Annotated in this window: 51 protein-coding genes and 1 tRNA gene (1 of these 52 only partly in view); 17 read left to right on the top strand and 35 right to left on the bottom strand. The window is 71.2% G+C overall.

Features of this window, described 5'->3' with window-relative positions:
* Positions 1-365, bottom strand: the 5' portion of a protein-coding gene (gene miaA, locus ACF088_RS32030; RefSeq protein WP_392379380.1) for a tRNA (adenosine(37)-N6)-dimethylallyltransferase MiaA. 574 nt of this gene lie to the left of the window's left edge; 365 of the gene's 939 nt are visible here — the first part of the coding sequence; it begins with the start codon at positions 363-365; its stop codon lies off the left edge, out of view.
* 181 nt (positions 366-546) lie between these two features.
* On the opposite strand from miaA, the gene ACF088_RS32025 reads away from it, so the two are divergent.
* The gene (locus ACF088_RS32025) at positions 547-984 is read left to right on the top strand and encodes a hypothetical protein (protein ID WP_392379379.1); all 438 of its coding nucleotides are present in this window, start codon (positions 547-549) and stop codon (positions 982-984) included.
* A gap of 81 nt (positions 985-1,065) precedes the next feature.
* Here ACF088_RS32025 and ACF088_RS32020 read toward each other — a convergent pair whose 3' ends face one another.
* From ACF088_RS32020 to ACF088_RS32010, 3 genes are all read right to left on the bottom strand, one after another.
* Complete coding sequence (locus ACF088_RS32020; protein ID WP_392379378.1) at positions 1,066-1,776, bottom strand: class III extradiol dioxygenase subunit B-like domain-containing protein; 711 nt, start codon at positions 1,774-1,776, stop codon at positions 1,066-1,068.
* Between the two features lie 110 nt (positions 1,777-1,886).
* Positions 1,887-3,401, bottom strand: a complete 1,515-nt coding sequence (gene miaB / locus ACF088_RS32015) for a tRNA (N6-isopentenyl adenosine(37)-C2)-methylthiotransferase MiaB (RefSeq protein ID WP_392379377.1) — start codon at positions 3,399-3,401, stop codon at positions 1,887-1,889.
* Between the two features lie 94 nt (positions 3,402-3,495).
* Complete coding sequence (locus tag ACF088_RS32010; RefSeq protein WP_392379376.1) at positions 3,496-4,047, bottom strand: DoxX family protein; 552 nt, start codon at positions 4,045-4,047, stop codon at positions 3,496-3,498.
* Positions 4,048-4,342: 295 nt separating this feature from the next.
* Here ACF088_RS32010 and ACF088_RS32005 point away from each other — a divergent pair, with 295 nt between their 5' ends.
* Positions 4,343-5,338 (top strand): TAXI family TRAP transporter solute-binding subunit, encoded by a 996-nt coding sequence (locus tag ACF088_RS32005; RefSeq protein ID WP_392379375.1) that lies wholly within the window; start codon positions 4,343-4,345, stop codon positions 5,336-5,338.
* Positions 5,339-5,476: 138 nt separating this feature from the next.
* Here the strand turns inward: ACF088_RS32005 and ACF088_RS32000 are convergent, their stop codons facing one another.
* The 3 genes from ACF088_RS32000 to ACF088_RS31990 all read right to left on the bottom strand — a co-directional run bounded on the left by ACF088_RS32000 (position 5,477) and on the right by ACF088_RS31990 (position 8,080).
* On the bottom strand, positions 5,477-5,680 hold the full coding sequence (locus ACF088_RS32000; protein WP_006602702.1) for a cold-shock protein: 204 nt from the start codon (positions 5,678-5,680) through the stop codon (positions 5,477-5,479).
* 230 nt (positions 5,681-5,910) lie between these two features.
* Positions 5,911-7,323 (bottom strand): sensor histidine kinase, encoded by a 1,413-nt coding sequence (locus ACF088_RS31995; protein WP_392379374.1) that lies wholly within the window; start codon positions 7,321-7,323, stop codon positions 5,911-5,913.
* A gap of 16 nt (positions 7,324-7,339) precedes the next feature.
* Complete coding sequence (locus tag ACF088_RS31990) at positions 7,340-8,080, bottom strand: response regulator transcription factor (RefSeq protein WP_392379373.1); 741 nt, start codon at positions 8,078-8,080, stop codon at positions 7,340-7,342.
* 276 nt (positions 8,081-8,356) lie between these two features.
* On the opposite strand from ACF088_RS31990, the gene ACF088_RS31985 reads away from it, so the two are divergent.
* From ACF088_RS31985 to ACF088_RS31950, 8 genes are all read left to right on the top strand, one after another.
* Positions 8,357-9,142 carry an amino acid ABC transporter ATP-binding protein gene (locus tag ACF088_RS31985; RefSeq protein WP_159469445.1) on the top strand — a complete coding sequence of 262 codons (786 nt, stop codon included), beginning with the start codon at positions 8,357-8,359 and terminating at the stop codon, positions 9,140-9,142.
* 56 nt (positions 9,143-9,198) lie between these two features.
* The gene (locus ACF088_RS31980; protein WP_392379372.1) at positions 9,199-10,107 is read left to right on the top strand and encodes a glutamate ABC transporter substrate-binding protein; all 909 of its coding nucleotides are present in this window, start codon (positions 9,199-9,201) and stop codon (positions 10,105-10,107) included.
* Between the two features lie 130 nt (positions 10,108-10,237).
* Positions 10,238-10,885 carry an amino acid ABC transporter permease gene (locus ACF088_RS31975; protein WP_392379371.1) on the top strand — a complete coding sequence of 216 codons (648 nt, stop codon included), beginning with the start codon at positions 10,238-10,240 and terminating at the stop codon, positions 10,883-10,885.
* A gap of 73 nt (positions 10,886-10,958) precedes the next feature.
* Positions 10,959-11,894 (top strand): amino acid ABC transporter permease, encoded by a 936-nt coding sequence (locus ACF088_RS31970; protein WP_392379370.1) that lies wholly within the window; start codon positions 10,959-10,961, stop codon positions 11,892-11,894.
* 216 nt (positions 11,895-12,110) lie between these two features.
* Positions 12,111-14,024 carry an FAD-dependent monooxygenase gene (locus ACF088_RS31965; RefSeq protein ID WP_392379369.1) on the top strand — a complete coding sequence of 638 codons (1,914 nt, stop codon included), beginning with the start codon at positions 12,111-12,113 and terminating at the stop codon, positions 14,022-14,024.
* Positions 14,017-14,103 (top strand): putative leader peptide, encoded by an 87-nt coding sequence (locus ACF088_RS31960; RefSeq protein ID WP_311624691.1) that lies wholly within the window; start codon positions 14,017-14,019, stop codon positions 14,101-14,103. The genes ACF088_RS31965 and ACF088_RS31960 overlap by 8 nt, the downstream gene beginning before the upstream one ends.
* Before the next feature lie 78 nt (positions 14,104-14,181).
* Complete coding sequence (locus ACF088_RS31955) at positions 14,182-14,724, top strand: cysteine dioxygenase (RefSeq protein WP_392379368.1); 543 nt, start codon at positions 14,182-14,184, stop codon at positions 14,722-14,724.
* Positions 14,721-15,098 carry a rhodanese-like domain-containing protein gene (locus ACF088_RS31950; RefSeq protein WP_392379367.1) on the top strand — a complete coding sequence of 126 codons (378 nt, stop codon included), beginning with the start codon at positions 14,721-14,723 and terminating at the stop codon, positions 15,096-15,098. The genes ACF088_RS31955 and ACF088_RS31950 overlap by 4 nt, the downstream gene beginning before the upstream one ends.
* Before the next feature lie 109 nt (positions 15,099-15,207).
* Here the strand turns inward: ACF088_RS31950 and recX are convergent, their stop codons facing one another.
* From recX to ACF088_RS31910, 8 genes are all read right to left on the bottom strand, one after another.
* Complete coding sequence (recX, locus tag ACF088_RS31945) at positions 15,208-15,867, bottom strand: recombination regulator RecX (protein WP_392379366.1); 660 nt, start codon at positions 15,865-15,867, stop codon at positions 15,208-15,210.
* A gap of 6 nt (positions 15,868-15,873) precedes the next feature.
* Complete coding sequence (gene recA, locus ACF088_RS31940; protein ID WP_392379365.1) at positions 15,874-16,995, bottom strand: recombinase RecA; 1,122 nt, start codon at positions 16,993-16,995, stop codon at positions 15,874-15,876.
* A 325-nt stretch (positions 16,996-17,320) separates the two neighbouring features.
* A complete protein-coding gene (locus tag ACF088_RS31935; protein ID WP_392379455.1) occupies positions 17,321-18,496 on the bottom strand; it encodes an AI-2E family transporter in 1,176 nt (391 codons plus the stop codon).
* Positions 18,497-18,690: 194 nt separating this feature from the next.
* The gene (locus ACF088_RS31930; protein WP_086721579.1) at positions 18,691-18,885 is read right to left on the bottom strand and encodes a DUF3046 domain-containing protein; all 195 of its coding nucleotides are present in this window, start codon (positions 18,883-18,885) and stop codon (positions 18,691-18,693) included.
* 563 nt (positions 18,886-19,448) lie between these two features.
* Complete coding sequence (locus ACF088_RS31925; RefSeq protein ID WP_086716166.1) at positions 19,449-19,619, bottom strand: hydrophobic protein; 171 nt, start codon at positions 19,617-19,619, stop codon at positions 19,449-19,451.
* 332 nt (positions 19,620-19,951) lie between these two features.
* Positions 19,952-20,218, bottom strand: a complete 267-nt coding sequence (locus ACF088_RS31920; protein WP_392379364.1) for a DUF4190 domain-containing protein — start codon at positions 20,216-20,218, stop codon at positions 19,952-19,954.
* The gene (locus ACF088_RS31915) at positions 20,215-20,379 is read right to left on the bottom strand and encodes a hypothetical protein (protein ID WP_392379363.1); all 165 of its coding nucleotides are present in this window, start codon (positions 20,377-20,379) and stop codon (positions 20,215-20,217) included. The genes ACF088_RS31920 and ACF088_RS31915 overlap by 4 nt, the downstream gene beginning before the upstream one ends.
* 347 nt (positions 20,380-20,726) lie before the next feature.
* On the bottom strand, positions 20,727-21,887 hold the full coding sequence (locus ACF088_RS31910) for a PP2C family protein-serine/threonine phosphatase (RefSeq protein WP_392379362.1): 1,161 nt from the start codon (positions 21,885-21,887) through the stop codon (positions 20,727-20,729).
* Positions 21,888-22,469: 582 nt separating this feature from the next.
* On the opposite strand from ACF088_RS31910, the gene ACF088_RS31905 reads away from it, so the two are divergent.
* On the top strand, positions 22,470-22,790 hold the full coding sequence (locus tag ACF088_RS31905) for an STAS domain-containing protein (RefSeq protein ID WP_392379454.1): 321 nt from the start codon (positions 22,470-22,472) through the stop codon (positions 22,788-22,790).
* Positions 22,791-22,793: 3 nt separating this feature from the next.
* On the opposite strand, the gene ACF088_RS31900 is transcribed toward ACF088_RS31905, so the two are convergent.
* The 8 genes from ACF088_RS31900 to ACF088_RS31865 all read right to left on the bottom strand — a co-directional run bounded on the left by ACF088_RS31900 (position 22,794) and on the right by ACF088_RS31865 (position 29,583).
* On the bottom strand, positions 22,794-23,267 hold the full coding sequence (locus ACF088_RS31900) for a MarR family winged helix-turn-helix transcriptional regulator (protein ID WP_392379361.1): 474 nt from the start codon (positions 23,265-23,267) through the stop codon (positions 22,794-22,796).
* A 165-nt stretch (positions 23,268-23,432) separates the two neighbouring features.
* Positions 23,433-23,843, bottom strand: coding sequence for an ATP-binding protein (locus tag ACF088_RS31895; RefSeq protein WP_392379360.1), 411 nt, complete (start codon positions 23,841-23,843; stop codon positions 23,433-23,435).
* Between the two features lie 205 nt (positions 23,844-24,048).
* The gene (locus tag ACF088_RS31890; RefSeq protein ID WP_392379359.1) at positions 24,049-25,362 is read right to left on the bottom strand and encodes a PP2C family protein-serine/threonine phosphatase; all 1,314 of its coding nucleotides are present in this window, start codon (positions 25,360-25,362) and stop codon (positions 24,049-24,051) included.
* Positions 25,359-26,384 (bottom strand): SpoIIE family protein phosphatase, encoded by a 1,026-nt coding sequence (locus ACF088_RS31885; protein WP_392379358.1) that lies wholly within the window; start codon positions 26,382-26,384, stop codon positions 25,359-25,361. Before ACF088_RS31885 ends, ACF088_RS31890 begins: the two co-directional genes overlap by 4 nt.
* A complete protein-coding gene (locus ACF088_RS31880) occupies positions 26,369-26,842 on the bottom strand; it encodes an ATP-binding protein (protein WP_392379357.1) in 474 nt (157 codons plus the stop codon). Before ACF088_RS31880 ends, ACF088_RS31885 begins: the two co-directional genes overlap by 16 nt.
* Positions 26,823-27,236: an STAS domain-containing protein gene (locus tag ACF088_RS31875; protein WP_392379356.1), complete on the bottom strand. Its 414-nt coding sequence runs from the start codon at positions 27,234-27,236 to the stop codon at positions 26,823-26,825. The genes ACF088_RS31880 and ACF088_RS31875 overlap by 20 nt, the downstream gene beginning before the upstream one ends.
* Complete coding sequence (locus tag ACF088_RS31870) at positions 27,233-28,111, bottom strand: STAS domain-containing protein (protein ID WP_392379355.1); 879 nt, start codon at positions 28,109-28,111, stop codon at positions 27,233-27,235. The genes ACF088_RS31875 and ACF088_RS31870 overlap by 4 nt, the downstream gene beginning before the upstream one ends.
* 302 nt (positions 28,112-28,413) lie before the next feature.
* Positions 28,414-29,583 carry a PP2C family protein-serine/threonine phosphatase gene (locus tag ACF088_RS31865; protein WP_392379354.1) on the bottom strand — a complete coding sequence of 390 codons (1,170 nt, stop codon included), beginning with the start codon at positions 29,581-29,583 and terminating at the stop codon, positions 28,414-28,416.
* 80 nt (positions 29,584-29,663) lie between these two features.
* Between ACF088_RS31865 and ACF088_RS31860 the strand changes: the two genes are divergently transcribed.
* The 5 genes from ACF088_RS31860 to ACF088_RS31840 all read left to right on the top strand — a co-directional run bounded on the left by ACF088_RS31860 (position 29,664) and on the right by ACF088_RS31840 (position 38,212).
* Positions 29,664-30,173 (top strand): MarR family winged helix-turn-helix transcriptional regulator, encoded by a 510-nt coding sequence (locus ACF088_RS31860; protein WP_392379353.1) that lies wholly within the window; start codon positions 29,664-29,666, stop codon positions 30,171-30,173.
* Positions 30,174-30,391: 218 nt separating this feature from the next.
* Entirely contained in the window at positions 30,392-31,315 is a 924-nt protein-coding gene (locus tag ACF088_RS31855) for a hypothetical protein (RefSeq protein WP_392379352.1), read from the top strand.
* Between the two features lie 336 nt (positions 31,316-31,651).
* On the top strand, positions 31,652-36,451 hold the full coding sequence (locus tag ACF088_RS31850; RefSeq protein WP_392379351.1) for a DEAD/DEAH box helicase: 4,800 nt from the start codon (positions 31,652-31,654) through the stop codon (positions 36,449-36,451).
* A gap of 65 nt (positions 36,452-36,516) precedes the next feature.
* Positions 36,517-37,374, top strand: a complete 858-nt coding sequence (locus ACF088_RS31845; protein WP_392379350.1) for an Fpg/Nei family DNA glycosylase — start codon at positions 36,517-36,519, stop codon at positions 37,372-37,374.
* Positions 37,375-37,435: 61 nt separating this feature from the next.
* Positions 37,436-38,212, top strand: a complete 777-nt coding sequence (locus tag ACF088_RS31840; RefSeq protein ID WP_392379349.1) for an SDR family NAD(P)-dependent oxidoreductase — start codon at positions 37,436-37,438, stop codon at positions 38,210-38,212.
* Here the strand turns inward: ACF088_RS31840 and ACF088_RS31835 are convergent.
* The 10 genes from ACF088_RS31835 to ACF088_RS31790 form a co-directional block, all read right to left on the bottom strand.
* Positions 38,184-38,513 (bottom strand): hypothetical protein, encoded by a 330-nt coding sequence (locus tag ACF088_RS31835; protein WP_392379348.1) that lies wholly within the window; start codon positions 38,511-38,513, stop codon positions 38,184-38,186. The genes ACF088_RS31840 and ACF088_RS31835 overlap by 29 nt on opposite strands.
* A gap of 206 nt (positions 38,514-38,719) precedes the next feature.
* Positions 38,720-39,190 carry a Dps family protein gene (locus ACF088_RS31830; protein ID WP_392379347.1) on the bottom strand — a complete coding sequence of 157 codons (471 nt, stop codon included), beginning with the start codon at positions 39,188-39,190 and terminating at the stop codon, positions 38,720-38,722.
* Positions 39,191-39,398: 208 nt separating this feature from the next.
* Entirely contained in the window at positions 39,399-39,782 is a 384-nt protein-coding gene (locus ACF088_RS31825) for a helix-turn-helix domain-containing protein (RefSeq protein WP_086720541.1), read from the bottom strand.
* A gap of 94 nt (positions 39,783-39,876) precedes the next feature.
* Positions 39,877-40,413: a CinA family protein gene (locus tag ACF088_RS31820; RefSeq protein ID WP_392379346.1), complete on the bottom strand. Its 537-nt coding sequence runs from the start codon at positions 40,411-40,413 to the stop codon at positions 39,877-39,879.
* Positions 40,410-41,060 carry a CDP-diacylglycerol--glycerol-3-phosphate 3-phosphatidyltransferase gene (gene pgsA, locus ACF088_RS31815; protein WP_392379345.1) on the bottom strand — a complete coding sequence of 217 codons (651 nt, stop codon included), beginning with the start codon at positions 41,058-41,060 and terminating at the stop codon, positions 40,410-40,412. Before pgsA ends, ACF088_RS31820 begins: the two co-directional genes overlap by 4 nt.
* The gene (rimO, locus tag ACF088_RS31810) at positions 41,057-42,562 is read right to left on the bottom strand and encodes a 30S ribosomal protein S12 methylthiotransferase RimO (RefSeq protein WP_392379344.1); all 1,506 of its coding nucleotides are present in this window, start codon (positions 42,560-42,562) and stop codon (positions 41,057-41,059) included. The genes pgsA and rimO overlap by 4 nt, the downstream gene beginning before the upstream one ends.
* 104 nt (positions 42,563-42,666) lie before the next feature.
* Positions 42,667-43,473, bottom strand: coding sequence for a helix-turn-helix domain-containing protein (locus ACF088_RS31805; RefSeq protein WP_392379343.1), 807 nt, complete (start codon positions 43,471-43,473; stop codon positions 42,667-42,669).
* Between the two features lie 224 nt (positions 43,474-43,697).
* On the bottom strand, positions 43,698-46,484 hold the full coding sequence (locus tag ACF088_RS31800) for a DNA translocase FtsK (RefSeq protein ID WP_392379342.1): 2,787 nt from the start codon (positions 46,482-46,484) through the stop codon (positions 43,698-43,700).
* 92 nt (positions 46,485-46,576) lie between these two features.
* Positions 46,577-47,236 (bottom strand): two-component system response regulator, encoded by a 660-nt coding sequence (locus ACF088_RS31795; RefSeq protein ID WP_042159926.1) that lies wholly within the window; start codon positions 47,234-47,236, stop codon positions 46,577-46,579.
* Between the two features lie 255 nt (positions 47,237-47,491).
* The gene (locus ACF088_RS31790) at positions 47,492-53,026 is read right to left on the bottom strand and encodes a HAMP domain-containing protein (protein ID WP_392379341.1); all 5,535 of its coding nucleotides are present in this window, start codon (positions 53,024-53,026) and stop codon (positions 47,492-47,494) included.
* 303 nt (positions 53,027-53,329) lie between these two features.
* On the opposite strand from ACF088_RS31790, the gene ACF088_RS31785 reads away from it, so the two are divergent.
* The gene (locus tag ACF088_RS31785) at positions 53,330-55,951 is read left to right on the top strand and encodes a SpoIIE family protein phosphatase (protein ID WP_392379453.1); all 2,622 of its coding nucleotides are present in this window, start codon (positions 53,330-53,332) and stop codon (positions 55,949-55,951) included.
* A 301-nt stretch (positions 55,952-56,252) separates the two neighbouring features.
* Here ACF088_RS31785 and ACF088_RS31780 read toward each other — a convergent pair.
* Together ACF088_RS31780 and ACF088_RS31775 are read right to left on the bottom strand one after the other, a co-directional pair.
* Positions 56,253-56,328: transfer RNA gene (locus ACF088_RS31780), tRNA-Thr, on the bottom strand.
* Positions 56,329-56,391: 63 nt separating this feature from the next.
* Positions 56,392-57,069, bottom strand: a complete 678-nt coding sequence (locus tag ACF088_RS31775) for a DegT/DnrJ/EryC1/StrS family aminotransferase (protein WP_392379340.1) — start codon at positions 57,067-57,069, stop codon at positions 56,392-56,394.
* Positions 57,070-57,225: the final 156 nt, after the last annotated feature.

Raw genomic sequence — 57,225 nt, 5'->3', positions numbered from 1 at the left:
GTGCCGGGGAAGTCGAGGGCGTCGATCGCGCCGCGTACATACAGACCGGAGCCGCCGACGAGGACCGGGGTGCGGCCCTCGGCGAGCAGCCGGTCGATCTCGGCCCGGGCCAGCCGCTGGTACTCGGCGACACTGGCGGCGCAGGTCACGTCCCAGATGTCCAGGAGGCGGTGCGGGACGCCCTGCTGCTCCTCGGGCGTGAGTTTGGCGGTGCCGATGTCCATGCCGCGGTAGAGCTGCATGGAGTCGGCATTGATGACCTCGCCCCCCACGTGCTGTGCGAGCGCGACGCCCAGATCGGACTTTCCGGCCGCGGTGGGACCGACGACGGCGATGACCCGCGGAGCGGGAACGACGGTGTTCACCCCGTCAGTCTCGCAAACATCGCACCCCTGTCCCGAACGAGCGACGTGACGGGCAACCGATGGGGTCGTTGCCTGTTCGAGGTCCCGAGAAGCCGGTGCGCCTCACCGGCGCCCGCGGGCGGCGCAAGGGGCCGTTCCCCGGCGGCAGGGATGTCGCCATCTGAAGAGCGTAGGAGCAGTTATGGGCGTGTTTTCGCGGTTTCGCCGCCGTAAGTCCGAAGCGTCGGCGGAGGAGCACACGGCCGCGGCGGTGACGGCCGAGGCGGAGGAGTCGGCGGAGGCGGAAAAGCCGGCGGAGGCGGAGGAGTCGGCGGAGGCGGTGGCAGCGGTGGAGAAGCCGGCGGGGCCGGTCGTTCCGGCGGCCGCGGGGGAGGCCGATGCCGCCGGAGAGGCCGCGGAATCCTGCACCGGGGACTCCTGCGCGGACGAGGGCGCCGTCGGCCACGCCGCGCCCCCCGAGCCGGCGGCCCCGGAAGCGACCGGAGCGGCTGTTGCCGGAGCGGCCGCCGACGACGAGCCGCCGGCGGAGAAGGCCGGCGAGAAGGCCGGCGAGAGCGCCGGAATCCCCCGGCAGCAGTCGGCTCAGGCCGCCGCGGACAGCGAGAGCGCACGGCAGTAGTCCGCCCGGCTCACCGTACGGAGCGCGACGGCCGCGGGGCGCAGTGCCTCGCGGCCGTCGCCGTACCCGCCCCGGTGCGCGCTACGACCAGGACGCCACGAAGTAGCCCACGCCGTACGGGGCCTCCTCGCACAGCAGCCGCCCGCTCAGGCCCGCGTCCTCGGCCGCGCCCGCCAGCACCTGCCAGCAGGCCCGTCCGGACGCCTGGAGCGCGGCGGCCGGCTCCTCGTCCAGTGCGGCCAGCGCCTCGGTGTCGGCGGTGCCCAGGGCGCGGGCCGCGGCGGCGTCGAAGGCCTCGGCCCGCGCGTCGAAGTAGCCGGGCGCCTTCACCGTCCGGCAGGCGCTGCCGTCGCCCATCACCAGCAGTGCCACCCGGGGCGCGGATGCCGCGATCTCCCGGCCCATGGGCAGTGCACGGTCGCGGGGCAGCGACTCGGCCACCCCCAGCGCCTCCACGGGGGCGTCGGCCCGGTCCGTACGCGACAGCAGCCAGGCGCCGACCGACAACGACGGCGGGAGTTCCCGCTCCGGGACGGTCTTCGCGGCGCCCAGCCGCACCTCCAGATCCACCCCGAAGCCGCGGAAGGAGCCGAGGGCGCCCTGCGGGTGCGGGCCCCGGCCGGCCTCGTCGGCCGGGCCGAGGACGACCAGCCGGTCGGGGCGGGCCGCGGCGAGCACGCCGATCGCGTCCAGGCAGGCGGCGCGCAGCGCATCGAGTTCGGGCGCCGCCCCGGCGGCCACCTCCGGGACGAGGAGCGGCGGGCAGGGGCAGACAGCGGCGGCTACGAGCATGCCACGCAGCGTAACGCCCCTGGTGCGAGGCCGGACGTGGCGCCCTGCGGGGCGCAGTGCAGGACGACCGGCACGAGGCCCGTCGGTCGCGGCCGGTCGGTCGCAGCCGGTCAGTCGCAGCCGCAGCCGGCGGTGGGCGCCGGGCTCGGTGCCGGGGCGCCGATGGTGGGCAGGCCCAGCAGCACGCCCTTGGGCTTCTCTTCCGGGGCGGCGTTGCGCTTCTCCCAGGCGTCACCGGCCCGGGTACGGCGGACCGCCTTGGCCGGGCCCTCCGCCAGGAGGTGGTGCGGAGCGGCGTAGGTGACCTCGACGGTCACCGTGTCGCCGGGGCGGACCGGCTCGTCGGGGCGGGTGAAGTGCACCAGACGGTTGTCGGGGGCCCGGCCGGACAGGCGGTGGGTCGCCCCGTCCTTGCGGCCCTCGCCCTCGGCGACCAGGACCTCGAGGGTGCGGCCGACCTGCTTCTTGTTCTCCTCCCAGGAGATCTCCTCCTGGAGGGCGACCAGGCGCTCGTAGCGCTCCTGGACCACGGCCTTGGGAATCTGCCCCGCCATGTCGGCCGCCGGGGTACCGGGGCGCTTGGAGTACTGGAAGGTGAAGGCCTGGGCGAAGCGGGACTCGCGGACCGTGTGCAGGGTCTGCTCGAAGTCCTCCTCGGTCTCGCCCGGGAAGCCGACGATGATGTCCGTGGAGAGGGCGGCTTCCGGCATCGCGGCGCGCACCTTCTCGATGATGCCGAGGAAGCGCTCCTGGCGGTACGAGCGGCGCATCGCCTTGAGCACGGTGTCCGAGCCGGACTGCAGCGGCATGTGGAGCTGGGGCATGACGTTGGGCGTCTCGGCCATGGCGGCGATGACGTCGTCGGTGAAGTCGCGGGGGTGCGGGGAGGTGAAACGGACCCGCTCCAGGCCCTCGACCCGCCCGCAGGCGCGCAGCAGCTTGCTGAAGGCCTCGCGGTCACCGATGTCGGAGCCGTAGGCGTTGACGTTCTGGCCGAGCAGGGTGATCTCGCTGACGCCTTCGGCGACCAGTGCCTCGATCTCGGCGAGGATGTCGCCGGGCCGGCGGTCCTTCTCCTTGCCGCGCAGCGCCGGGACGATACAGAACGTACAGGTGTTGTTGCAGCCCACCGAGATGGAGACCCAGGCGGCATACGCGCTCTCGCGCCGGGTGGGCAGGGTCGAGGGGAACGCCTCCAGCGACTCGGCGATCTCGACCTGCGCCTCTTCCTGGATGCGGGCACGCTCCAGCAGCACCGGCAGCTTGCCGATGTTGTGCGTCCCGAAGACCACATCGACCCAGGGGGCCTTCTTGACGATGGTGTCGCGGTCCTTCTGGGCCAGGCAGCCGCCCACGGCGATCTGCATACCGGGGCGCGCGGCCTTCTTCGGAGCGAGCTGGCCGAGGTTGCCGTAGAGCCGGTTGTCGGCGTTCTCCCGCACCGCGCAGGTGTTGAAGACCACCACGTCGGCGCCTTCGCCGTCCTTGGGCGCGGGGACGTAGCCGGCCTCTTCCAGCAGGCCCGACAACCGCTCGGAGTCGTGGACGTTCATCTGGCACCCGTAGGTGCGGATCTCGTAACTCTTGTTCACGCCCACTGCCTGGCTCCGGTCGCTGCTGGTCATGCAACAAGGGTAGGCGGTACGGGAAGTGCCTCCCGCCCCGGAGTCTTCGGGCCGGATCCGGCCCCCGGACGTGCGGCGCCCCGGGCCGCCCGCCTCACAGAGCCAGCACGATGGCGGCGCCGACACCACCCGCCACCAGCGCAAAGGCCGCGCTGAGCAAGCCGCCGTGCCCCCAGCGGAAGGGGCGGTCGAGCGCGAAGCGGCCGGGTCCGGTGGCCGCGACGGCCAGCGCGACGACGGCGATGGTCAGGGGATATTCGATACCGCCGGTCATCGCCCAGAACCCCCGGGGCGCCGAGATGGCCATGGCGTTGATCATCACGCCGATGAGTGCGGCGGCCGCGAGGGGCGTGAGCAGTCCCACGGCGAGGCCGAGGCCGCCGAGGAATTCCGAGACTCCGGCGAGGCAGGCGAAGACCTCGCCGGGGCGGTAACCGAGGGCGGCGAAGCCCTTGCCGGTGGCGGCCAGGCCGTGGCCGCCGAAGATCCCGAAGAGCTTCTGGGCGCCGTGTCCGGCCAGGATCAGTCCCACGGTCAGGCGCAGGAGGAGCAGGCCCAGGTCGGCGGCGAGCGGGGGTGAGCGGAGGGTGTCGGGCCGGGCATGGACATCCGTCCGCGGCTCGGTGTGCGGTTTCAGCGGTTTCATGGGGGCTCGCTTCCCGCACCGGCGCGTCATGGCCGCGGTGTCGAGCACCGGCGCCGGTGCGCTCATGGTGGAGGGATCGCGTGGGTGCACGCCGGTCGGCGCGCGGTGGGAGACGTGCCGGGTCCCCGCTACGTCGAGAGATCGGGAGGATGAAACCTCCACTATCGATCGTGCTACGCGAAGCGCCGTCTGCAAAGGGCGGTCGCACACCGGGGCGCCCCGCCCGGGTGCCGCACCTCCCGTCAGGAGGTCCTGCCCCTCCCTTTCCCGCCGCGGTACTGGCAGGATCCCGCCCATGGTCACAGCATTCTCCCGCACCGGCCGCCGGGCCTTCCAGGCGGCGGTCGCAGCACTGGTCGCCCTCGGACTGGCGCTGTGGTGGCTGCTGGCGATGGGCGGTGAGCCCGTGCCCCGTGGCCCGCTGACGCTGGCGACGGGCGTGCCGACCGGGGTGTATGCGCGCTACGGGGAGTTGCTCAAGCAGGATCTGGGCCACGACCTGCCGGACGTCGATCTGCGGCTGGCCCGCAGCGAGGGATCCATCGACAATCTGCGGCAACTGGTCTCCGGGCGCGCCGACTTCGCCATCGCGACGGCCGATGCGGTCGCCACGTACGAGGTCAGGGGCGAGCCGGGCGCGGACCGGCTGCGGGCCTGCGCCCGGCTGTACGACGACTACATGCAGCTGGTGGTGCCGAAGAAGTCCGCGGTGCGCTCGACGAAGGATCTGCGGGGGCTGCGGGTGGGGGTGGGGACCGACGACTCCGGGGTACAGCTGGTCACCCGGCGGCTGGTGGAGGCGGCCGGGCTGGACTTCCACGAGGACATCGAGCCGGTGCGGGTCGGCATCGACCAGATGCCGAAGCTGCTGGAGCAGCACAAACTGGATGCCTTCTTCTGGTCCGGCGGGCTGCCGACGACGGCCGTGCAGCACCTGGCCCAGCGCTTCCCGGTGCGGCTGGTCCCGCTCGGTGATCTCAGCCCGGCGCTGCACCGGCAGGGCGAGCGCACCCGCTACTACCGGGCGGCGGTGCTGCCCGCCGATGCCTATCCCCTGGCCCAGGACGGGCAGGCGGTGAAGACGATCGCGGTGGCGAATCTGCTGGTCACGACGGACCGGGAGGATCCGGTGATGACCCAGGGCATCACCCGTACGGTCATCGACAGCCGTGACTGGATCGGGCGCCAGGTCCATGCCGCGCAGAAGGTGGATCTGCGGACGGCGGTGTTCACCGATCCGCTGGAGCTCCACGAGGGCGCCCGGCGCTATTACCTGTCCCAGAAGCCCTGAGGCCGGGGGCCTGAGCCGGAAGCACTGTCTCCGGAAAGCGCTCTCCCCCGCCGCCCGGCGGGGTAACCGCGTCCGCGAACGGGTCGGGGCCCGCACCGGACGGACCGGTGCGGGCCCCGATCACGGGACGCGAGAGCGTCAGGCGGCGACGATGTTCTCCGCCTGCGGGCCCTTCGGGCCCTGGGTCACGTCGAAGGTGACCTTCTGGCCCTCGAGGAGCTCACGGAAGCCCTGGGCGGCGATGTTCGAGTAGTGGGCGAAGACGTCGGGGCCGCCGCCGTCCTGCTCGATGAAGCCGAAGCCCTTTTCCGAGTTGAACCACTTGACGGTGCCGGAAGCCATGTTTTTCTCCTTCATGGGGCAAGCCGGAGACCACACTGCGCGGCCTCCTTGTCGCCGAGATGATTGCCCCACACCGGAACAGGTCCGGGAAACAAGGAACGCCCGGGGCATCCAGCCTCCGGGCGCGCACAAAGTTCATCATGGGTACCACAACTGCAACGCCGTTCACGGTAGCACAGGTTCCGGGGAGTCCCCACAGGCCGTGCGCGCCGCCCCGCCACTGCGCCCCGTCACGGTCCGGTGCGCGGCACGGTGACCGTGACCTTCAGCCCGTGCGGCGGGTGCGGGGCGTAGGCGATGGTGGCGCCGCCCGCGGTGAGCAGGGCGCGGGTGATCGAGAGACCGAGCCCGGAGCCGGAGACGTTCTGGTGGCGGCCGCTGCGCCAGAAGCGATCACCGATCCGGGCGAGTTCGTCATCGGTCAGGCCGGGGCCACGGTCGGCGACGGTGACATGGACGCGCTCACCCTCCGGCGCGACACCGACGGTGACCGGCCGGCCCTCCGGGGTGAACTTCAGGGCATTGTCGACGACGGCGTCCAGAGCGCTGGACAGCGCGACCGGATCGGCCCAGCCGGTGACGGCGCGCTGACCTTCGTAGGTGAGGAGGACGCCCTTGTCGTCGGCCAGCGGGCGCCAGGAGTCGACGCGTTCGGCGGCCAGCGCCGCGACATCGGTGAGCTGGAGGTCGGCGGCGGTGTGTTCGGCAAGCGCGAGGTCGAGCAGATCGTCCAGGACGCGGGCCAGCCGCTTGCCCTCGGTGCGGACCGAGGCGATCTCCGCGTTGCCGTCGGGGAGTTCGAGGGCCAGCAGCTCGATGCGCAGCAGCAGCGCGGACAGCGGGTTGCGCAGTTGGTGCGAGGCGTCGGCGACGAAGGCCCGCTGCTGCTCCAGGACGTCCTCGACGTGGTCGGCCATCTCGTTGAACGAGCGGGCCAGCCGGCGCAGTTCGGGCGGGCCCGCGGTGGCCGCCACGCGGGCGTTCATCCGGCCGGTGGCGATGTCGTGGCTGGCCGTGTCCAGGACCCGTACCGGCCGCAGCACCCAGCCGGTGAGACGGAAGGCCGCGGCAACGGCGACGAGCATGGCCGCGCACTCCCCGGCCGCGATCAGCAGCCAGCCGCGCAGGACGCGGGAGCGCAGGTGTCCGGTGGGCGAGTCGGTCATCACGACGGCGACCACATCGCCGTCGCGGATCACCGGTGAGGCGACCGGAATACGGCCGGTGTCGTCCCAGGGCCAGATCTGGTGGGGATCATGGCTGCGACGGCCCGCCAGCGCCTCGCGGAAGGCCTGGGCGCCCTCACCGTCGCGGGGCACCGGCATACCGGCCGGGGCGGTGGCCATCGGGGTGTGATCGCGGTAGAAGACGCCGGCACGTATCCCGTAGAGGCCGTAGTAGCGCGCGAGCTCGCTGCGCAGGGTGGCGCGCCGCTCGTCCTCCTCGGGGGTCTTCTCGGTGTCCGTGGCGGGGCGGGCGGTGACGAACTGGGCGAGGGAGGCGAAGCGCGCGGCGTCGTCGATCCGGTCGACGACCACCCGCTGCTGTTCCACACCGGCCGTGATGACGCCCAGCGGGATGCCCAGCGCAAGCAGCACTCCGGCCATGAGGACGATGAGGAGCGGGAGGAGTCGGGTGCGCACGTGGCAGCGGCGGCCTTCAGGAGGCCGGGGAGGCGGGCAGCCGCCGCCCCGCGCCGGCGGCCGGGACGACCAGGCGGTAGCCGACGCCGCGCACCGTCTCGATCAGGGCGGGCATCCGCAGCTTGGCGCGGAGTGAGGCGATATGGACCTCCAGGGTCCGGCCGGTGCCCTCCCAACTCGTGCGCCACACCTCGCTGATGATCTGTTCCCGGCGGAAGACCACACCGGGTCGCTGGGCGAGCAGCGCCAGCAGGTCGAACTCCTTGCGGGTGAGCGGGACCGCGGCGCCGTCCACGGACACCTGGCGGGTGGGGAGTTCGACGGTGACCGCGCCCAGATACAGCGCCTCGCCGGGGACACCCTCGTCGGCGGGCTGCTCGGCGCCGCCGGGCGCGGTGCGCCGGCTCACCGCATGGATACGGGCCAGCAGCTCACCGGTGTCGTACGGCTTGACGACATAGTCGTCGGCGCCGAGGTTGAGGCCGTGGATGCGGGAGCGCACATCGGAGCGCGCGGTGACCATGATGACGGGGATGGCGCAGAGCTTGCGGATCCGGCCGCACACCTCGAAGCCGTCCTGGTCGGGCAGCCCGAGATCGAGCAGCACCACCGCGAACGGCTCCGCATGGTCGGGCAGCAGGGCCTTGAGCGCCTCCTCGCCGTTGCGTGCATGGACGACGGACAGGCCGTGCTTGGCCAGCACCGCGGACAGGGCAGCGGCGACATGATCGTCGTCCTCGACGAGCAGCAGTCTCATTCGGGCCTCCTCCCGGGGTGCGTGTGTACGGGCCACAGGGCATCTACGGCGATACGAGGCATGCGCGTCAAGAGGAGGCCACCTCCTGGACGCCATCCGTTACCCAGCCGGTACGCCCGCGGCGCCGGGCCGGCGTCGCCCTCCGGGCACCCCGCTCGACGCAGAGTGTCCGTTTGCGGCCGGATCGTTATCCTCAAGTTCCCCTCAGAAGTAATGACGCTGGTCGCAGGGCGTCATTAGGGTCCTCCCAACCGAGGAGGACGGAGCTACACGCCGATGAGCGAAGTATCGGTGACCAAGAACGCCGAGGGTCCCGCACCGGCAGCGGACCAGCTGGTCGTGCTGGACAACGTGAACAAGCACTTCGGCGCGCTGCACGTGCTCCAGGACATCGACCTGACGATCCACCGCGGCGAGGTCGTCGTCGTGATCGGGCCTTCGGGCTCGGGCAAGTCGACGCTCTGCCGCACGATCAACCGCCTGGAGACCATAGACACCGGCAGCATCACGATCGACGGGAAGCCGTTGCCACAGGAGGGACGGGAACTGGCCCGGCTGCGCGCCGACGTGGGCATGGTCTTCCAGTCCTTCAACCTCTTCGCGCACAAGACGGTGCTCGAAAACGTGATGCTGGGGCAGACCAAGGTCCGCAGGACGGACAAGGCCGCCGCCATGACGAAGGCCCGCGCCCTGCTCGACCGGGTCGGCGTCGGCACCCAGGCGGACAAGTACCCCGCACAGCTCTCCGGCGGTCAGCAGCAGCGGGTGGCGATCGCCCGTGCGCTGGCGATGGACCCGAAGGTGATGCTGTTCGACGAGCCGACGTCCGCGCTGGACCCGGAAATGATCAACGAGGTGCTGGACGTGATGCAGCAGCTCGCCCGGGACGGCATGACGATGATCGTGGTCACTCATGAGATGGGCTTCGCGCGCTCCGCGGCGAACCGGGTCGTCTTCATGGCGGACGGCCGCATCGTCGAAGAGGCTGAGCCGAACCAGTTCTTCAACAACCCGCGCAGCGACCGCGCCAAGGACTTCCTGTCGAAGATCCTCCACCACTGAGGCCGCAGTCGGGCCACCGTCATTGCCCACACCTGCTGAACCAAAGGATGTTCACCATGAGGATTCGTAAAACGGCTGCGGCCGGTGCGGTGGTGCTCGCGCTGGCGGCCACGGCGACTGCGTGCGGCGGCGACACCGGAACGGCGGGCGACAAGCCGGCCGGCGGGGATGTCTTCAGCGGCTCCTACAAGGTCGCCACGGCACCGAAGACCGATTCCCCGGTGCTGAAGAAGGCCCAGAAGGCCAAGAAGATCGTCATCGGTGTGAAGGCCGACCAGCCGTTCCTGGGTTTCAAGGACACCGCCGGCAAATACTCCGGCTTCGACATCGAGATCGCCAAGATGGTCGCCGCCGACCTGGGCTTCTCCGAGAAGCAGATCGAGTACAAGACGATCGACTCCAATGTCCGTGAGACCACCATCTCCCACGGCCAGGTCGACTACTACGTCGGCACCTACACGATCAACGAGGAACGCAAGAAGCAGGTCGGCTTCGCGGGCCCGTACTACACCGCCGGCGCGGACCTCCTGGTGCGCAAGGACGACAAGTCGATCACCGGCCCGGAGTCCCTCAAGGGCAAGAAGGTCTGCTCGATCGTCGGCTCGACTCCGCTGCAGGAGATCAAGAAGCCGAAGTACGGCGCGCAGACCAGCGAGCAGTCGAAGTACTCGGACTGCGTCAAGAACCTCGTGGACGGCCAGGTGGACGCGGTCACCACCGACGACGCGATCCTCAAGGGCTACGCCGCACAGCGCCCCAGCCAGCTCCGGGTCGTCGGCAAGTCGTTCACCAAGGAGCCCTACGGCGTCGGTATGCGCAAGGACGACAAGGCCCTGCGCACCGCCGTCACCACGGCGCTGGAGAACCACATCAAGAACGGCGACTACGAGAAGGCCTACAAGGGCACGCTCGGCAAGTCGGGTTCGCCCTTCAAGGCCCCGGAGACCCCGCTTCCGCGCGACTGAGGCACCCCGCCCACCGGACCGCGCCGCCCCGTACGCCCGCCGCGGCGGGTGTACGGGGCGCGGTGTCTTCCGCGCCCGCCCCCGTTGACCCTCTTCCCGCCGTCGACCCGACCGCTACCGCGGAGACCCCATGAACGTACTCCTCGATTATCTGCCCGAGTTCCGGGACGGGTTCCTCGGAACCCTGGCGATCACCGCGTCCAGCGCGCTGCTCGCACTGGTCCTCGGCGTTGCCATAGCCGGCTTCCGGGTGTCTCCGGTCCCGCCGCTGCGCGCCTTCGGCACGGCCTGGGTCACGGTGCTGCGCAACACCCCGCTGACGCTGCTCTTCCTGGTCGCGTTCTTCGTCGTCCCTCAGGTGCTCTTCCGCGGCGCCAGCCCGTACATCCTGGCCACCCTGGCCCTCGGCTTCTACACCTCCTCCTTCGTCTGCGAGGCGGTGCGGTCCGGCATCAACACCGTGCCGCTGGGCCAGGCGGAGGCCGCGCGCAGCATCGGCATGACGTTCTCCCAGACGCTGCGCCAGATAGTGCTCCCCCAGGCCACGCGCACCGTACTGGCACCGCTCAGCAGCATCTTCATCGCGCTGACGAAGAACTCCGCCATCGCCGGAGCGTTCGGCTACGGCGAGTTGTTCAACGTCTCCAAGCTGCTCAACGACAAGGGGTATCCGATCGCCTGGATCTTCCTGTGGACGGCGCTCGCCTACCTCGTCATCACCTTCGCCATCAGCGGCGCCTTCCGGGTGCTGGAGCGCCGGATGGGGGTCGTGCGGTGAACGGACGCGGGAGGCCGGACGGGACGACGTGGGTGCCGCGCGCAGGCGGGGCGGAAACTAGTGAGGTAAGGGCATGAGCGGCGCCAGCGTTCTCTACGACGTACCCGGGCCGAAGGCAAAGACACGCAACCGCATCTACGGCGTCTGCGGTGCGCTCGCGATGCTGGGGCTGCTCGTGTTCGCCGTGGTCCGGCTCAACACCAAGGGCCAGCTCGAACCCGAGGTGTGGAACATCTTCAACAACGCCGGAGTGCGGACCAATATCCGCGACGGCATCCTGACGACGCTTCAGGTCTTTGCGGTCGCGGCGGTGCTGTCGCTGGTCCTGGGCGTGCTGCTCGCGGTGGCGCGGCTGTCGGACCACAAGCCGGTCCGCTGGCTGGCGACCGGCTTCATCGAGCTCTTCCGCGCCGTCCCGCTGCTGATCACGATCTACGCGCTGTGGGTGGTGCTCCTGACCAACCGCGAGAGCCTCGGCCTCGGCGAGGACGGGCCGCAGTTCTGGGCACTGGTCATCGGGCTGACGGTCTACAACGGTTCGGTGCAGGCCGAGGTGCTCCGGGCCGGCGTCAACTCCGTCCCTCCGGGACAGCGCGAGGCCGCCTACGCGCTCGGCATGACCAAGACCCAGGTCATGACGACGGTGCTGCTCCCGCAGGCCGTCCGCGCGATGCTCCCGACGATCATCAGCCAGCTCGTGGTGACCCTGAAGGACACCTCCCTGGGCTACATCATCACCTTCGAGGAACTGCTCTTCACCGCCCGCCAGATGAGCACCAACATCCTCGTCAACGGCAATGACACCTATGTGCCGTTCATCATCGTGACCGGCGCCATCTACGTCACGATGTGCCTGGCGCTGTCCTCCCTCGCCAACTGGATCGAGCGGCGCGGCAGCCGGGCCAGGACCGGCATCAAGGTTGCCGCGGCCGGCGAGCCGGTGGCGGCCGGCGACGCGATGGAGGTTGCCGACGCGGTACCGGACAAGCCGGCCGACCGGCAGGACTGAGCTCCCGCCGCTGCGCCCCCGCGCCGCCCTGACGGTGCGACAGCTGTTGCGCGGCCGAGATGAGACCGTCCGGAGGCGGTGGCATCGTTGCCACCGCCTCCGTCACTTGACGCGAGCGGCCGCAGTGGGTTGCATACGCTGTGTGATCACGCACCGGGCTCCAACTGTCAGTTTCCGCCTGTCCCGTATGCACCAGCGGCCCCGGGGAGCTGCGCCGTGGACCCGGTGATCGTTGTCGGTGCCGGCCCGGTCGGCCTCTCCCTCTCCCTCGCCCTCGCCCGCCTCGGCGTGCCCTGTGTCGTCCTCGACGAGACCACCGGCCAGGAGGACACCCGGCCCGCCCGCACCGCCGTGCTCCACCAGGACACCGCCGCCTTCGTCGGCCGGCTCGGCTGCGCCGACACCCTGGAGAGCGCCGGCACCCGTTGGACGGCCTGGCGCACGATGCGCCGCCGGCGCCTGCTGGAACGCATCGCCTTCGCCCCGCCGGCCCCGGACGGGGCCGTCCCCACCGCTGCCGTGTCCCCGGTCCATCTCCCGCAGCATGAGCTCACCCGCGCCCTGCGCGCCGCACTCGCCCACGAGAAGCTCGCCGAGATCGTCACCGGCAGCCGGCTCGCCGGCCTCGAACAGGACGAGCAGGGCGTCAGCGCCCACACCCGCGGGGCCAACGGGACATGGTGGCGCGGGAGTTACCTCATCGGCTGTGACGGCCCCCGCTCGACGGTCCGCAAGCTGCTGGACATCCGCTTCCCCGGCCGTACGGCAGTGGAACGGCATGCGGTGGCCGCGCTGCGCTGCGAGCTCCCGTGGCCCGGCGAGGCGCTGCTGCACCGCTCGCCGCCCCGGCACGGCGGGGGACCGGGCAGCGAGGTTTCCGCCCGTCCGCTGCCCGACGGCATCTGGCGGCTGGACTGGCTGCTGCCACCGGGGCGCGAGCTGGTCACACCGGATGCCCTGGTCGCCCGGATCCGCGACTCGCTGGCCGGCTGGACCACCGAATCCCCGGCGGACGCGACCGGCGACAGCGGCACGGACGGCGGCGCGGCGCCCGCACGGGGGCGCGGCCACGGGCGGCTGGTCCCGCCGTACGAACTCCTCGACACCGGTGTGCACACCGTCCACCACCGGCTGGCCCGGCGCTGGCGGCAGGGCCGTGCCTTCCTCGCCGGGGACGCCGCCCACCTGCTGGGCGCACTCGGCACCCAGGGCCTGGACGAGGGGCTGCGGGACGCCGAGAACCTCGCCTGGAAGCTGGGCCTGGCCTGGCACCACGGCGCCTCCGAGGTGCTGCTCGACAGCTACCACGCCGAGCGCCGGGGCGCGGTCGCGGCCCGGCTGCGCGCCGCGGACCAGGCGCTGCCGCTGCTGCGCGACGGCCGCTCGGCCCGCTGGCGGACCGTGCTCCCGGGTGCGGTGCGCGGCCGCAGCACCCTGCTCACCGATGGTCATCTGAGCCGCGGCCCGCTGGGTGCGCCGCCGGTGTACGCCCGCACCCCGCTCGCCCCACCCGTGACCGGGGGCCCCGTCGTCGAGACGCTCCCCGGCGCGGCCGTCACGGATGTGCCGGTGACCGCGTCCGACGGCTCGGTGGTCCGGCTGCGCGACCGGCTCGGGAAGGGCCTCCTGGTGGTGCTGGTGGCGCCCGGCACCGGCGTCTGGGACCGGCGGCACTGGCAGTCGGCGGGTCTGATGCCCCGGTTGGCCGACGCGGTCGGCGCACTGCCGATGGCCGCGGAAATCCTGGTCACCGAGGCCTATCCGGGTGCGGCCGCGCACACCGTGCTGCTCGTACGGCCGGACGGCCATCTGGTCACCGCGCTGTCGGGGGTCCGCCCGGCCGAGATGGCCGCCTGTGCGGACGCGGTACGGGGCAGGGCGCACGGCAGGGAGTACGGGCAGGAGGCGGAGCCCGGCCGGGCCCGGCGGTCCGAGGGGACCGGCGACTCCACGGTCTCCCGGGACGGCGGAGGCGGGCCGGGCGGAGCCGAGGCGGGTCAGCCCGGGGCGGGCGGAGCCGGAGAGGGCGGAGCCGGGGCGGGCCGAGCCGGGGCGGGCGGAGCCGGAGAGAGTCGGCCCTCCGCTGTTGACCCTGTGCGAACGTCCATGCTTCACTCCGAGGGTGACTGATCACAGCTCGCGATTCTGGCGGAGGGTCCATCTCGACCTGCTCCGCTATGCGGGCTGTATGTGTCGTCCGTCCTGTTGATCCGCAGTTCCTCCCCCGCGCGGCCGCCTGCCCCCTCCGGCAGCCGCGCCTCTTCGCGATCACCCAGGACGGTTTTCCGTGCCCGACGTACGTACACCTGCGCGCCCGCGTGCCACCGGCCATGACGGTGGGCCCAGCGCCCGTGAACTTCTCGACTTCGCCCACCGCACCGCCGCGGACCCGGAGCTCATCGCTTCCCTCCCGCTCGACCCCGAAGGCCGTACCTGGATCCGGCTGGACGGGCCGGGCGGCAGTGAGGCCTGGCTGATCGGCTGGCCACCCGGAACCGGTACCGGCTGGCACGACCACGGCGGCTCGCACGGCGCCTTCGCGACGGCCGCGGGCGAGCTGACGGAACAGTCGCTCACCGCTCAGCTCCCCACCGAGGGCTGGAAGACCCTGGAGCTCGCCGATGGCGTGGACCGGGAGCGCAAGCTCAGCGACGGCCGCGGCCGGGCGTTCGGCCCGCACCATGTCCATCAGGTGCTCAACCTGTCCCCGAAGACCCATGCGGTGTCGGTACACGCCTACTACCCGCCGCTGCCGTTGATGCGCCGCTACAGCCGCACCGGTCCGGTGCTGCGGCTCGAAGCGGTCGAGCAGCCCGAGGAGTGGACATGAGCGCGGTCGACGAGCTGCTGGCCCGTGCCCGGCGCGAACTGGGGCACCGGGTGGGCCCCCGGGAGGCCGCCGCCGTCCAGGAGGCCGGCGGGCTGCTGGTGGACATCCGCTACGCGGAGCTGAGGGAGCGCGACGGCATCATCCCCGGCGCACTGATCGTGGAGCGCAACGAGCTGGAGTGGCGGCTCGACCCGACGGGCGAGCACCGCGCCCCGGAGGCGACCCATCACGCCCTCCCGGTCGTGGTCGTCTGCAACGAGGGCTACGCATCGAGCCTCGCGGCACTCTCCCTGCGCGAGTTGGGCCTGCATCGGGCAACCGACCTGGAGGGCGGGTTCCAGGCTTGGCGGGGGGCGGGGTTGCCGGTGGGGTGAGACAGGGGGCTGAGACAGGGGGCTGAGACGGGAGGTGAGAGGTCGGCGGCTTCTTCGCTGTCTTTCTCCCCCCGCCCCCTCCCTCCCCCGCCCCGTGGCCCCGGCTTCCTCATATGTCCGGCAGATAGTGCTCCTCCAGGAGTTCCGGATCCTCGCCTTCCTCCTCCAGGGCCTGCCTGACCACCCGGAGGGCGAGGCCTTCCGGGTACCCCTTGCGGGCCAGCATTCCGGCCAGACGGCGCAGGCGCTTTTCGCGGTCCAGGCCCCGGGTGGCGCGCAGTTTGCGGTCGACGAGCTCGCGGGCGGTGGACTCCTCCTGCTCGGAGTCGAGGCGGCCGACGGCCACATCGATGAGGGTGGAGTCCACACCCTTGGTGCGGAGTTCACGGGCCAGGGCGCGGCGGGCCAGGCCGCGCCCGTGATGGCGGGACTCCACCCAGGCTTCGGCGAAGGCCGCGTCATCGATCAGTCCGACGTCCTCGAAGCGGGAGAGGACTTCCTCCGCGGCCTCCTCGGGGATGCCCCGTTGGTGCAGGGCGTCCCCGAGCTGCTTGCGCGTACGAGGATTCCCGGTGAGCAGGCGCAGGCAGATGGCCCGTGCCTGTTCCTCGGGCGTACGCGGTGGTCCCGGCGCGGCCCTCGACGCGTCGGGGCCACCGCCGTTCTCCCGGCCATGACGGTCCCTGCGGCCCTGACGGGTCTCGGCGTCGCCGGCGGCAGCACTGCTGGTGTCGTCCTCGCTGCCCGGCCATTCCGTTCGCCGCGTCATGGCGGGCTAGCTCTTGGCCGCGGCGGCCTTGGAACCCTTGGCGCCCTTGGCCGCCGGTGCCGGAGCTGCGACAGCCGGTTCGCCCGCCGCCACCACGGCGTCCGCGCCGGGCTCCACCGCCGGGCCCTGCGGCTGCACGCCGATACCGAGCTTCTCCTTGATCTTCTTCTCGATCTCGTCGGCGAGATCCGGGTTGTCCTTGAGGAAGTTGCGCGCGTTCTCCTTGCCCTGGCCGAGCTGGTCGCCTTCGTAGGTGTACCAAGCACCGGACTTGCGGATGAAGCCGTGCTCCACACCCATGTCGATCAGGCCGCCCTCACGGCTGATGCCCTGGCCGTAGAGGATGTCGAACTCGGCCTGCTTGAAGGGCGGCGAGACCTTGTTCTTGACGACCTTGACGCGGGTGCGGTTGCCGACCGCGTCCGTGCCGTCCTTGAGGGTTTCGATGCGGCGGATGTCGAGGCGCACCGAGGCGTAGAACTTCAGCGCACGGCCACCGGTCGTGGTCTCCGGCGAGCCGAACATCACGCCGATCTTCTCGCGGAGCTGGTTGATGAAGATCGCGGTGGTCTTGGACTGGTTGAGCGCGCTGGTGATCTTGCGCAGCGCCTGGCTCATCAGCCGGGCCTGGAGGCCGACGTGGGAGTCGCCCATCTCGCCCTCGATCTCGGCCCGCGGCACCAGGGCGGCGACGGAGTCGATCACGATGAGGTCGAGGGCGCCGGAGCGGACCAGCATGTCCGTGATCTCCAGGGCCTGCTCGCCGTTGTCCGGCTGGGACAGGATGAGGGAGTCGGTGTCCACGCCGAGCTTCTTGGCGTACTCGGGGTCGAGGGCGTGCTCGGCGTCGATGAACGCGACGGAGCCGCCGGCCTTCTGGGCGTTCGCGACGGCGTGCAGGGTCAGGGTCGTCTTACCGGAGGACTCCGGGCCGTAGACCTCGACGACCCGGCCGCGGGGGATGCCGCCCACGCCGAGCGCGACGTCAAGCGCGGTGGAGCCGGTGGGAATGACCTCGATGGGTTCGTTCGGCCGCTCCCCCATGCGCATCACGGCGCCCTTGCCGAATTGCCGTTCAATCTGTGCGAGTGCGGCGTCCAGCGCCTTCTCGCGGTCGGTGCCTGCCATGGGTTCCACCCGATTTGCTTGAGTCGATCGCTTCACGTCCATGACGCTAACGCCTGCCACTGACAATGCGCCCGGACCCGGCTCCGGCCTGTGGATAACTCCGCGGAAAAGCCCGAGGACACAGGCCGGATCTCCCATGAGAATGGATGTTCGATTTTGGTGTCAAGCGGTACCGGCGCGCGTCGCCGACGGGTCGCCGGCCGGACCGGCCGGCCCTCCGCTTCCGGCTGCCGGACCGCAGTCCCTGGGACTCCCGGCGGTGCGCAGCAGTCCCCTACGGCCTCCCGGCCGTGCGCAGGTGGCCCGGGGCCTCGCGCCACACGGGTCAGCGAACGCCCCCGCCGTCCTCCTGGACACCACCGGCCGCCTTGCGGTCCTCCAGCGGGGCCGAGGGCTGCTCGTCGTGCAAGGTCCGCCGGACACGGGCCAGCATGCCGACGCCGCGCCGGCGCCTGCCGTGGACCCGCAGGTCGTCGGTGACCTCGTACCGCTTGACGTACGCGCCGAGGAACGCCTGCAGCGTCGCCGTGGCCGGAATCGCGATCAGTGCACCCACCGCGCCCATCAGCGCCGTGCCGGCGACGACCGAGCCGAAGGCGACAGCGGGGTGGATGTCCACCGTCTTGGCGGTGATCCGCGGCTGCAGGAGGTAGTTCTCGAACTGCTGGTAGGTCACCACGAAACCGAAGACCCACAGGGCGTACCACGGGTCGACCGTGAACGCGATCAGGATGGGCAGTGCGCCCGCGAGGTAGGTGCCTATGGTCGGGATGAACTGGGAGACCAGTCCCACCCACATGCCCAGTGCCGGCGCATAGGGCACTTCCAGGACCTGCAGCAGGACATAGTGCGCGACGCCGGAGATCAGCGCCATCAGGCCGCGGGAGTAGAGGTAACCGCCGGTCTTGGCGACGGCGATCTCCCAGGCGCGCAGCACCTCCGTCTGGCGGTGCGGCGGGAGCACGGAGCACAGCGCACGCCGCAGCCGGGGGCCGTCGGCGGCGAAGTAGAACGAGAACAGGGCCACCGTCAGCAGGTTGAACAGGCTGCCCAGCACCGTCGCGGAGACGGCCAGGACGTTGTTGGCGCTGTCCTGGACGTACTTCTGCAGCCAGTCGGACCTGAGCAGGTTGTTCTGCACCTCGACCCGCGAGAGGTGGGTGTGCAGGGTGCTGTTGATCCAGCTGATGACGGAGTCCAGATACTGCGGGAACTCCTCCACCATGTTGGCTATCTGGCCGGCGAGCATGGAGCCCAGGAGCGCGAAGAAACCGGCCGCGGCGATAAGGATGCTCACGAAGACCAGGCCCGTGGCGAGTCCGCGCCGCATGCCCCGGGCCGCCATCCAGTCGACGGCCGGTTCGACGGCCAGCGCGAGGAAGAACGCGATCAGCACATTCAGCAGCAGGGTGATCAGCTGGTGGAATCCCCAGGTGGCGAGCTGGAAACAGGCCACCAGAGCGAGCGCGAGCACCATGGCGCGCGGCAGCCAGCGCGGCATCCGCGCATCGGACCGGCCTTCGGGCCGGTCCTCGGGGCATGGCATGTCGTTGCTGGTGATCTCATCTGACTCGGGCACGGAGCCAAGTGTCGCGCACGGCTGCGACACCCCGGGTCCTGGCCCGTGCATCCGTCCGCGACACCCGGCCGCCGGGCTCGCTTGTTCCCAGGTCAGAGCCTCGCGCCCGGCCCTTCTCAGCGCTTTTCGGGCGGCACGTCCATCACCGAGCAGACCACCCGCCACACCTCTTTGGCGCTCCACCCCGCGTCCAGCGCTTCCTGAACGGTCCGGCCACCGAGGTCCGCCATCACATGATCGCGCGCGAAGGAGTCGGCATACGCCGCACCGAAGTGGTCCGCCATCCGCTGCCAGAAGATCGTCAACCGCATGAGTTCCGCTCCGTACCCGCTGTGACCTGTATGTCTGCATGTTCTCTGCCCGCACGCCCCCGCACGACCGTCAGGGGAGGCGACGGGGAGGCGACGGGGAGAGCCGACCTCCCCCGTCGCCGCAAGCATCCCTGGTGGCGGGGGCCGGTGCGCCCCCTTCGGGCGTGACGCAGACGGATGTACGCAGGGTAAGGCCCGGGACGCCATGCCCGGGCCGGGCCGGCAACCGTGCCCGAGCCGGCGAGTCCGGCGAGCCCCGGCAAACCCCGGCACGCCGGGGAATCCCGAGGTGTCCGGAGTGCGGAGAGCTCAGGGACGGCAGAGGTGGCCGGTGAGCGGAGCGGCGCGGCGCGGCGCGGCGCGGCCGGAGAGAAAAGTCACCGCATTCTCGAATTTCCCACCCCGAGGAAAGGGCAGCTTTCGCACCCCCGAATAATTCGGAAGGATCTTTCTTCACCTCCGGAAGAAGGCGTCCTCACACACGGGTGGGGCCGGACACCGGTGACGTTATTGGTCACCGGTGTCCGGCCCCACCCGCAGGAAGAGGATGTCGTGCCATAAATTCACCAGCGATACCACCGGCCACGCTTGCCGCCGGCACCCGCGGAGCGCAGGACGAACCCCAACAGCCACACGGCGAGCACGATGACCGCCACGATCCACAGGGCCTTCAATGCGAACCCGGCGCCGAAGAGAAGCAGTGCGAGAAGAAGTACGAGAAGCAGGGGAACCATAGTTATCAACCTCCGAGGAATCGTGTGAGGCATCGTGTGCCCCGCCGAATTCCCCCCAACCTCGCGAACTTATGTGTTTCTTAGCCGGTTCCCGGGGCATCCGGCATTGCTCACCAGGCAAGATCCATGAGGCCGGCAGGTCCCGGAACGGCCCCTTCGGCAGTATCCGCTTCAGCAGTATCCGCCGCGGGCCGGATTCCCTTCGGGAAAAGTGGTTTTGATGGTTTGGGAGTGGCCTGGGGGGACGCAGAGGCCGGTGCCGTCGCGCGGTACACCATCGGCCGCGGGCCGCGGGGCCGGGCCACGGCCGGCGGCCCGGCCGCCGGCAGGCCCTAGAGGTGCCAGCTGAGGGTCCCGCTCCGGGAGGACAGCACCACGAGCAGCACGAGGTCGAGGGCGCCGAACGCCAGGCCCAGGTAAGCGCGGAGGCGGCGGACGGTTCCCCGGTAGAGGGCCGCGGCACCGAAGAGCAGCGCGCACGGGCCGAGCACGATGTTGAATGCCAGGGCGCCCAGCAGACCGCAGACGAACGCGGCGATGGCCATCCGGTCGGCCTGGGGGTGCGGTCCGGTCCTGACGGCGATCCGGGCGGAGGTCATCGGCCGCCTCCCTTCGCCGCCTTACGGCGTTCCTTGGTGAAGAAGACCACCAGCCAGGCCGCGATGGCGAGAGAGCCGACGACGGTGACGGGCACGGGGACGTGCCCTGCGGTCCCCATCAGTACCCCGAAGAGGAACAGCGCTACGACCAGGAAGAGCATGATGCTCCTTTCCCATGCGTGGGACGGCAAGGAAGCGGCGAGCCCTCGCGGACTCCAACTGCGCCTTTGCGGTGCCGCTTTGGCCCGCGTACCCAGGCCGGCCGCATCCCACCGGGTCGGTTCCGGATGATCAGGGGCAGGGCAGACCCGGTGAGGAAGACTGCGGCAAGGGGTGGTGTCCGGGCGGGCGCGGCGGCGACCCGCTCGATCCGAGCCGGGCGGAGGGGACGGAACTCGACTACTGCCACAGCACGGCGGCGGTCCGGGCTCGATCCCGGGCCGCCGTGCCGCCGTGCCGCCGTGCCATGCTGAACATGCGCGCGCCGGCGGCGCCGCTCCCCCACCGCCTACGGTTTGCCGAACCAGTCGACGCACAGCACCAAGGAGTCATCCAGGGGTTCCGCGGCGCGGTACTCGGCCAGGTGACGGAGCACGGCGCGGGGCACGGTGGCGGCGGGCAGCAGCATGCTGGCGTACAGGGCCCGGGCCAGGGCGCGCTGGGCGTACCCCTCCCCCTGAGGCGAGAGAGCCGCGTACACCCCGTCGCTGACGATGAGGAGCCGGTCTCCGGGCAGTACCTCGAATTCCTTCGCCACGTACTGGGTCTCCTCGAACATGCCGAGCGGCATCTGCGGATCGAGGCCGATGAGCTCGACCGTCTTCCCCCGCATCCGCCACAGCTGCGGCGATCCCGCGTCCACCGCCTGCACCCGGCCGGTCGTGAGATCGAACCGCAACAGCAGGCTGGAGACGTACGCACTGCCGCGGTATTGGGCGTAGAGGGCCTGATCGGCCAGTGCCGCCTGGTCTTCGATGCCGATGCCGGCCCGGCGGGCGTTGCGCAGCGCGTTGACGGCAAGGTGGGTGAGCAGCGACGCGTTGACGCCCGTGCCCATGCCGTCGGTGACGGCGAGGGTCAGCTCATCGGCGTCCGAGGCCCAGTCGTAGTTGTCGCCGTGGATGGCATAGGCCGGCTCCAACTGGGCGCCGATGGCGTACTCGGCGGCGGAACAGGCCCGGGCCGGCAGCAGTTGCCACTGCATCTCGGCGGCAAGCGTGAGCCGGCTGATGCGCCGCGCCCGCTGGTAGACGTCGGTGTCGCGCTCGGCCACCAGGAGTTCGTGCCCGAGCAGTTCCGCCGCGTACACCAGGTCGTCGACCGTGTGCGGTACGGACCGCTCGACGGGCAGCCGCACGGTGAGAATGCCGGTGCGCTCACCGCGGACCGATACCGGCAGGTGGTGTTCCACCACATCGCCCTGCCGGACCTGCCGATGGGGCTCCTGGCTCCCGAACACCCTGCCCTCGACGCTGTTCGCCACCGGGATCGATGCGCCGGGCGTGCCCAGTGCATCGAAGGGGGTGAGTGCCGTTGCCCCGTAGTCGGCGAGCAACAACTGCACACAGAGCGCTCCATACGATTCGGTGAGCACCTCACGAAGCGTGTCCACCAGAGCATGCGGGGCCGACGCCCGCAGTGCTCGTTCCACATCACAGCGTTGAGTCACGGTCTCTCAGGCATTCTTCGTCCGCGGACGACGCAAAGGCGGGGGCCGGCTGGGGACCGCGCCGGATGACAGAGTGATCGGGTGTCCCGTTTCACTGGTTCGCCGCCTCCCCGCGAGCGCGCGGGCGCGGCCGCTCACCACCTCCGAGCCGCCGGCGGCGCTGCGGGGCGAAGCCCTGGCGCAGGGGTACGCGGCAGCGTGCATACGGGAGGCCGCCGCAGTGCTCGGGCACAGGGAATCGGCGGCCGTCGCCCACCGTGCGGCGGGACGCAGAGCGTTCCACGCGGCGGCCTCCTCCCCCTTCGCAGCTGAGGGTGACGGCCCACTCGTCGTCGGCGGCCACGCTCGGGTGTCTGACAGCACGTAGCGGGTCTCGGGCCGCTTTTCGTCCCCAAGCCGCGCCGGGCGCGGCCGTCTTGCCAGGTATCGGGAACAGATTGTTGCCTTATGGCGAATGTTGTCAAACGGCAACTGTGACTTCTATCCTTGGCGGTGCCGCACCCCCAGGACCTGCCCACTCACGAAGCGTCAGCCCCTACAGCGAGGTTCATCGTGTTGCCCCAGCCCCATGGCGGCCGGCCCCTGCGTATCGACACGCGACAGGAGCAGGGGGCGGTGATTCTCACCGTCGCCGGACCACTCGACCTGGACAACATCGCGCCGCTCGACGCCACACTGCAGCAGGTGGCGCAGGACGGCGCCGGCCCGGTCGTCATCGACCTGTCGGACGTCTCGTTCGCGGATTCGACAACGGTCAACGTCCTGATCCAGGCGCACGACGCACTGGGCACCGCGTTGCGCCTCGCGGCCCCCTCCGCCGTTCTGGGGCGGCTCTTCACGCTCACCGGACTGGACACGGTGCTGCCGCTGTACGGGTCAGTCCGTGCGGCTCTCGACGCCTGAGCGTCAGCTCCGTTCGGTACCGTCGGCGGCGACGGCGGCGGTCAGCTCGCCCAACGCCGCGACCAGCGCGCCCCGTTCGTCCGCCGGCATCCGGCGCAGCACCGCGGCCATACGGTCCACCCGGGTCGCCCGGAAGCGCTCCAGGAACGCCTCGCCGTCAGGGCTCAGTTGCAGCCCTATCTCGCGCCGGTCGGCAGCCGTCGGGCGGCGGAGCAGCAGACCGGCGGACTCCAGTGCGGCACACACCCGGCTGGCGCGCGGCAGCCCGAGACCCACGGCGGCGGCAATCGTGGTCAGGTTCCGCCCGGGACACACCGAGACGACGGACAGCACTCTCAGGCCGCCCGGGGAGAGCCGCGGTTCCACCGGGGCGGCCGCGTCCCGCAGCAGGGCAGCGATCGCCTCACCGGCGGCGGCCAGTTGTTCCGCGGCCTCGCGCAGTGTCTTTGCCGGCCATTCGGCGCTGTGGCGTTGCATGGCGCATTCCGTTCCCACGGTCCGACGACAGGTGCGGTGCGCCCTGCGGGCAGGGCTCGGGGACCAGCCGAGGAGCATCCGCAGGCGCACGGTCCCTGTGCCCTGCCCGCTTCTGACGGGATCACACAGCCCGGGCACGCCAACTCCCCGGCACCCGGGTTGCCTTCAGCGTGCGAGAGCGGCCTGCACGATCTTGCCGCCGCCGGGGCGGGGCCCGATGGTGACCTCGCGGGCCAGGGCGCACACCAGGGGCCAGCCGAAGCCGCCGTCGCGGCCGGTCAGGTCGGGGCTGCGCCCCGTCGGCCGGGCGGGACTGGCGTCCTCGACGAGTATCCGGATGCTGTCGTGATCCGCGGTGAGACGCAGCGCCGTGACGGCACCCGCATGACGCAGCGCGTTGGTGACGAGTTCGGACACCAGCAGGAGCAGGTTCTGTGTGGTCCGGGCAGCCGGCGCCGGATGGAGCAGGTCGGCGAAGCTTCTGGCGAAGTCGCGGGCGGCTGCCGCCGTTCCCGGACTGCAGAGGTCCTGGGCGGGCGGGTTTGAGGGGTCGTCAGTCGCAAGAGATTGGTGCACAAGCTTTCACCCCGGTCAGTGGAACGCCTCGGTCGGCTGGTGTGCAAGCGTCATCAGGTGTTCGTGAGGCGCCTACCCAGCAGATCCCTGGGGGAACGGGGAACTTGGCGTGCTCGTGACCGATGCGGTCGGGCGCCCGAGGACGCGGGTGGCCGGCTGCGCCCCGGCCCCCGGCGGCAAGGGGAAGCGCCGGGGGCCGGGCCGGTCACACCTGCGTCGTCGTCCCCGCCCGCGAGGTGTCCCGCCGGGCCCGGCGGACGGCAAGGGCAAGGGTGTCGTCGGAGTGCAGAATGACGGTGTGCATGTCCTCCGCGACGGCGCCGGGGATCTCTTCCACCGGTCGGCGGGCATGGGCCCGGGCGCTCCTGACCAGTCGCGCCTCGCCTTCGATGGGGTCTCGCCGGCTCTCGGTCAGGCCATCGGTGTAGAGCACCAGAAGGTCGCCCTCGTGCAGGGTGTCCTCCCGCACGGCCTCGCTCCCCGGCAGTGGGAACCCGATGCCCCGGCCGCGGACCTCCAGATAGTCGGAGGTCCCGTCGGCACGCAGCAGCAGGGCCGGCGGGTGACTGCCGTTGGCCAGGCGGAGTTCACCGGTTTCGGGGTGGATACGGGCGAGCAGCACCGTCGCCATGATCTCGGGGTCGAACGGGGCCAGGATGTCGTGAGTACGGGCGACGATGGATTCGAGCGGGTGGCCTTCGAGCGCCAGGGTGCGCACGGCATGAGTGACGTTGAGCGCGCTGCGGGTGCTGCGCACGCCATGTCCCAGCGCATCGACGACGGTGATGTGCACGGTGCCGTCGGGGAGGCTGAGCCAGTCGTAGAAGTCGCCCCCCGTGGGCGCATCGGTGTCGGCCGGTTCGTAGTGGACGGCGAACTCCAGGCCCTCCACGCTGATCGGCGAGGGACGCAGCGCGTCCTCCAGCTCCCGCAGGATCTGGCCGTGGGCCCGTCGTAGCTGTTCGTCCCGCTCCTCCAGCTGGACGTAGAGGGCGAGCACGCCGCTGTTGGTCTCGGCGAGTTCGTCCTTGAGGCGGTGCAGCTCCGTGGAGAGGGTGTCCACCCGGGAGAGGGCCGCGGTGAGATCGCCTTCGAGCGCCGCGATCCGTGCCTCGTACGTCTCGGCGGTATCCGCCTCGCGCCCCCCGGCCTGGCCGGGTACGCAGCCCTGCGCGCCGGCAAGGGGAGCGGGTTCGGGCTGCTCCTCGCCGAGGGGCAGGTGCCAGGCGACCACGCCGTCGGGCATGGCCTGACCCGGCAGCGGCAGGTGCGCCCAGCTCGGCGGTGCCGGCGCCGGTGCGGCGTGCAGCGTGACGGCCAGCAGGGCGGTGCCGCCCGGAGCGGTCCGCTCGGCGGCTTCGAGGCGGACGGGGCCGCCGGCGCGCAAGGCGGCGCCGGCCACCTGGGCCACGGAGAGCACCAGGCGCCCACCGGTCCGGGAGGGAAGCCGGTGCGCTTCGCAGATCCGCCGTAGGGCGCGGCGGAGGGCCGGCAGGTCGTGGAAGGTATGGGGGGTCACGGAAGTCTCTGGCGGGGACGGGCGGCGAGCACGGTCGCATCGTCGCGGGGGAGGCGGTGGCTGTGGGCGAGGGAGGCGGCGAGCAGGGACGGGGGCAGGCGGCGCACAAAGGCCGAGGGCGCCTGGGCCCAGCGGTGGTCGATGCCGTCGGAGTGGAGCAGTATCGTGCCGCCGGGCGGTACGGGGAAGGCTCGCACATGCGGTGGCGTCATGTTCAGTCCGGCAATTCCCGGCTGACCAGTCAGCCGGTGGCCCGGGCCGAGCGGGGTCAGGGTCACGACGCGTACGTTGCCGACACCGCAGTACTCCGCCCGCCCGGGGTGCAGGCGCAGCAGGCCGACGGCCGCCCCGCGGGTGCGGCGCAGTGCCCGGTGGAGGCCGGTGAGGATCTCGGGCAGGGGGGCGTCCGGTCCGCGGTGGAAGGACCGCAGCGCCACTTGCGCGGCCTCGGCGGCGTGCGGTCCGTGGCCGAGGCCGTCCACGACGAGTGCGGTGCGCGCGGAGCCGTGATCGGCGAGGGCGCACCCGTCGCCGCTGGTCTGTTCACGGTCGGCCGGTACGCAGATGGCCCCTGCTTCCTGGTCGGCCGACGCCGTCTCGTCGGGTGCGGTGAGGCGGGCGCAGACGAGGGTTCCGTCCCCCGGCGCCGTGCGGATGGTGAGGGTGGTGGCTATCCGTTTCACGGCTCCCAGGCCGGCGCCGAGGGTGCTGCCGGTGGTGTAGCCGTCGGCGAGGCACTGGTGCAGTGCGCCGATGCCGGGCCCGTGGTCCGCAGCGACGATCTCCATGCCGCCCCCAAGGGGCAGGGCCTGGATGAACAGCGCACCGTTGGTCGCGTGATTGGCCAGATTGCTGGCCAGTTCCGAGGCGATGACCGCGGCCCGGTCGGGCAGCGCTCCCGGCAGCCCGCACTGCCCGGCGACCGCCCGGGCGGTTTCGGCGGCCAGATGAACGGCGCTGTAGTGGTCCACGGCGATACGTGCCGTCGGCCGGGGGCAGGGGAGCGTCAACGACTCGCCCATCGCGTGGCGATCACGGTCGTGCCCTGCCCCGGAGCCGAGCGGAGTTCGAAGTCGTTCATCAGCCGTCGGGCGCCCCCCAGACCGTGACCGAGCCCCGCGCCGGTGGTGAAGCCGTCGGCGAGTGCGGCGCCGACGTCCGCGATGCCGGGCCCGTCATCGGTGATCGTCAGACGGAGTCCCGCGGTGTCGCGCGACATCAGGCAGTCGATGGTCACGGTGCCCCCTCCCCCGTGGATGTAGGCGTTACGTGCCAGCTCACTGGCGGCGGTGACCACACGCGTCTGATCGACGATGCTGAATCCGGCCTGCACGGTGGCCGCCCGTACGGCGTGGCGGACGGTCAGCAGGTCTTCTTCGGTCCGCACCTGGTGCACCGATGTGCTGCCCTCCGCGTCGGGGACGTGTCGAGCGGCCGTGGCGAGGCCCACCGCGTGGTCACTATTCCGTGCCGAACTCACGCAGCACCCCTTCGGAAGGCTGCAGGCTCTGATGCCAGCCCAGCGCGGCCATGCCGTGCTCGGCGTTGAGTGCCGTTTCCACCCCGGTCAGCTGCAGCCCCAGCTCGACCAGGGTGATGGCGACCGGCGGCCGCATCCCGGCAACGATCACCCGGGCGCCCAGCAGCCGCGCCATGGTGGTCAGCTCCATCAAAGTACGGGCCACGAAAGAATCGACGATTTCCAGCCGGGAAATGTCGATGAGCACCCCACGCGCCCGATCGCTCGTGATGCGGGCGGTGAGCTCCTCGGTGAAGGCCACGGCCGTCTTGTCGTCGAGTTCGTTGAGGAGCCCGGTGACCAGGACGTCGCCCAGCCGCAGAATCGGCACACCGGCCGACGCGGGGACATTCACCGCTGCGCCAGGGGGGCGGACTTCGACGGCGCGGCGTCGGTGAGCTTCACGGCCTCTCCCAGGGCGTCGGCCAGGGTGGCCCGGGTCATGATCGTCGACAGGTCGATACCGAGCTGGGCGATGGTCTGGGCGATCGGCGGCCGGATGCCGCTGATGATGCAGTCCGCGCCCATGAGACGTACCGCATTGACCGTGTGCATCAGATGCTGGGCGACGGCGGTGTCGACGGTGGGTACGCCGGTGATGTCGATGATGGCGACCAGCGCCTCGTGCTCCTGGATGGCCTGGAGCACATTTTCCATCACCACCTGGGTGCGTGCGGTGTCGAGCGTGCCGATCAGCGGGACGGCCAGCACCTGGCGCCACAGCCTGACGACCGGGGTGGACACCTCCAGCAGCTGCTGGCTCTGCCGGCGGATGATCTCTTCCCGGCCCTCCACGAAGATCTCGAAGGAGAGCGCTCCGGCGCTGTCCAGGAGGCGGTTGATCAGCACCGCGCTGTGGAAGAGGTCCTCACCGTCACGGGTATGCCGCTGAACGGCCTTCAGCAGGGCCTCCTTCAGCGACATCACGGCCAGCGACGTCGCGGTGGGCGAGACCCCCCGGCGGGCGCGTCGCAGGGAGATTTCGGATACGGCTTGATGGATCTCCTCGTGCGAGGTGACCACGTGCTCCACCGCCAGACCGCGGTCCAGGCCGGAGAGCAGGGCGCTGACCAGGGCATCGGCTTCCTCGCCGAGCTCGGCCTCGCTCACCTCCCCGTCCAGCGTCGGCTGCGCCAGCTGCAACTGCACCCAACGGTCCGAGATCTCGTCGGCCTCTTCGCGCAGCACGCTCACGACGCGTTCGCGTGCGGCAACCTCAGCGGATCCCAACTCATCGTCCTTTCGGTCGGCCGGCCCGGGTGGCTGCCTCGGGCCGGTTCGCCCTGCGGTTGCGGTGGGCCGGTCCGCACACCGTTAACAGTTGTCGCCCGGCAAATGTTAGCGAGCGCGATCAAGGGCGGGAACCCACGGGCCCGCTCTTCACCCACCGGCGGCCGCGAGCGGCCGGGCAGCCGAATCCTTGCGGTCGGCTCTCCCGAGGCGCCGGCGACCTCCTGTCCAGGCACAACGCCGGTGACCGGAGTGTCACACGGCCGGCCGTGCTCCCGCACAGGGACAGCAATGGTCTCCGTTCAGCAGTGACCGTTGCCGAGCCAGTCAAGACACAGCACCAAGGCGTCATCCAAGGACTCCGCCTCACGGTAATCGGCCACGTCGCGCAGGAGCTCACGCGGCACCATGGCGGCCGGCAGCAGACTCGTGGCGTGGATGGCGCGCGAGAGCGCGTGCTCGGCATACCTCGCCCCCCGTGGCGAGAGCGTCTCGTACACCCCGTCGCTGACGAAGATCAGACGGTCCCCCGGGGTGATCGTGAACTCCTGCGGTGTGTAGTGCGACTCCTCGAACATGCCCAGGGGCAGCTGGGCATCGAGATCGATGCGCTCGACCGACTTCCCCCGCATCCGCCACATCTGCGGCGACCCCGCGTCGATGGCTTCCACCCGCCCCGTCGCCAGTTCGATGCGCAGCAGCAGCGTCGACACATGGGCCGCGCCCCGGTAGTGGTCGTGGACGGCCTGGTCGGCCAGTGCCGCCTGGTCCGCGAGGCCGACACCGGCCCGGCGGGCGTTGCGCAGGGCATTGACCGCAAGGTGGGTGAGGAGCGAGGCCTCGATGCCCTCGCCCATCCCGTTGGTGACGGTGAAGGTCAGCCCGTCGGCGTCAGCGGACCAGTCGAAGTTGTCACCGTGCACGGCATACGCGGGCTCCAGCTGTGCCCCGAGGGCGAACCGTGCGTCGCTGTACGCGCGGGCGGGCAGCAGCTGCCACTGCATCTCCGCGGCCAGGGTGAGGCGGCTGATCCTGCGTGCCCGCTGGTAGACGTCCGTGTCACGCTCGGCGACGAGGATTTCGCGCCCGAGCAGGTCCGCGACGTACCTGAGCTCGTCGACGACGTCGGGCGTGGAGCGGTCGTCCGGGAGCCGCACCGTCAGGATGCCGATGCGGTCGCCACGCACCGTCACCGGCAGATGGTGGTCGACGGCATCCCCGTGCGCCACCTGCTGCTCCCGGGGCTCCTGGCTGCCCAGCGCCCGCCCCTCCGGGCTGCCGAAGACGGACAACGAGTCCTCGCCGTGCCCCGACCCGTCGCACGATCTGAGCACCGTCCCGCCGTAATCCGTCAGCAACAGCCGCACCGCAGTGGCCCGGTAGGTGGTGGTGAGGACGTCCCGCAGGGCGTCGACCAGGGCATGCGGCGCCGCGGCGCGCAGCGCCGTCTCCGCTTCGAGGCGTTGAGTCATGGTTTTGCGAACACCCTTCGTCCAGGTCCTAGGGCAGGGTCGGTCTGACAAGGGCGCGCACAGGGTGACAGAGTGTTCGTGTGTCCCGTTTCACCGGTCGGCCCCATTCCCACGAGCGCGCGAGCGCGGCGGCGCTTGCCGCGGCCGAGTTGCTCGAGGTGTTGTGGGGACGCGGACAGGAAGCGGCACGCTCGGCGGAGGTCTCGCTGTCCCAGCTGCGCGCTCTGCTGGTGATCGAGCGGCGCGAAGGCACCAATCTGCGCACCCTCGCCGAAGCACTCGGCTCGCGTCCACCGGCGGTCAGCAGGCTCTGCGACCGCCTGGAAGCCATGGGCCTCGCGGAGCGGGGACCCAGCGCGACCAGCCGGCGGGAGGTCGAGCTGCGGCTGAGCCTGCGCGGCCGGGTGCTGCTGGAGCAGTACCGCGTGGCCCGCAGCCGGGAGGTCACGGCCACCCTCGACCGCATGGAACCCGCCGATGTCGCCCGGCTCGCGGCGGGCCTGGAGGCCTTCCACTCGGCGTCCGCCCGGCTCGCGGCGGACCGGGACGGCGCGGCCCCCCGGGACGGCGACGTCGCGGACAGCGCATAGCGTCACCTCGGCCCCGCATCTCCCTTGATGTCGCACCGCCGGGGGACGGCGTGCGCACAGCGGACCGCATCCGCGGTGCCTCCCGCGGCCTGCAGCCGGCCCGGGGCCGGCGGTCACCGCCGCAAGATCCGTCAACCGCATGCCTTCAGTATCCCGCCTGGGAGGGCAGCGGTGCGCGAGCCGGTGCCGCCGGGGGATTTCCGCCCTACGGTCAGGCCATGGCCGACAACGCACTTCCTCCTTCGACCCCTCTCGCGCGCGGCGAGCGCTTCGTCTGGCTGACCGCGCGGGTGCTCGAACAGCGGCTTTTCGCCTACCACTTCCTGGGCGGCGGGGCCGACCCGGTCGAGACCGCGCTCGCCGCCTACCGCAATGACGACGACGGGTTCGGCCACGCGCTGGAGCCCGATCTTCGCGGCCCGGTCAGCCAGCCGCTGCACACCGCCCACGCCCTGCACGTCCTCGATCTGATCGGGCGCTGTGACGGCCGCCAGGTGGAGCGCATCTGCCGCTATCTGACGAAGATCTCCACCCCCGAGGGGGCGCTGCCCGCGGTGCACCCCTCACAGCGGGGCTATCCGGCCGCGCCCTGGATCCCGGTGGTCGACGACCCGCCGAGCGCGCTGCTGGCCACCGGCCCCGTGGTGGGGGTGCTGCACCGCAACGAGGTCTGGCACGCCTGGCTCTTCCGCGCCACGGACTACTGCTGGGCGACCGTGGAGTCGCTGACCCGGACCCATCCGTACGAGGTCGAGGCGGCGGTGGCCTTCCTGGACGGCGCCCCGGACCGGCCGCGGGCCGCCGCGGCGGCGCAGCGGCTCGGCAGGCTCGTGCGGGACCAGCGGCTGGTGCTGCTGGACCCGGAGCGGGCCGCGGATGTCCCGGTGGCTCAGGGGTACGCCCCCGGCGAGCATCACCTGGCGTACGACTTCGCGCCCACGCCCGGCTCGCTGGCGCGCGACTGGTTCACCGACGACGAGATGGACCGGGCGCTGGACCATCTCGGCGCGCTCCAGCAGGAGGACGGCGGCTGGCCGGTCAACTGGCGGGCGTGGGCACCCGGGACGGCTCTGGAGAGCCGCCCGATGGTGACGCTCAAGGCGCTGCTGACCCTACGGGCGTACGGGCGCCGCCTCATCTGAGCGCTTCCCTCCCCCCAGGGCCCGTACCCCGGCGGTGCCGACCACGGCGACGGCGATGACCGGCACGAACGGTGCCCTCGGCACCGGCGCGACGGCCGCGGCGGCCACCCCCGCGGCCTTGGCCCCGAGCATCAGGTGCGGGCCGGCCGCCGTCGAAGGTCTGCTGCGGGCGGCCGCCGCCGAAGGTCTGCCGACCGGTGATGCCCCCTTCCGCTTCCGCCAGGTGGGCGCCGACCTGCGCGTCCGTGGCGTGGACGGCCCGGGGAACCCGGTCCGCGGCGGACGGCGCAGCGCGCGACGACCGCGTTGTCAGTGGTCCGGTGCACGATGGAGGACATGGCCAAGGCAGCGCTCGATTCCTTCTCCCCCGCGACCCGCGGCTGGTTCGCCGGGGCGTTCAGCGCGCCCACCGCCGCGCAGGAAGGGGCCTGGCAGGCGATCGGCGCGGGCTCCGACGTCCTGGTCGTGGCGCCCACGGGCTCCGGCAAGACCCTCGCCGCCTTCCTCGCGTCCCTGGACGCGCTGGCGAGCACTCCCCCGCCCGCCGAGCCGAAGAAGCGCTGCCGGGTGCTGTATGTCTCCCCGATGAAGGCGCTGGCCGTCGACGTCGAGCGCAATCTGCGCAGTCCGCTGACGGGCATCCGGCAGGAGTCGGTCCGCCTCGGGCTGCCCGAGCCGGACATCACGGTCGCCATCCGTTCCGGCGACACCCCGCCCGCCGAGCGCCGCTCGATCGCCAACCGCCCGCCGGACATCCTCATCACCACCCCCGAGTCGCTGTTCCTGATGCTGACGTCCTCCGCCCGGGAGGCGCTGGCGGGCGTCGAGACGGTGATCGTGGACGAGGTCCATGCCGTGGCCGGCACCAAGCGCGGTGCGCATCTGGCACTGTCCCTGGAGCGGCTGGACGAGCTCCGCTGCGCCGGCCCTGCGCGGCTCCACCACGACCGCCCGGCCCGCCGGATCGGGCTGTCCGCGACGGTGCGGCCGGTGGAGGAGGTGGCGCGCTATCTGTCGCCGCGGCGCCGGGTGGAGATCGTCCAGCCGCCGTCCGGGAAGCGTTTCGACCTCTCGGTGGTCGTCCCGGTGGAGGACATGGGCGAGCTGGGCGGCTCGCCGGTCCAGGAGGGCGACACCGGCGAGAAGCCGTCCATCTGGCCGCAGGTCGAGGAGAGGATCGCCGATCTTGTCCAGGCCCACCGCTCCACGATCGTCTTCGCCAACTCCCGCCGGCTGGCGGAGCGGCTGTGCAACCGCCTCAACGAGATCGCCTACGAGCGGCAGACCGGTGAGGCGCTGCCCGAGCACCACTCCCCCGCGGAGCTGATGGCCGAGGCCGGGGCGGCCAAGGGTGCCCCGGCGCTGCTGGCCCGCGCCCACCACGGCTCGGTGTCCAAGGAGCAACGCGCCCAGGTGGAGGAGGACTTGAAGGCCGGCCGGCTGCCGGCCGTGGTCGCCACCTCCAGTCTGGAGCTGGGTATCGACATGGGCGCGGTCGATCTGGTCATCCAGGTGGAGTCGCCGCCGTCGGTCGCCTCCGGGCTGCAGCGGGTCGGCCGGGCCGGGCACCAGGTCGGCGCGGTCTCGACGGGCGTCGTCTTCCCCAAGTACCGCGGCGATCTGGTGCAGGCCGCCGTGGTCACCGAGCGGATGCGCTCGGGCGCCATCGAGGCGCTGCGGGTGCCCGCCAATCCACTGGACGTCCTCGCCCAGCAGCTCGTCGCCATGACCGCGATGGACACCTGGGACGTCGAGGAGCTGCTGGCCGTCGTCCGGCGGGCCGCCCCGTTCGCCGGACTTCCCGAGTCGGCGTTCACGGCCGTGCTGGACATGCTCGCCGGCCGCTACCCCTCCGATGCCTTCGCCGAGCTGCGGCCGCGGCTGGTGTGGGACCGCGTGGCGCAGACCGTCACGGGGCGCCCCGGCGCCCAGCGGCTGGCCGTCACCTCCGGCGGCACGATCCCCGACCGCGGCCTGTTCGGGGTGTTCCTGGCGGGCGGCGACTCCGGCAAGGGCGGCCGCCGGGTGGGGGAGCTCGACGAGGAGATGGTCTACGAGTCCCGCGTCGGCGATGTCTTCACGCTCGGCACGACGTCCTGGCGCATCGAGGACATCACCCGCGACCGGGTACTGGTCACCCCCGCTCCCGGCGTACCGGGACGACTGCCCTTCTGGAAGGGCGATCAGCTGGGCCGGCCCCTCGAACTGGGCCGTGCACTCGGCGCGTTCCTCCGCGAGCTCGGGGCGCTCGGGCCGGAGGACGCCCGGGCCCGGCTGTCCGCCGCCGGGCTGGACGACTGGGCGGCGTCCAATGTGCTGAGCTATCTCGCCGAGCAGAAGCAGGCCTGCGGCCATGTCCCCGACGACCGCACGATCGTCGTGGAGCGGTTCCGTGACGAGCTCGGCGACTGGCGGGTGGTCGTCCACTCCCCCTTCGGCGCCCAGGTCCACGCCCCGTGGGCACTGGCCCTCGGCGCCCGACTCGCCGAGCGCTACGGCATGGACGCCCAGGTGATGCACGCCGACGACGGCATGGTGCTGCGGCTGCCCGACGCCGATCTGCTGGGCCTCGACCTCCTGGACGGCGACGGCGGTTTCGATCCGGCCGCCGATCCGGGCCTGGCCGCGCGCGGCACGGCGTACGACCCCGAGCAGTCCCCCGTGGGGGCGGCCGATGTCGCCTTCGAGCACGGCGAGGTCGACCAGATCGTCAGGGACCAGGTGGGCGGCTCCGCGCTGTTCGCCTCCCGGTTCCGGGAGTGCGCCGCGCGTGCCCTGCTGCTGCCGCGGCGCAGTCCCGGCAAGCGCACCCCGCTGTGGCAGCAGCGTCAGCGTGCCTCGCAGCTCCTGCAGGTGGCGAGCGAGTTCGGGTCCTTCCCGATCGTGCTGGAGGCCGTCCGCGAGTGCCTTCAGGACGTCTTCGACGTACCGGGCCTGTCGGAGCTGATGGGGGACATCGAGGCGCGCCGGGTCCGGCTGGTGGAGGTCACCACTCCCGAGCCGTCCCCGTTCGCCCGCTCGCTGCTGTTCGGCTATGTCGCCCAGTTCCTCTACGAGGGCGACTCCCCGCTCGCCGAGCGCCGCGCCGCCGCACTCTCCCTGGACTCCCGGCTGCTGGCCGAGCTGCTGGGCCAGGCCGAGCTGCGCGAGCTGCTGGACGCCGAGGTGCTGGCCGGGCTGGAGCGCGAGCTGCAGTGGCTCACGGACGACCGGCGGATCAAGGACGTGGAGGGCGTCGCCGACGTCCTGCGGCTGCTGGGGCCGCTGACCGGCGCCGAGCTGGCCGAGCGCGGCGCGGATCCGGCCTGGCCCGGGGAGCTGGCCGCCGCCCGCCGGGCCATTGCGGTGCGGATCGCCGGGACCGAGCACTGGGCCGCCGTCGAGGACGCCGGCCGGCTCCGCGACGCCCTGGGCACGGCACTGCCGGTCGGCGTCCCCGAGTCGTTCACGGAACCGGTCAAGGACCCGCTGGGCGATCTGCTGTCCCGCTACGCCCGCACCCACGGCCCGTTCACCTCCGAGCAGGCCGCCGCCCGCTTCGGCCTCGGCACGGCCGTCACCGACGGCGCGCTGCATCTCCTCGCCGCGGCCGGCCGGGTCGTCCAGGGTGAGTTCCACCCCGCGGGCATCGGCCAGGAGTGGTGCGACGCCCAGGTGCTGCGCAGGCTGCGCCGCCGCTCGCTCGCCGCGCTGCGCGAGGAGCTGGAGCCGGTGCCGCCCGCCGCGCTCGCCGCTTTCCTCCCCCAGTGGCAGCACCTCGGCGCGCCCCGGCCGGCGCCGGTGAGCGGGGTGCCGGCGCCGCTCACCGGCTCGTCGCACAGCCTGCGCGGTATCGACGGTCTGGTACGCGCCGTCGAGCAGCTCCAGGGCGCCGCCGTACCCGCCTCCGCCCTGGAAAAGCTGGTGCTGCCCTCCCGCGTCGGCGGCTACACCCCCGCCCTGCTGGACGAACTCACCACCACCGGCGAGGTGTTGTGGGCCGGCGCCGGAGCGCTCCCCGGCAAGGACGGCTGGGTCGCTCTCCATCTCGCCGACTCCGCCCCCCTCCTGCTCCCGCAGCCCCTCCCACTGGAACTGACCGCGCTGCACGAGTCGTTGCTGACCGCCCTCGCCCCCGGATACGGGCTGTTCTTCCGCCAGCTCGCCGACCAGGTCCGCGCCACCACCCACCCCGAGGCCACCGACTCCCAGCTGGCCGATGCCTTGTGGGACCTGGCCTGGTCGGGCCGGCTGACCAATGACACCCTGGCCCCGCTGCGTGCCCTCCTCGGCTCGGGCCGTACGGCCGGCTCGACCGCCCATCGCGCCCGCCGGGCCGTCCCCCGGGGCAGATACGGCTCGCTGACCGCGGCCACCGGCCGCAGCGGCCGCCCCACCGCCTCCCGCTCCGGCCCACCGACGGTGGGCGGCCGCTGGTCACTGCTGCCGGCCGCCGAACCGGACCCCACCCACCGCGCCCACGCCCTGGCCCGCACCCTCCTGGACCGGCACGGCATCGTCACCCGCGGCGCGGTCGCCGCCGAGGGGGTCGAGGGCGGGTTCTCCGCCGCGTACCGCGTACTGGCCGCCTTCGAGGAGTCCGGCCAGGCCCGCCGCGGCTATGTGGTGGAGGGGCTGGGCGCCGCCCAGTTCGCGATGGACGGCGCGGTGGACCGGCTGCGCGCGGTCAGCACCCAGCGCGAGCGCGCCGCCGATGACGCCCTGCCGGACGGCGGCCCGGCGCAGGCCCGGCGCGGCGGCCCGCAGCGCGCCGTCGTCCTGGCCGCCGCCGACCCGGCCAATGCCTATGGCGCCGCCCTGTCCTGGCCCGAGCCGCCCGAAGGCTCGGCCCACAAACCCGGCCGCAAGGCGGGCTCCCTCGTCGTCCTCGTCGACGGCGAGCTGACGCTCTACCTGGAGCGCGGCGGCAAGACCCTGCTCATCTGGCCGCTCGGCGACGCCCCGGCCCCGGCCGCCATGGACCCCCGCCTGCGGCTCGCCGTCGAGGCGCTCACGGATGCCGCCCGCGCCGGCGCCCTGGGCACCCTCACCACCGAGCGCATCAACGGCACCTCGGCGCTCACCTCCCCCTATGCCCCCGCGCTGGAGTCCGCCGGCTTCCACCCGACCCCGAGGGGACTGCGGCTGCGAGGGTGACGCAAGCGGCAGCCGCACCCCCGCGCCAGGGGCCCCCGCGCACACCCGCGCGGCATGATGGTGACATGCCCGAAGGCGACACCGTCTGGCGCCTGGCCCAGCGGCTCGGCGACGCGCTGGCCGGCCGCCCGCTGACCCGCTGCGACCTGCGCGTCCCCCGGCTCGCGACGGTGGATCTGACCGGCCGCGAGGTGCTGGAGGTGCTCTCCCGCGGCAAACACCTCCTCACCCGCTTCGAGGGCGGCCTCACCCTGCACTCCCATCTGCGGCTGGACGGCGCATGGAAGATCTATGCCCCGGCCGAGCGCTGGCGCGGCGGTCCCGCCCATCAGATCAGGGCGGTTCTCGGCACCACGGAACACACCGCCGTCGGCTACCGCCTCCCCGTCCTCGATCTGCTGCGCACCACCGAGGAGTCCCGGGTCGTCGGCCACCTGGGACCCGACCTCCTCGGCCCCGGCTGGGACCCGGAACAAGCCCTCGGACGGCTGCTCTCCGCCCCGGATCGCCCTCTCGGCGAGGCCCTGCTCGACCAGCGCAATCTCGCCGGTATCGGCAATGTCTACAAGTCCGAGCTGTGCTTTCTGCTGCGCGCCTCCCCCTGGCTCCCCGTGGGCCGGCTGCCCCGGCCCGAGCGCGTGCCCGCCCTCGCCAAGAAGCTCCTGGAGGCCAACAAGCACCGCCCCGCCCGCACCACCACGCCCTGGGGCTACCGCCCCCACCCGTCCGAGGGCAGCAGGGGAGCCCGCCCCGACCGCCGGCTGTGGGTCTACGGCCGGGCCGGCCGCCCCTGCCTGCGCTGCGGTACCGCCATCCGCGCCGCCGACCAGGACCCCGCCTCCGAGGAGCGCGCCACCTACTGGTGCCCCGCCTGCCAGCCCGACCGGCCGGACGCCCGGCCGGACCCCCGGCCCACGGACTGAGCCGTACCGCATCGCGTCCCACCAATTGACGCCCCGTCAGATTCCTCCCTACCCTCACCCCATGCCCTTCACGGCGTACGACCTCACGGGCCGCACCGCGATCGTCACCGGCGCGGCAAGCGGAATCGGCCGCGCCACCGCCGTCCTCCTCGCCGAGGCCGGGGCCACCGTCCACTGCGCCGACCTCGACGATCGGGGCACCAAGGCGACCGCCGCGGCGATCACCGCGGCAGGGGGCTCGGCACACGCCCACCACCTCGATGTCACCCGGCGCGACCAGATCGCCGCCGTCGTCGACGCCGCCCGCAGCGCCACCGGCCGCATCGAGGTGATGGCGAACATCGCCGGGATCATGTACTCCTCCGCCGTCCTGGAGACCGAGGACGCGGAGCTGGACCGGGTCTGGAACACCAACTTCAAGGGCGTGCTGTACGGCTGCCAGGAGGCGGCCCGCGCCATGATTGCCACCGCCACCCGTGGTTCCCTCGTGAACATGGCCTCGGGCGCGATCGACACCGGCGCGCCCGGCCTGCTCTGCTACGGCGCCGCCAAGGCCGCCGTCGTCCAGCTCACCAAGACCCTGGCCACGGAGGTGGGCCGGCACGGCATCCGCGTCAATGCCGTCGCCCCGGGCTGGGTCCGTACGGCGATGACCGAGCGCCACACCGCCCGGGCCCAGCAGCAGGCGGAGGGACCGATGATCCGGATGTCACCGCTGGGGAGGGTGGGAGAGCCGGCGGACATCGCCCACACCGTGCTGCATCTGGCGTCGGACGCATCGTCGTTCATGACCGGCCAGATCCTCCGCCCTAACGGCGGCGTCGCCATGCCTTGGTGACCACCGCCCCCCACACCCCCCGAACCCCGTGAAACCCCCGGACCGCCCGGACCAGGGCGCGCCGCGGACCGCCGTCAGGCCCGTCCGCCCGCGGAACACAGTGCACCGGCAGCAGACTGAGTCCCCAGCCGCCCAGCGCCACGACCCCCTCGATCACCCCCGCCGACTGCGGCCACACCACCAGCCGGACCGCCGCCCACCACCACAGGACCCCGACGACGGCCCCGGATATCCAGCGCCCGGGTACGGCTCGCGGGTGCCGGCCGGCCGACGCCCGGGCCGCGACGTCACGCCACCCCATGACTGCCTCCTCCGGCCGACGCTAGACGGGCCCCGCCGCCCGGCGGGAGGGCGCACCGGGGCATTTCCGGCGCGCAGCCGGCCCCGCAAGCCCCGCAGCGGAGCTCGACGCCGCGCACCCCGGAGCGCTCACCACAGGCCCGCACGGCACACCCCGGTAACCGGCCCCCAGCGTGCGCCACAGTCCCTCGGCGGGCGCCGCGGCCGTCAGTGGGACTCGGCCTGGAACATCCAGTGGTGCTTCTCCAGATCAGCGGTCAGCCCGATAAGGATGTCCTGGGTGACCGGGTCCGGATCCGCGGTGGCGGCAATCCGTTCGCGCATCCGGCCGATGACCGCACTCAGCGCGTTCACCATCGCCCGCACCACGTCGCCGTCCTTGATCCAGCCGTCCGTGATCTCACTGATGCCACTGGTCTTGGCGACGGTGACGGCCCGCCCGTCAGGGGACACTCCGATCGCGGACGCCCGCTCGGCCACCGTGTCGGCATGCTGCCGACCGCTGGCGACCACCTCGTCGAGTTGCAGGTGTACGGAGCGGAAGCGGGGCCCGACGACATTCCAGTGCACCTGCTTCGCCACGAGAGACAGGTCCACCAGGTCGACGAGCGCTCCCTGCAGAGCGGTCCCGACAATCCCGCGATCTTCGTCGGACAGCGTGCTCTTGACGACAGACATCCAGACACTCCTGATTCAGGCGATATATCCGGTTTAGATCCGATTTGGCCATCGTACAAATGAATCGCCCGTTCCGAGCGGCCCGGACGGCCCGTACGGGCGCCTCCCCGGGGCGCCGTTCGGCCCCGCACGCCCGCCCGCGCCCGGGCAGCACGGAGCCCCGGCGGGCTGCTGCCCACCGGGGCTCCGGTACGTACAAACAGGGGTGTCAGGCCGCGACGACATCCACGACGTCGGCCGGGGACTTGATGGTCACGCGCTCCTCCGGCACACCGGCCAGGGACGTGACGGACACCGAATTGAGCTTCGGCCGCACCGGTGCGGGCACCGGGTCGCTCGCGGCCGCGGACGCTGCCAGCTCGGCGAGTGCCAGCTCGTCGCTGACCTCCCGCATGAGCTCGGACATGCGCACATCCAGCGCGTCACAGATCGATGAGAGCAGCTCGGAGGAAGCCTCCTTCTGCCCCCTCTCCACCTCGGACAAATAGCCGAGCGATACCCGGGCGGAGGAAGAGACCTCGCGCAGGGTTCGGCCCTGGCGCTGACGCTGTCGGCGCAGCACGTCACCCAGCAGGCGACGAAGCAGAATCATCGCTGGCTCCCTCCTCGGACCTCGGATCCGGATCCTTCTCGCCCCACCGTACCGCCTCGGGCTGTAGGCGTGCGGGGTGCAAGTACGTGTTCACTCAGGGCTGCAAACATCCATTCCCCCCGTGTTGTTCCGTATCCTGTGCCCGCGTATTTTCTGTCAGTTCGCTCAACAGCATTGCCAGCACGGCATGAATGGTGTCCTGGCGGATCCGGTCACGATCGCCCTCCAGCGCCAGCCGCCGCACCCGCCCGGCCCCGTCCGGTCCCTGGACCGCCACGAAAACGGTGCCCACCGGATACCCGTCCTGCGGATCGGGGCCGGCCACACCCGTGGTGGCGATGCCCCAGTCGGCACCCAGCACCCGCCGCACACCACGCGCCATCTGCCGCGCGACCTCGCCGTCCACGGCCCCGCGCGCGGCCAGCAGGGCGGCGTCCACGCCCAGCACCTCCCGCTTGAGGTCGGTGGCGTACGCCGTGACCGAACCGCGGACGACCCGCGAGGCCCCGGGGACGGCGGTCAGTGCACCCGCCACCAGCCCACCGGTCAGTGATTCGGCCACCGCCAGGCTCTGCCCCCGCCCGGCGAGCAGCTCCAGCGCCCCGGCCGCGACAGAACCCGGCCCGCTCACCGGGCTGTGTCCCGCTCGGCCCGCTCGGCCCGCTCCCGGACCAGTCCGGCCCGGCGCAGCACCACGGCCTGCCGGATGTAGTCGAACCCGGTGACCACGGTCAGCGCGACGGCCACCGCCATCACCCACCAGCGGAAGGTCGCCAGGGGGCCGGTCAGCACCAGGACGTACATGCCCACCGCGGTGCCCTGTGCCAATGTCTTGATTTTGCCGCCACGACTGGCCGGAATCACTCCGTGTTTGATCACCCAGAACCGCATCAGCGTGATGCCGAGCTCCCGGAAGAGGATCACGCCGGTCACCCACCACGACAGATCGCCCAGCACCGACAGGCAGATCAGCGCCGCACCCATGATCGCCTTGTCCGCGATCGGGTCCGCGATCTTGCCGAAGTCGGTGACCAGGTTGTACGTGCGCGCCAGATGTCCGTCGAAGACATCGGTGATCATGGCGACGGCGAAGGCGGCCCAGGCGAAGACGCGCCAGACGGGGTCCGTTCCGTTGTCGTGCATCAGCAGCAGCACGAAGGCCGGGACCAGCACCAGCCGCAGCATCGTCAGAAGGTTGGCGATGTTCCACAGCCCGGCCTGCCGGGCGACCGGCGCCGTGCGCGGGCCGCCAGCTGCGGAAGCCGGGACTCCGCTCATCTGGCCGCCTCCTCGGTACACCCCGGTCCCTCCACCGACAGCACCTCCGCAACGAGGTCCACGCCCTCGCTCGCCACCACCTTTGCTTCGACCATACGACCGGGCTCCAGTTCCTGGTCGGTCGACAGCAAGGTGACGCCATCGGTCTCCGGCGCCTGGTGCGCGGCACGGCCGACCACGCCGTCCTCGTCGTCGATCCGGTCGACCAGCACCCGCAGCGTCTCGCCGACCCGCTCCTCGGCGCGCTGCGCGGTCAGCTCCTCGGCCAGCCGCGAGACCCGCGCCAGCCGCTCGGCGACCACCTCCGGATCGACCTTGTCCTCGTACGAGGCGGCCTCGGTGCCGTCCTCGTCGGAGTAGCCGAAGACGCCGATGGCATCCAGCCGGGCCTCGGTGAGGAAGCGCTCCAGCTCCGCGAGGTCGCTCTCGCTCTCCCCGGGGAAGCCGACGATGAAGTTGGAGCGGGCACCGGCCTGCGGCGCCTTCGTACGGATCGTCTCCAGCAGCTCCAGGAAGCTGTCGGTGCCGCCGAAGCGCCGCATGGAGCGCAGCACACCGGGCGCCGAGTGCTGGAACGACAGATCGAAGTACGGCGCCACCTTGTCGGTGCCGGTCAGCACATCGATCAGACCCGGCCGCATCTCGGCGGGCTGCAGATAGCTGACCCGGATCCGCTCGATGCCGTCGACGGCCGCCAGCTCCGGCAGCAGCGTCTCCAGCAGCCGGATGTCGCCGAGGTCCTTGCCGTAGGAGGTGTTGTTCTCGGAGACCAGCATGATCTCCTTGACGCCCTCCCCGGCCAGCCACCGCGTCTCACCGAGCACATCGGAGGGCCGGCGCGAGATGAAGGAGCCACGGAAGGAGGGGATGGCGCAGAACGAGCAGCGCCGGTCGCAGCCGGAGGCCAGCTTCACCGAGGCCACGGGGCTGCTGCCGAGCCGGCGGCGCAGCGGCGCACGCGGCCCGGAGGCGGGCGCGATGCCCTCCGGCAGATCCTCGGGCGGGGCCGCCGGCGGCTCGTCCGAGCCGGCCTGAGCGTGGCCGGGCAGCGCGACACCGGCGGAGCCCTGGCGCTCGGCCGGGCTGATCGGCAGCAGTTTGCGGCGGTCGCGCGGGGTGTGCGCGGCGTGGATGCCGCCGTTCAGGATGGTCTGCAGGCGGTCGGAGATGCTGCTGTAGTCGTCGAAGCCGAGCACACCGTCGGCCTCGGGCAGCGCCTCGGCGAGCTCCTTGCCGTAGCGCTCGGCCATGCAGCCGACGGCCACCACGGCCTGGGTTCTGCCATGATCCTTCAGATCGTTGGCTTCCAGCAGGGCGTCGACGGAGTCCTTCTTCGCGGCCTCGACGAAGCCACAGGTGTTGACGACGGCGACATCGGCATCGGCGGCTTCCTCGACGAGGTCCCAGCCGTCCGCTGCCAGGCGGCCTGCGAGCTCCTCCGAGTCCACCTCGTTACGGGCGCAGCCAAGAGTGACAAGGGCGACGGTACGGCGTTCGGGCATAGGCCTCAGCCTACTTTGTCCCGGCCACCCCCTTGGCGCGCAGGTCTCCACCGCCCGTCCCGGGTGCCCGGCGCGGGCGGCGGACGCACACCGACGACGGGCTCTCAGCCCGCCTGGGGGTCCCCCGGCGTATAGCTGAGCCGCTCCACCGTGCCCTTGTCGCCGACCCGCTTGACCTCCTTGCCGTTGACGTACAGCTGTACGGCTCCGGCGTTTCCGAGGACCAGGTCGATGCGTTCCTTGTCGGTGATGGTCTTGGACTCGCCCTTCTTGAGCAGGCCGTCCTCCAGGAGCTTGCCATTGGCGTCCTTGGCGGAGATCCAGCTCTGGCCGTCACGGGCGGTCACCTTGATCGTGACCTTGTCCTTCGGCAGTCCGGCGACGGCGCTGTCGGAGGGATCGGGCTTGACGGGCGGCTTGATGGTCGAGGGGTGGCGGGTGGGCGCCGGCGCCGGCTTCGCATTGGCGTCGCCGCCCGCGATCGGGCCGCTGTCGCTCTTGCCGTTGCCCGTGAAGAGCGTGAAGCCCATGAACCCGACGACCGCGACGATCGCCGCGACCATCGCCGCGGTCCAATTGGGGCGGCGCGGCTCGGAACGGATCCGCTCGGCTTCGTAGAGCGGTGCGGCAGGGGTCGGCGCGGGCCGTCCGCCGTGCTCGGCGTCGAACTGGTCGATCAGCGGTCGGGGATCAAGGGATACCGCGCGGGCAAGCGCCCGGATGTGCCCCCGGGCGTAGACGTCCCCGCCACAGCGGGAGAAGTCGTCCTGCTCGATCGCGTGCACGAGGGGGATGCGCACCCGTGTCGTCGTACTGACCTCTTCGACGGTCAGTCCCGCTCCGATACGGGCCTTCTGGAGGGCAGCGCCGACGGAAGGCCGGTCTGCTTCGGGGGAGTTGCCGATGGACACGGGGGCGCCTTTCGAGCGTGTAGCCACCTGCTGGAAGTTCAGTCTAGGGGTGGAGCGAAAGGGTCGGGCAAGCGGGAGAGCGGAGTTTGTACGCCATCGGAACGCCGCCGGCGGTGCCCCGGTGCTTGATGGTGAAGCATCGTTCCCTCGTCTCCCTCAACTTGACGTATCGGCAGGCGAAACGGTTGCTTTCTTCTCTCGTATGCGGGACCCGGATATCTGTGCTACTCGGTAGCCTCCCCCCGGATCACCGCCAGCACTCCATCCAATTCATCGGGCTTCACCAGAACGTCGCGGGCCTTGGACCCCTCGCTCGGCCCGACGATGAGGCGCGACTCCATCAGGTCCATCAGCCGGCCGGCCTTGGCAAAGCCCACCCGCAGCTTGCGCTGAAGCATCGATGTCGACCCGAACTGAGTGGAAACCACCAGCTCAGCGGCCTGGCACAGCAGATCGAGGTCATCGCCGATGTCCTCGTCGATCTCCTTCTTCTTCGCCGTGCCGACGGTGACGTCGTCGCGGAAGACCGGCGCCATCTGATCCTTGCAGTGCTGGACGACCGCCGCGACCTCGGCCTCGGTCACGAACGCGCCCTGCATACGGACCGGCTTGTTGGCACCCATCGGCAGGAACAGCCCGTCGCCCTTGCCGATCAGCTTCTCGGCGCCCGGCTGGTCGAGGATGACCCGGCTGTCGGCGAGCGAGGAGGTGGCGAACGCGAGCCGGGAGGGCACATTGGCCTTGATCAGGCCGGTGACCACATCGACGGACGGGCGCTGGGTGGCGAGCACCAGATGGATGCCTGCCGCGCGGGCGAGCTGGGTGATGCGGACGATGGAGTCCTCCACATCGCGCGGCGCGACCATCATCAGGTCCGCCAGCTCGTCGACGATCACCAGCAGATACGGGTACGGCGCCAGCTCGCGCTCGCTGCCCTCGGGTGAGCTGACCTTGCCGCTGCGCACCGCTTCGTTGAAGTCGTCGATGTGCCGGAAGCCGTACGCCGCGAGATCGTCGTAGCGCAGGTCCATCTCGCGCACCACCCACTGCAGCGCCTCGGCGGCGCGCTTGGGGTTGGTGATGATCGGCGTGATCAGGTGCGGGATGCCTTCGTACGCGGTCAGCTCGACGCGCTTGGGGTCGACCAGCACCATCCGGACGTCCTCCGGCGTGGCCCGCACCATGACCGAGGTGATCAGGCAATTGATGCAGGAGGACTTGCCGGAGCCGGTGGCGCCGGCCACCAGGACGTGCGGCATCTTGGTCATGTTGGCCATGACATAGCCGCCCTCGACGTCCTTGCCGAGCGCCACCAGCATCGGATGCTCGTCACCCGCGGCATCGGCCAGCCGCAGCACATCGCCGAGGTTGACCATCTCGCGGTCGGTATTGGGGATCTCGATGCCGACCGCCGACTTGCCGGGGATCGGGCTGATGATCCGGACGTCGGGGCTGGCCACGGCGTAGGCGATGTTCTTGGCCAGCGCGGTGATCTTCTCGACCTTGACGGCCGGGCCGAGCTCGACCTCGTAGCGGGTGACCGTCGGGCCGCGGGTGAACCCGGTGACCGCCGCATCGACCTTGAACTCCTGGAAGACCGTGGTCAGTGCGGTCACTATGGCGTCGTTGGCGGCGCTGCGGGTCTTGCCGGGGCCGCCGCGCGCGAGCAGGTCCAGCGAGGGCAGCGAGTAGGTGATGTCACCGGACAGCTGGAGCTGCTCGGCGCGGGCCGGCAGCTCGCCGGACGGCTCCGGCGGCGCCTTGGTGAAGTCCGGTACGGCCGGGGTGTCCTCGGCCGCGGACGGCTTCGGCTCCGCCCCGCGGGCCGGTGGCACCGTGCCGCTCTCCCCCGCGGTGTCCTCGCCGTCGTGCCCCCGGCGCTCCCCGGAGATGCTGCTGCTGAGCCCGGCGACGAGCGGGGAGGGCTGGACACCGTGCAGCACCGCACCGTCCAGCGCCGCGGCGGCCGCGGCCGCCACATCCACCGCATCCATCGGCCGGTCCGCGGCGGGCTGTACGGAAGCCCGGCGCGGGCGGCGGCGTCGGGCCAGGGCCGCTTCCTCTATCGCCTCCGGGTCGCTCGCGGCCGGCGCGGCGGCGCCGCGGCGCGGTGTGCGGGCGGGCTGCTCACGCCACTCCTCCGCATAGTCCTCGACCTCGTCGAAGTACTCCTCGGGCTCCTCGGATTGCACCACGCCCAGCCGGACGCCCAGCGCCCGCAGCCGCTGCGGGATGGCGTTCACCGGCGTCGCGGTGACCACCAGCAGCCCGAAGACGGTGAGCAGCGCCAGCAGCGCCACGGCCAGGGTCTGTCCGACGGTGAAGATCAGCGGCTTGGACGCGACCCACCCCAGATAGCCGCCGGCGTCCTGTATGGCGGCCAGACCGTCGTCCCGGCCCGGCGATCCACAGGCCATGGCGACCTGTCCCAGGACACCGATGACCAGGGCGGACAGCCCGATGACGATCCGGCCGTTGGCCTCCGGCTGCTCGGGGTGCCGGATGAGGCGTACGGCGATGCCGCCCAGCAGTATCGGCACGACCAGGTCGAGCCGGCCGAACGCCCCGGTCACCAGCAGCTCGACCAGATCACCGACCGGGCCGCTGAGGTTGGACCACGTACCGGCCGCGATGACCAGCGCCAGGCCGAGCAGCAGCAGCGCCAGCCCGTCCTTGCGGTGCGCCGGATCGAGGTTCTTCGCGCCGCGGCCCATACCGCGGAACACCGCCCCGATGGCGTGCGCCAGCCCCAGCCAGCAGGCACGGACGAGGCGGTAGACGCCGCCGGTGGGTGACGGCGCCGGTTTGGGAGCGGCCTTCTTGGCCGGAGCCCTCTTGGCCGGAGCCTTTTTGGCCGGTGCCTTCTTCGCGGCCGCGGTCTTCTTGACCGGCGGCTTGGCGGGCGCCTTCTTCGCGGCGGTCTTCTTGGCGGCGCCCGCGGTCCGTCCGGCGCGCTGCTTGGAGGGTCCCGCCGTGCTCTGGGTTCCCTTGCCGGACGTACGTGAGGCCATGGCGACGAGATTACAGGCGAACGCGGGCCTCACACGAGCGCACGGCGCTTCACCCGAACGTGTCGCGCGCCCACCTCATGAAAGGGCGTCAGTCACCCCGCGACGCTGCCCGACCCCGGTTCCAGAGCATCCAGAGCCCGGCGCAGACCGGTCAGTTTGCGTTCCAGATGGGCCGCCGTGGCCACCGCCGCCGCATCTGCCGTCTCGTCCAGCTGTTTGGACAGCGCCTCGGCCTGCTCCTCGACCGCGGCCAGCCGCGCGGAGAGCTCGGCGAGCAGTCCCGCGGACTCCCGCGCCTCGTCGGCGCTCGGCCGCCCGCCCTCCAGCTGCAGCCTCAGCAAAGAGGCCTGCTCGCGCAGTTGGCAGTTCTTCATGTACAGCTCGACGAACACCGAGACCTTGGCGCGCAGCACCCAGGGGTCGAACGGCTTGGAGATGTAGTCCACCGCACCGGCCGCATAGCCGCGGAAGGTGTGGTGCGGGCCGTGGTTGATGGCCGTGAGGAAGATGATCGGGATGTCGCGGGTCCGCTCCCGCCGCTTGATGTGCGCGGCGGTCTCGAAACCGTCCATCCCCGGCATCTGCACATCGAGCAGAATCACCGCGAAATCGTCCGTGAGCAGTGCTTTGAGCGCTTCCTCCCCGGACGATGCCCGCACCAGTGTCTGATCGAGCGCAGAGAGGATCGCCTCCAGCGCCAGCAGATTCTCCGGCCGGTCATCGACCAGGAGGATCTTGGCCTTCTGCACCATGGCCCGTCCTCCTCGCCCCGGCATGGAACCGGACGCCGCCCCAGGGGACGACTCCGTCACGCCGCCCGTCCTTGTGCCGGTCATGGTAGCTGCACCCCGCCTGTCGCCACACCCTGTCACCGCGATGTCACTGTGCACGTAGCAGAAACGCAGACAGAGACCAGAAGGTTCCCCGAATCCTGCGCTTCCACACGTGCACGGCGACACTGAGTCAGCACGCGATGATCCTCTTACGCCTCCATATTGGACGCTCCCTCACTCCGCGCGCATCCATTGCTCCATGACCGACAACAGATGATCGGTATCCACCGGCTTGGTCACATAGTCGGAGGCTCCGGAGTCGATGCTCTTCTCCCGGTCGCCCTTCATCGCCTTCGCGGTCAGCGCGATGATGGGCAGTCCGGCGAACTGCGGCATCCGGCGGATCGCCGCCGTGGTCGCATAGCCGTCCATCTCCGGCATCATGATGTCCATCAGGACCAGCACGATGTCGTCGTGCTGCTCCAGCACCTCGATGCCCTCACGCCCGTTCTCCGCGTACAGCACCGAAAGCCCGTGCTGCTCCAGGACGCTGGTGAGCGCGAAGACGTTGCGGATGTCGTCATCGACGATCAGCACCTTCTCGCCGTGGAAGCCGCCCTCGAAGGCGGGATCCACCAGGTCCTGGCCGTTGCCGATCCAGGGCTCCTCGGCGGGCTGCTGCGCAACCGGCTGCGGCGGCGCCTGAGGCGCCTGGGGCGGCGCCTGGAGCGCCTCGGGCGGCGCCGCGGACGGCTGCTGCCGTCCCGGAAGCTCGAAGCGGCGCGCAGAGCCCGAAACCGCCCGGCGGCGGCGCCGGTTGAGGCTGCCCCCGGAGTCCAGCTCGCGGCTCTGCTGCTCTTCGGCCTCCTGGCGCCCGGCCTCCGTCTCCCGCGCCTCCGCGTCCATCGCGATCCCGCCGGCCACCAGCTGCGGATAGCCCTGCGGCGGCAGTCCGCCCGGATTGTGCGGGAGGTAGAGCGTGAACGTGGAGCCGCGGTTGGGCTCGCTCGCGGCGTGGATCTCGCCGCCCAGCAGCCGGGCGATCTCCCGGCTGATGGACAGGCCCAGGCCCGTGCCGCCGTACTTGCGGCTGGTCGTGCCGTCGGCCTGCTTGAACGCCTCGAAGATGACCCGCATCTTGCTGGACGCGATACCGATACCGGTGTCGGTCACCGAGAAGGCGATCATGTCCGCATCCGGGTCGCGCAGCGAACCGTGCTCCAGCAGCTGCTCGCGGATGGCCACCGGGACATCCGCCCCGGCCGGCCGGATCACCAGCTCGACGGCGCCGCTGTCGGTGAACTTCACCGCGTTGGACAGCAGATTGCGCAGCACCTGCAGCAGCCGCTGCTCGTCGGTGTGCAGGGTGGCCGGCAGCTCCGGGGAGACCCGTACGGAGAAGTCGAGTCCCTTCTCCGCGGTCAGCGGACGGAACGTCGCCTCCACGTAGTCGACCAGCTGGACCAGCGCGATCCGCGTCGGGCTGACGTCCATCTTTCCGGCCTCGACCTTGGACAGGTCCAGGATGTCGTTGATCAGCTGGAGCAGGTCGCTGCCGGCTCCATGGATGGTTTCGGCGAATTCGACCTGCTTCGGGGAGAGATTCCCCTCGGCGTTATCGGCCAGCAACTTGGCCAGAATCAGCAGGGAGTTCAGCGGCGTCCGCAGCTCGTGCGACATGTTCGCCAGGAACTCCGACTTGTAGCGCATGGAGACCGCGAGTTGCTCGGCACGCTCCTCCAGAACCTGCCGCGCCTCCTCGATCTCGGTGTTCTTCACCTCGATGTCGCGGTTCTGCGCGCGCAGCTGCTCGGCCTTCTCCTCCAGCTCGGAGTTGGACAGCTCCAGCGCCTTCTGCCGGCTCTCCAGCTCGCCCGAGCGCTCCTTGAGCTGCTCGGTCAGCTCCTGCGACTGCTTGAGCAGCACCTCGGTCTTGGTGTTGACCGAGATGGTGTTGACGCTGGTCGCGATCATCTCGGCGATCTGGCTGAGGAAGTCCTTCTGGATCTGGGTGAACGGCTGGAACGACGCCAGCTCGATCACGCCGAGCACCTTGTCCTCGAACAGCACCGGCAGCACGATCACATTCGCCGGCGGCGCCTCGCCCAGCCCGGAGGCGATTTTGAGATACCCGGACGGGACGTTCTCCACCAGGATGGTGCGCCCCTCCTCCGCCGCCGTGCCGATCAGCGTCTCGCCCGGCCGGAAGGTCGTCGGCATCCCGCCCATGGCGTAGCCGTACGAGCCCATCAGCCGCAGCTCGTAGGCGCCCGCCTCGCCGCCGTCCGCGCCGATCTCCTGGCTGTCGGGCTGTGCCGCGAGGAAGAACGCGCCGTGCTGGGCGGAGACCGCGGGCGACAGCTCGCTCATGATCAGCGTGGCGACGTCCTTGAGGTCGCGCCGGCCCTGCATCAGACCGGAGATCCGGGCGAGGTTGCCCTTGAGCCAGTCCTGTTCCTCGTTGGCGAGGGTGGTCTCGCGGAGCGTGGAGATCATCGTGTTGACGTTGTCCTGGAGCTCCAGGATCTCGCCGGCCGCGTCCACGTCGATCCGGACGTTGTGATCGCCGAGGGTGACCGCCGCGGCGACCGCGGCGATGGCACGCACCTGACGGGTCAGGTTGCCGGCCATCTCGTTCACCGACTCGGTCAGGTCCCGCCAGGTGCCGGCCACGCCCCGCACCTGTGCCTGACCGCCCAGCTGGCCTTCCGTGCCCACCTCACGGGCCACTCTGGTGACCTGCTCCGCGAACGACGACAGCTGGTCGACCATGGTGTTGATGGTGGTCTTCAGCGCGAGGATCTCGCCCCGCGCATCGATGTCGATCTTCTTGGTCAGATCACCCTTGGCGATGGCGGTGGTGACCATGGCGATGTTGCGGACCTGGCCGGTCAAGTTGTTGGCCATCGAGTTCACGGACTCGGTGAGGTCCTTCCACGTACCGGCGACGCCGGGGACGCGGGCCTGGCCGCCCAGGATGCCGTCGGTGCCCACCTCACGGGCCACCCGGGTGACCTCGTCGGCGAACGACGACAGCGTCGTGACCATCGTGTTGACCGTGTCGGCGAGCTGCGCGACCTCGCCGCGCGCCTCGACCGTGACCTTCTTGGTCAGGTCTCCGTTGGCGACCGCCGCCGAGACCTGCGAGATGTTGCGCACCTGGATGGTCAGGTTGTTGGCCATCAGGTTCACGTTGTCGCTGAGGTCCAGCCAGATCCCGGTCGCGCCCGGCACCCGTGCCTGGCCGCCCAACTGACCCTCGGTGCCCACCTCACGGGCCACTCTGGTGACCTGCTCGGCGAACGACGACAGCTGGTCGACCATCGTGTTGACGGTCGTGACCAGTTCGAGGATCTCGCCCTTGGCGTCGACGGTGATCTTCTTGGACAGATCACCGCGGGCCACCGCCGTTGTCACCTCGGCGATGTTGCGCACCTGTGAGGTGAGGTTGTTCGCCATGAAGTTGACGGACTGGGTGAGGTCCTTCCAGGTACCGCTGACGCCCTGCACCTCGGCCTGGCCGCCCAGGATTCCCTCGGTGCCCACCTCGCGGGCGACCCGGGTGACCTGCTCCGCGAACGAGGAGAGCTGGTCGACCATCGTGTTCAGGGTGTTCTTCAGCTCCAGGATCTCGCCCCGGGCGTCCACGTCGATCTTCTGCGACAGGTCACCGCGCGCCACCGCCGTGGCGACCTGCGCGATATTGCGGACCTGAGCCGTCAGGTTGCCGGCCATGCCGTTCACCGAGTCGGTCAGATCGCGCCACACGCCGGCGACACCCGGCACCTGTGCCTGGCCGCCCAGCCTGCCGTCCGTGCCGACCTCCCGGGCGACCCGGGTGACCTGCTCGGCGAAGGCGGAGAGCTGGTCGACCATCGTGTTGATGGTGTTCTTCAGTTCCAGGATCTCGCCGCGCGCATCCACGTCGATCTTCTGCGACAGGTCGCCACGGGCGACCGCCGTCGTCACCTGCGCGATCTGCCGCACCTGAGAAGTCAGGTTCCCCGCCATGAAGTTGACGGAGTCGGTCAGTTCCTTCCAGGTGCCGCTGACGCCGTCCACCCGGGCCTGGCCGCCCAGTCGGCCCTCCGTGCCCACGTCCCTGGCCATCCGGGTGACCTGGTCGGCGAACGAGGACAGCTGATCCACCATGGTGTTCACGGTGTTCTTCAGCTGCAGCATCTCGCCGGACACATCGACGGTGACCTTCTGCGACAGATCACCGTTGGCCACCGCGGTCGTCACCTGGGCGATGTTGCGCACCTGCCCGGTGAGGTTCCGGAAGGCGGTGTTCACGGAGTCCGTGAGGTCCTTCCACGTCCCCGCGGCCCCGGGCACCGCGGCCTGGCCGCCCAGCTCGCCCTCGACGCCGATCTCCCGCGCAACGCGCGTCACTTCGGCACCGAACGAGGAGAGCTGACCCACCATCGTGTTGACGGTGTTCTTCAACTCCAGCATTTCACCGGCCACATCGACGGTGACCGTCTGCGACAGATCACCGTTGGCGACCGCCGTCGTCACCTGCGCGATGTCCCGCACCTGTGCCGTCAGGTTGCGGAAGGCGGTGTTCACCGAGTCGGTGAGGTCCTTCCACGTCCCGGCCGCGCCCGGCACCTGCGCCTGACCGCCGAGCTGGCCCTCCGCGCCGACCTCGTTCGCCACCCGCGTCACTTCGTCCGCGAAGGTCCGCAGCGTCTCGGTCATGGTGTTGATCGTGTCGGCCAGCTGCGCGACCTCGCCGCGGGCACTGACCGTGACCTTCTGCGACAGATCGCCATTGGCGACGGCAGTGGTGACCTGGGCGATCCCCCGCACCTGAGCGGTGAGGTTGCCGGCCATGAGGTTGACCGAGTCGGTCAGGTCCTTCCACACCCCGGCGACGCCGGGGACCTGCGCCTGACCGCCGAGCTCACCCTCGGTGCCGACCTCACGGGCGACCCGCGTCACCTCGGAGGCGAAGGAGGAGAGCTGGTCGACCATCGTGTTGACGGTGTTCTTCAGCTCCAGCATTTCGCCGGCGACATGGACGGTCACCTTGCGCGACAGATCACCCTTGGCCACCGCGGTGGTGACGAGAGCAATGTCACGCACCTGCGCCGTCAGCCGGGATGCCATGGTGTTGACGGATTCCGTCAGGTCCTTCCATGAACCCGACATTCCGCGCACCCGCGCCTGACCGCCGAGCTTGCCCTCCGTACCGACCTCGCTGGCCACTCTGGTGACCTCGTCGGTGAACGCGGAGAGCTGATCCACCAGCCCGTTGACCGTCCGGCCGACCTTCAGGAATTCACCCCGCAGAGGGTGCTCCGAAGAGCTGTCCGAACTGCGCGACCGCAGATCCATCCGCTGTTCCAGGTCGCCCTCGGACACCGCCGACAGCACCCGCCCCACCTCGGAGACAGGCCGTACGAGGTCGTCCACCAGCGCATTCGAGGCGTCGATGGCCGCGGCCCAGGAGCCCTCGGCAGCGCCGACCTCCAGCCGCTCCGTGAGTTTTCCCTCACGTCCCACGACCCGGCGCACCCGCGCCAGCTCACCCGTGAGATGCAGATTGCGATCCGCAACCTCGTTGAAGACCGCCGCGATCTCCGACATGACGCCATCGCCGGAAACCGTGAGCCGCTTGCGGAAGTTCCCGTCCCGCATCGCGACCAGAGCGACCAACAGCCGATTCAGCGCAGCCGTATCCACCTCGGTCGTCCCGTTGTTCCGGGATCGTCCGCCTTTCGCGCGCGTGCTTGCGCCCCGCGCTGCTGCGCCAGACTCCACCGTGTCCCTCCCGCAAGGGTCGACCGTTCTACCCGGGCTTTCTCTTGATACGTGCCCAGTGTTTCACCATGGCCCAACCAGGCCATAACAGTTCGGCAGCATCGCACACCGTCCCGGGGCACGATTGGGGCGGAAACACACGTGACCGGCATCCTCGGGTGCGGCGAAGGTAAGTAACCTGGCATACGGCTGTCCACCGTCCCGGCCATCGAGCACGGGCGGTGGTGCACGCACAACAGGTTTATTCGGAGGGGCGCCGCGACCATGGGGGAGCAGATCACCGACACACGCATGAGGAGACCAGTGATCACCGCGCGGGCCGCCGCAACCTTCGAGCCGGTCGGGCGCTCGGTCGCCACTGCCCGTGCATTCGTCCGCGACACCCTCCAGGGCTGGGGCTGCGCCGACATCGTCGACGACGCCGTGGTGCTGACCAGCGAGCTGGTCACCAACGCCGTGGTGCACGCCGGCACCGCCGCCGATGTGCTGTGCCTGCGCAACGACGGCGGCGTACGGATCTCCGTCGCCGACCGCTACCCCGAACGTGAGATCCCGCTCCAGAACGCCGGCCAGGTCGTCGTCCACCCGGACCGCGAGGGCGGCCGCGGCCTGCTGCTGTGCGGCGCGCTCGCCACCCGCTGGGGCGTCGAGTACACCGCCGCACAAAAGCACGTATGGTTCCAGCTCGACCTCCCCGAGCGCCCGGCCGGCACCCGCTCCGCCGGCCCCGCCCTGCCGGTGGACGCCCTCCCGGTCGCCGAGACCCGCGTCCGCGTCGCGGTGATCCAGATCGACCGCGGCGGCTGCATCAGCTTCTGGAACGACGACGCCCAGGACCTCTTCGCCTACGACCCCGAGCAGGTCATCGGCAAACCGCTCACCGACTTCGCCGCCTGGCCGCACACCCCGGGAACCGGCACGGGCATCGTCGAGGCCCTCCAGCTCTCCCGCTGGGAGGGCTCCTACGGCATCCGGGGCTCCGACGGCCGGGTCGTCCCCGTCTACGCCTCCCACCTGCGCGTCCGCGACGCCGACGGCGAGGCCTCCACGGTCTGCCTCCTGGTACGCGACCACGAGCGCGCGATCCTGCAGAGCCCCCAGCGCACCCCCGCCCCGGACGCCGCCTCCCAGCCCGAGGGACGCCCCTCCGATCCGTTCGAGGTCTTCATCGGCTCACCGGCCCCCGATGACCTCGACGGCCTGCTCCAGCGCACCGTCGAACGGGCCCGCGACATGCTCGACGGCGACGCCGCCTACCTCCTCCTGGCCACCGACGACGAGACCGAACTGGAGGTCCGCGCCTCCACGGGCCTGCCCTCCGCCCGCCAGCGGTTCGCCCGCGTCCCCGTCGAGGCCGGATCCGGACGCTACGGCTCCGCACGGATGCCCGCCGTCCACGAAGACCTCACCGCAGTCCCCGGCGCCGTACCTCTCCTCAGCGGCACGGGCATGCGCTCGGTCGTCACCGTCCCCCTCAAGGTCGAGGGCCGGCTGACCGGCTCGCTCGGCGTCGCCGCGGAGGGCGCCGGCCGCTACACGAACGAGGAGGCGCTGCGTCTCCAGTTCGCCGCCGACCGCATCGCCCTCGCCGTCGAACGCGCCCGCCTCACCGAGCTGGAAAAGCTCCGCCGCGGCTCCCTCTCCTTCCTCGTCGAGGCCTCCGACCTGCTGGCCGGCACCCTCGACCGGGACCAGACCCTGGCCCTGATGGCCCAGATGACGGTCCCGACCCTTGCCACGTGGTGCGCCGTCTACACCGTCGCCGACCAGACCTCCGAGCCCGAGCTGTCCTATGTGCTGCACGAGGACGAGGACCGGATCGACGGACTCAAGACGCTGCTGATGAAGGTCGACCCGCCCGAGCCGGTCCCCACCCCCGGTGCCCGTATCTGGACCGCTCCCGGCGACGCGGCGCACGACGCCGCCCTGCGCACCTCCATGCGCAGCCTGGGCCTGGGCAACTCCGCCCGGCCCTCCACCGGCCCCGGCGCCACCCTCGCCACCGCCTCCGCCGTGGGCGGCGAGACGGTCGTCCTTCCCCTCGTCGCCCGCAACCGCGTCATCGGCATGCTGACCCTGGGCAAGCCCACCGAGGAGCACTTCCGCCAGGAGATCCTCGAACTCGCCGAGGACCTCTCCCGCCGGGCCGCGCTCGCCCTGGACAACGCGCGCCTCTACTCCGAGCGCACGGCCATCAGCCAGTCCCTGCAACGCAGTCTGCTGCCCCCTGAGCAGCCCGAGATCCCCGGCGTGGAGGTCGAGGTCATCTACCGCGCGGCCGGCGAGGGCAACGAGGTCGGCGGCGACTTCTACGACATCTTCCCGATCCGCGACGGCGCCTACGGCTTCGCCATCGGTGACGTCTGCGGTACGGGCCCGGAGGCGGCCGCCGTCACGGGCCTGGCCCGGCACGCACTGCGCCTCCTCGCCCGCGAGGGCTTCGGCGGCCCCGCCGTCCTGGAGCGCCTGAACGCCGCCATCCTCGACGAGGGCGCCCGCAGCCGCTTCCTGACGCTCCTTTACGGCGAGCTCTGGCCCCAGGACGACGGCAGCGCCGTCCTCAAGGTCGTCTGCGCCGGCCACCCCCTGCCGCTCCGTCTGCGCCAGGACGGCACCGTCGAGCCGGCCGCCGAACCCCAGCCGCTCCTGGGCGTCATGGACGATCTGGAACTCTACGCACAGACCGTCACCCTCGACCCCGGCGACGTCCTGCTGTGCGTCACCGACGGCGTCACCGAACGCCGCGAGGGCACCCGCATGCTCGGCGACGACGGCCTCACCGACCTCCTGACCACCTGTACGGGACTGACGGCCGGCGCGGTCGCCGCCCGCGTACTGCGCGCCGTGGAACGCTTCGCCGCCGAACCGGCCTCCGACGACATGGCCATCCTCGCCATGCGCATCCCCGAGGCCCCGGCGGGCTGACCCCGAGGGAGCGGCCGACGCCCACCGCTGACGGCCCTCGGCCGCTCCCCCGCTCCCACCGCCCTCCTCCTATGCTGCCCGGCCACCCCGGCCCGCCCCGCACGGGAGCCATTCCCACAGCCGCCCCCAACCGCCGCCCACGCCACGGACGGTGGTCTTCACCGACACGGGCCCGCGCGACGTATTCCAGCCCCCCACCCCGGCCGCACAACGTCCACTGCACCTCTCCGCAGAGCTGATACGACATCACCGGATCCGCATACGACAAAGGCCCCCGCCGAATGGCGGGGGCCTTGTCCTCTGGAGCCCCAATACGGAATCGAACCGTAGACCTTCTCCTTACCATGGAGACGCTCTGCCGACTGAGCTATTGGGGCGCGGCAACGGAATAGATATTACCCCAACTCCGCGTCAGCTTCGAATCGTCCACTGCCTCTCGGCTAAAAGGCCGGCTGCAGCAGCCCGCCGAGCGCATTGCACGCACTGACCATCTTGTGCAGCTCCCGCCGCGACATCCCCGCATGCACGGGCAACGCCAGGGTCTCGTCCACCGCCCGCTCGGTCTCCGGCAGAAAGACATCCCGCCGCAGTCCCGGCATCCGGTACACCGGAGCCAGTACGGGCACCTTGCACGCCACACCCTTGGCCCGCAGCGTCCGCGCGAACGCATCCCGGTCCGGCCGCCCGTTGCCGGGTACCCGCACCACATACTGCTCGTAGGTGTGCCCCGCCGCCGGTGTGGGCCTCCGGACCCCGCGCAGCTTGCCGTCCAGGTACGACGCATGCGCCCGCCGCAGCTCGGCGCCCTCCGGGTCCGCCCCGGGTTCGTCCTCCACAAGCACCAACAGACCGCGCCGCTGACCCACTTCACGGATCCACCCGGCGTCCGCCGGCCGACCGAACCGGTGAATCGCCACGACCGCGGCCGTCTGACTGGTCACCACATCCGACACCGCGGCCGGGTCCAGGCAGTAACTGTCGCCGTCCACATCGGCGAACACCGGCACCGCACCCAACTCCAGCACGGCCCGGGCCACCTCGGCGTTGCCATACGCCGGCACCACGACCTCGTCACCAGCACTGACCCCGGCCGACTTGAGCGCTCCTACTGTCCGCATGAAACGGATCCTGCTCACGTCAGATGAACGTCGAGTTACACCCACCACCCGAAAATCAGAACAAAAAAGCTCCGGTCCCTGAACCATAAAGGTTCAGGGACCGGAGCTGAAAAATTGTTCGGCGGCGTCCTACTCTCCCACAGGGTCCCCCCTGCA

The organism is Streptomyces sp. NPDC015125, from assembly GCF_043080045.1.
Classification (GTDB): domain Bacteria; phylum Actinomycetota; class Actinomycetes; order Streptomycetales; family Streptomycetaceae; genus Streptomyces.
This window is presented reverse-complemented; position numbering and strand designations above follow the sequence as displayed.

Excerpts from the sequence above, each read along its gene's own strand:
- ACF088_RS32025 (WP_392379379.1), top strand. The coding sequence starts at position 547 with ATGGGCGTGTTTTCGCGGTTTCGCCGCCGTAAGTCCGAAGCGTCGGCG.
- ACF088_RS32020 (WP_392379378.1), bottom strand. The coding sequence starts at position 1,776 with ATGCTCGTAGCCGCCGCTGTCTGCCCCTGCCCGCCGCTCCTCGTCCCG.
- miaB (WP_392379377.1), bottom strand. The coding sequence starts at position 3,401 with ATGACCAGCAGCGACCGGAGCCAGGCAGTGGGCGTGAACAAGAGTTAC.
- ACF088_RS32010 (WP_392379376.1), bottom strand. The coding sequence starts at position 4,047 with ATGAAACCGCTGAAACCGCACACCGAGCCGCGGACGGATGTCCATGCC.
- ACF088_RS32005 (WP_392379375.1), top strand. The coding sequence starts at position 4,343 with ATGGTCACAGCATTCTCCCGCACCGGCCGCCGGGCCTTCCAGGCGGCG.
- ACF088_RS32000 (WP_006602702.1), bottom strand. The coding sequence starts at position 5,680 with ATGGCTTCCGGCACCGTCAAGTGGTTCAACTCGGAAAAGGGCTTCGGC.
- ACF088_RS31990 (WP_392379373.1), bottom strand. The coding sequence starts at position 8,080 with ATGAGACTGCTGCTCGTCGAGGACGACGATCATGTCGCCGCTGCCCTG.
- ACF088_RS31985 (WP_159469445.1), top strand. The coding sequence starts at position 8,357 with ATGAGCGAAGTATCGGTGACCAAGAACGCCGAGGGTCCCGCACCGGCA.
- ACF088_RS31980 (WP_392379372.1), top strand. The coding sequence starts at position 9,199 with ATGAGGATTCGTAAAACGGCTGCGGCCGGTGCGGTGGTGCTCGCGCTG.
- ACF088_RS31975 (WP_392379371.1), top strand. The coding sequence starts at position 10,238 with ATGAACGTACTCCTCGATTATCTGCCCGAGTTCCGGGACGGGTTCCTC.
- ACF088_RS31970 (WP_392379370.1), top strand. The coding sequence starts at position 10,959 with ATGAGCGGCGCCAGCGTTCTCTACGACGTACCCGGGCCGAAGGCAAAG.
- ACF088_RS31950 (WP_392379367.1), top strand. The coding sequence starts at position 14,721 with ATGAGCGCGGTCGACGAGCTGCTGGCCCGTGCCCGGCGCGAACTGGGG.
- recX (WP_392379366.1), bottom strand. The coding sequence starts at position 15,867 with ATGACGCGGCGAACGGAATGGCCGGGCAGCGAGGACGACACCAGCAGT.
- recA (WP_392379365.1), bottom strand. The coding sequence starts at position 16,995 with ATGGCAGGCACCGACCGCGAGAAGGCGCTGGACGCCGCACTCGCACAG.
- ACF088_RS31935 (WP_392379455.1), bottom strand. The coding sequence starts at position 18,496 with ATGCCGCGCTGGCTGCCGCGCGCCATGGTGCTCGCGCTCGCTCTGGTG.
- ACF088_RS31930 (WP_086721579.1), bottom strand. The coding sequence starts at position 18,885 with ATGCGGTTGACGATCTTCTGGCAGCGGATGGCGGACCACTTCGGTGCG.
- ACF088_RS31925 (WP_086716166.1), bottom strand. The coding sequence starts at position 19,619 with ATGGTTCCCCTGCTTCTCGTACTTCTTCTCGCACTGCTTCTCTTCGGC.
- ACF088_RS31920 (WP_392379364.1), bottom strand. The coding sequence starts at position 20,218 with ATGACCTCCGCCCGGATCGCCGTCAGGACCGGACCGCACCCCCAGGCC.
- ACF088_RS31915 (WP_392379363.1), bottom strand. The coding sequence starts at position 20,379 with ATGCTCTTCCTGGTCGTAGCGCTGTTCCTCTTCGGGGTACTGATGGGG.
- ACF088_RS31900 (WP_392379361.1), bottom strand. The coding sequence starts at position 23,267 with ATGCAACGCCACAGCGCCGAATGGCCGGCAAAGACACTGCGCGAGGCC.
- ACF088_RS31885 (WP_392379358.1), bottom strand. The coding sequence starts at position 26,384 with ATGGGCGAGTCGTTGACGCTCCCCTGCCCCCGGCCGACGGCACGTATC.
- ACF088_RS31865 (WP_392379354.1), bottom strand. The coding sequence starts at position 29,583 with ATGACTCAACGCCTCGAAGCGGAGACGGCGCTGCGCGCCGCGGCGCCG.
- ACF088_RS31855 (WP_392379352.1), top strand. The coding sequence starts at position 30,392 with ATGGCCGACAACGCACTTCCTCCTTCGACCCCTCTCGCGCGCGGCGAG.
- ACF088_RS31850 (WP_392379351.1), top strand. The coding sequence starts at position 31,652 with ATGGCCAAGGCAGCGCTCGATTCCTTCTCCCCCGCGACCCGCGGCTGG.
- ACF088_RS31845 (WP_392379350.1), top strand. The coding sequence starts at position 36,517 with ATGCCCGAAGGCGACACCGTCTGGCGCCTGGCCCAGCGGCTCGGCGAC.
- ACF088_RS31840 (WP_392379349.1), top strand. The coding sequence starts at position 37,436 with ATGCCCTTCACGGCGTACGACCTCACGGGCCGCACCGCGATCGTCACC.
- ACF088_RS31835 (WP_392379348.1), bottom strand. The coding sequence starts at position 38,513 with ATGGGGTGGCGTGACGTCGCGGCCCGGGCGTCGGCCGGCCGGCACCCG.
- ACF088_RS31830 (WP_392379347.1), bottom strand. The coding sequence starts at position 39,190 with ATGTCTGTCGTCAAGAGCACGCTGTCCGACGAAGATCGCGGGATTGTC.
- ACF088_RS31825 (WP_086720541.1), bottom strand. The coding sequence starts at position 39,782 with ATGATTCTGCTTCGTCGCCTGCTGGGTGACGTGCTGCGCCGACAGCGT.
- pgsA (WP_392379345.1), bottom strand. The coding sequence starts at position 41,060 with ATGAGCGGAGTCCCGGCTTCCGCAGCTGGCGGCCCGCGCACGGCGCCG.
- rimO (WP_392379344.1), bottom strand. The coding sequence starts at position 42,562 with ATGCCCGAACGCCGTACCGTCGCCCTTGTCACTCTTGGCTGCGCCCGT.
- ACF088_RS31800 (WP_392379342.1), bottom strand. The coding sequence starts at position 46,484 with ATGGCCTCACGTACGTCCGGCAAGGGAACCCAGAGCACGGCGGGACCC.
- ACF088_RS31795 (WP_042159926.1), bottom strand. The coding sequence starts at position 47,236 with ATGGTGCAGAAGGCCAAGATCCTCCTGGTCGATGACCGGCCGGAGAAT.
- ACF088_RS31775 (WP_392379340.1), bottom strand. The coding sequence starts at position 57,069 with ATGCGGACAGTAGGAGCGCTCAAGTCGGCCGGGGTCAGTGCTGGTGAC.